General features: G+C 68.2%; 50 protein-coding genes (1 of these 50 running past the window's edge). 33 read left to right on the top strand and 17 right to left on the bottom strand.

The window, feature by feature from the left end:
- On the top strand, window positions 1–47 hold the 3' end of the coding sequence (locus AB0L33_RS33075) for a 2-oxoacid:ferredoxin oxidoreductase subunit beta (RefSeq protein WP_365687286.1). It extends 1,012 nt beyond the left edge of the window; only the last 47 of its 1,059 coding nucleotides appear in the window; its start codon lies beyond the left edge, outside the window; its stop codon occupies window positions 45–47.
- 90 nt (window positions 48–137) lie between these two features.
- Window positions 138–560, top strand: coding sequence for a helix-turn-helix domain-containing protein (locus AB0L33_RS33070; RefSeq protein WP_365687289.1), 423 nt, complete (start codon window positions 138–140; stop codon window positions 558–560).
- Window positions 561–629: 69 nt separating this feature from the next.
- Here AB0L33_RS33070 and AB0L33_RS33065 read toward each other — a convergent pair whose 3' ends face one another.
- The 4 genes from AB0L33_RS33065 to AB0L33_RS33050 form a co-directional block, all read right to left on the bottom strand.
- Window positions 630–851 carry a DUF5988 family protein gene (locus tag AB0L33_RS33065; protein ID WP_365687285.1) on the bottom strand — a complete coding sequence of 74 codons (222 nt, stop codon included), beginning with the start codon at window positions 849–851 and terminating at the stop codon, window positions 630–632.
- A gap of 81 nt (window positions 852–932) precedes the next feature.
- Complete coding sequence (locus AB0L33_RS33060) at window positions 933–2,387, bottom strand: DHA2 family efflux MFS transporter permease subunit (RefSeq protein ID WP_365687284.1); 1,455 nt, start codon at window positions 2,385–2,387, stop codon at window positions 933–935.
- Between the two features lie 118 nt (window positions 2,388–2,505).
- Window positions 2,506–3,807 (bottom strand): transposase, encoded by a 1,302-nt coding sequence (locus AB0L33_RS33055; RefSeq protein ID WP_365687283.1) that lies wholly within the window; start codon window positions 3,805–3,807, stop codon window positions 2,506–2,508.
- A 643-nt stretch (window positions 3,808–4,450) separates the two neighbouring features.
- On the bottom strand, window positions 4,451–4,723 hold the full coding sequence (locus AB0L33_RS33050; protein ID WP_365687282.1) for a hypothetical protein: 273 nt from the start codon (window positions 4,721–4,723) through the stop codon (window positions 4,451–4,453).
- Between the two features lie 944 nt (window positions 4,724–5,667).
- On the opposite strand from AB0L33_RS33050, the gene AB0L33_RS33045 reads away from it, so the two are divergent.
- Window positions 5,668–6,171, top strand: coding sequence for a DinB family protein (locus AB0L33_RS33045; RefSeq protein WP_365687281.1), 504 nt, complete (start codon window positions 5,668–5,670; stop codon window positions 6,169–6,171).
- 199 nt (window positions 6,172–6,370) lie between these two features.
- Here AB0L33_RS33045 and AB0L33_RS33040 read toward each other — a convergent pair whose 3' ends face one another.
- Entirely contained in the window at window positions 6,371–8,695 is a 2,325-nt protein-coding gene (locus AB0L33_RS33040) for a lantibiotic dehydratase (RefSeq protein ID WP_365687280.1), read from the bottom strand.
- A gap of 556 nt (window positions 8,696–9,251) precedes the next feature.
- Here AB0L33_RS33040 and AB0L33_RS33035 point away from each other — a divergent pair.
- The 7 genes from AB0L33_RS33035 to AB0L33_RS33005 all read left to right on the top strand — a co-directional run bounded on the left by AB0L33_RS33035 (window position 9,252) and on the right by AB0L33_RS33005 (window position 22,227).
- The gene (locus AB0L33_RS33035) at window positions 9,252–10,229 is read left to right on the top strand and encodes a DUF1702 family protein (protein ID WP_365687279.1); all 978 of its coding nucleotides are present in this window, start codon (window positions 9,252–9,254) and stop codon (window positions 10,227–10,229) included.
- A gap of 92 nt (window positions 10,230–10,321) precedes the next feature.
- A complete protein-coding gene (locus tag AB0L33_RS33030; protein ID WP_365687278.1) occupies window positions 10,322–11,302 on the top strand; it encodes a DUF1702 family protein in 981 nt (326 codons plus the stop codon).
- Between the two features lie 11 nt (window positions 11,303–11,313).
- Window positions 11,314–13,242, top strand: coding sequence for a CRTAC1 family protein (locus AB0L33_RS33025; protein ID WP_365687277.1), 1,929 nt, complete (start codon window positions 11,314–11,316; stop codon window positions 13,240–13,242).
- Entirely contained in the window at window positions 13,239–14,276 is a 1,038-nt protein-coding gene (locus tag AB0L33_RS33020) for an enediyne biosynthesis protein (protein WP_365687276.1), read from the top strand. Before AB0L33_RS33025 ends, AB0L33_RS33020 begins: the two co-directional genes overlap by 4 nt.
- Entirely contained in the window at window positions 14,273–20,164 is a 5,892-nt protein-coding gene (locus tag AB0L33_RS33015; RefSeq protein ID WP_365687275.1) for a type I polyketide synthase, read from the top strand. The genes AB0L33_RS33020 and AB0L33_RS33015 overlap by 4 nt, the downstream gene beginning before the upstream one ends.
- A gap of 168 nt (window positions 20,165–20,332) precedes the next feature.
- Entirely contained in the window at window positions 20,333–20,884 is a 552-nt protein-coding gene (locus AB0L33_RS33010) for a flavin reductase family protein (RefSeq protein ID WP_365687274.1), read from the top strand.
- Window positions 20,881–22,227, top strand: coding sequence for a cytochrome P450 (locus AB0L33_RS33005; RefSeq protein ID WP_365687273.1), 1,347 nt, complete (start codon window positions 20,881–20,883; stop codon window positions 22,225–22,227). The genes AB0L33_RS33010 and AB0L33_RS33005 overlap by 4 nt, the downstream gene beginning before the upstream one ends.
- A 176-nt stretch (window positions 22,228–22,403) precedes the next feature.
- Here the strand turns inward: AB0L33_RS33005 and AB0L33_RS33000 are convergent, their stop codons facing one another.
- Both AB0L33_RS33000 and AB0L33_RS32995 read right to left on the bottom strand, forming a co-directional pair.
- Window positions 22,404–23,174 carry an AraC family transcriptional regulator gene (locus AB0L33_RS33000; protein WP_365687272.1) on the bottom strand — a complete coding sequence of 257 codons (771 nt, stop codon included), beginning with the start codon at window positions 23,172–23,174 and terminating at the stop codon, window positions 22,404–22,406.
- A 49-nt stretch (window positions 23,175–23,223) separates the two neighbouring features.
- Window positions 23,224–24,243 (bottom strand): transcriptional regulator, encoded by a 1,020-nt coding sequence (locus AB0L33_RS32995; protein ID WP_365687271.1) that lies wholly within the window; start codon window positions 24,241–24,243, stop codon window positions 23,224–23,226.
- A gap of 276 nt (window positions 24,244–24,519) precedes the next feature.
- Here AB0L33_RS32995 and AB0L33_RS32990 point away from each other — a divergent pair, with 276 nt between their 5' ends.
- The 8 genes from AB0L33_RS32990 (at window position 24,520) to AB0L33_RS32955 (ending at window position 31,596) form a co-directional block, all read left to right on the top strand.
- Window positions 24,520–25,095, top strand: coding sequence for a DUF5987 family protein (locus AB0L33_RS32990; RefSeq protein WP_365687270.1), 576 nt, complete (start codon window positions 24,520–24,522; stop codon window positions 25,093–25,095).
- Entirely contained in the window at window positions 25,092–26,756 is a 1,665-nt protein-coding gene (locus AB0L33_RS32985; RefSeq protein ID WP_365687269.1) for a GMC family oxidoreductase, read from the top strand. The genes AB0L33_RS32990 and AB0L33_RS32985 overlap by 4 nt, the downstream gene beginning before the upstream one ends.
- Window positions 26,757–26,823: 67 nt before the next feature.
- A complete protein-coding gene (locus AB0L33_RS32980) occupies window positions 26,824–27,285 on the top strand; it encodes an acyl-CoA thioesterase (RefSeq protein ID WP_365687268.1) in 462 nt (153 codons plus the stop codon).
- A gap of 120 nt (window positions 27,286–27,405) precedes the next feature.
- The gene (locus AB0L33_RS32975; RefSeq protein ID WP_365687267.1) at window positions 27,406–28,209 is read left to right on the top strand and encodes a TIGR03084 family metal-binding protein; all 804 of its coding nucleotides are present in this window, start codon (window positions 27,406–27,408) and stop codon (window positions 28,207–28,209) included.
- A gap of 164 nt (window positions 28,210–28,373) precedes the next feature.
- Window positions 28,374–29,312 (top strand): carboxymuconolactone decarboxylase family protein, encoded by a 939-nt coding sequence (locus AB0L33_RS32970; protein ID WP_365687266.1) that lies wholly within the window; start codon window positions 28,374–28,376, stop codon window positions 29,310–29,312.
- Window positions 29,313–29,615: 303 nt separating this feature from the next.
- Window positions 29,616–29,975, top strand: coding sequence for a YciI family protein (locus AB0L33_RS32965; RefSeq protein ID WP_164627311.1), 360 nt, complete (start codon window positions 29,616–29,618; stop codon window positions 29,973–29,975).
- Window positions 29,976–30,285: 310 nt separating this feature from the next.
- Window positions 30,286–31,032, top strand: coding sequence for an SDR family oxidoreductase (locus AB0L33_RS32960; protein WP_365687265.1), 747 nt, complete (start codon window positions 30,286–30,288; stop codon window positions 31,030–31,032).
- A 162-nt stretch (window positions 31,033–31,194) separates the two neighbouring features.
- Window positions 31,195–31,596: a heme-binding protein gene (locus tag AB0L33_RS32955; protein WP_365687264.1), complete on the top strand. Its 402-nt coding sequence runs from the start codon at window positions 31,195–31,197 to the stop codon at window positions 31,594–31,596.
- 208 nt (window positions 31,597–31,804) lie between these two features.
- On the opposite strand, the gene AB0L33_RS32950 is transcribed toward AB0L33_RS32955, so the two are convergent.
- Window positions 31,805–33,127, bottom strand: coding sequence for an NAD(P)-binding protein (locus AB0L33_RS32950; RefSeq protein ID WP_365687263.1), 1,323 nt, complete (start codon window positions 33,125–33,127; stop codon window positions 31,805–31,807).
- Window positions 33,128–33,374: 247 nt separating this feature from the next.
- On the opposite strand from AB0L33_RS32950, the gene AB0L33_RS32945 reads away from it, so the two are divergent.
- The 5 genes from AB0L33_RS32945 (at window position 33,375) to AB0L33_RS32925 (ending at window position 38,681) form a co-directional block, all read left to right on the top strand.
- Complete coding sequence (locus tag AB0L33_RS32945) at window positions 33,375–34,556, top strand: epoxide hydrolase family protein (protein ID WP_365687262.1); 1,182 nt, start codon at window positions 33,375–33,377, stop codon at window positions 34,554–34,556.
- Between the two features lie 12 nt (window positions 34,557–34,568).
- Window positions 34,569–35,747 carry an acyl-CoA dehydrogenase family protein gene (locus AB0L33_RS32940; protein ID WP_365687261.1) on the top strand — a complete coding sequence of 393 codons (1,179 nt, stop codon included), beginning with the start codon at window positions 34,569–34,571 and terminating at the stop codon, window positions 35,745–35,747.
- 19 nt (window positions 35,748–35,766) lie between these two features.
- A complete protein-coding gene (locus AB0L33_RS32935) occupies window positions 35,767–36,228 on the top strand; it encodes an SgcJ/EcaC family oxidoreductase (protein WP_365687260.1) in 462 nt (153 codons plus the stop codon).
- A gap of 74 nt (window positions 36,229–36,302) precedes the next feature.
- Entirely contained in the window at window positions 36,303–37,298 is a 996-nt protein-coding gene (locus AB0L33_RS32930; RefSeq protein WP_365687259.1) for an aldo/keto reductase family protein, read from the top strand.
- A gap of 168 nt (window positions 37,299–37,466) precedes the next feature.
- Window positions 37,467–38,681: a cytochrome P450 gene (locus AB0L33_RS32925; protein ID WP_365687256.1), complete on the top strand. Its 1,215-nt coding sequence runs from the start codon at window positions 37,467–37,469 to the stop codon at window positions 38,679–38,681.
- 262 nt (window positions 38,682–38,943) lie between these two features.
- Here AB0L33_RS32925 and AB0L33_RS32920 read toward each other — a convergent pair whose 3' ends face one another.
- From AB0L33_RS32920 to AB0L33_RS32900, 5 genes are all read right to left on the bottom strand, one after another.
- Window positions 38,944–39,807 carry an NAD-dependent epimerase/dehydratase family protein gene (locus tag AB0L33_RS32920; RefSeq protein WP_365687254.1) on the bottom strand — a complete coding sequence of 288 codons (864 nt, stop codon included), beginning with the start codon at window positions 39,805–39,807 and terminating at the stop codon, window positions 38,944–38,946.
- A gap of 68 nt (window positions 39,808–39,875) precedes the next feature.
- Complete coding sequence (locus tag AB0L33_RS32915) at window positions 39,876–41,444, bottom strand: AMP-binding protein (protein WP_365687252.1); 1,569 nt, start codon at window positions 41,442–41,444, stop codon at window positions 39,876–39,878.
- Window positions 41,445–41,622: 178 nt separating this feature from the next.
- Window positions 41,623–42,960, bottom strand: a complete 1,338-nt coding sequence (locus AB0L33_RS32910) for an ATP-grasp domain-containing protein (RefSeq protein WP_365687250.1) — start codon at window positions 42,958–42,960, stop codon at window positions 41,623–41,625.
- 53 nt (window positions 42,961–43,013) lie between these two features.
- Window positions 43,014–43,280 (bottom strand): acyl carrier protein, encoded by a 267-nt coding sequence (locus AB0L33_RS32905; RefSeq protein WP_365687249.1) that lies wholly within the window; start codon window positions 43,278–43,280, stop codon window positions 43,014–43,016.
- Window positions 43,280–44,632 (bottom strand): condensation domain-containing protein, encoded by a 1,353-nt coding sequence (locus AB0L33_RS32900; protein ID WP_365687248.1) that lies wholly within the window; start codon window positions 44,630–44,632, stop codon window positions 43,280–43,282. The genes AB0L33_RS32905 and AB0L33_RS32900 overlap by 1 nt, the downstream gene beginning before the upstream one ends.
- A 254-nt stretch (window positions 44,633–44,886) precedes the next feature.
- On the opposite strand from AB0L33_RS32900, the gene AB0L33_RS32895 reads away from it, so the two are divergent.
- Entirely contained in the window at window positions 44,887–46,182 is a 1,296-nt protein-coding gene (locus tag AB0L33_RS32895) for an MFS transporter (RefSeq protein WP_365687247.1), read from the top strand.
- An 80-nt stretch (window positions 46,183–46,262) separates the two neighbouring features.
- Window positions 46,263–47,729, top strand: a complete 1,467-nt coding sequence (locus AB0L33_RS32890) for a carotenoid oxygenase family protein (protein WP_365687245.1) — start codon at window positions 46,263–46,265, stop codon at window positions 47,727–47,729.
- 75 nt (window positions 47,730–47,804) lie between these two features.
- On the opposite strand, the gene AB0L33_RS32885 is transcribed toward AB0L33_RS32890, so the two are convergent.
- Window positions 47,805–48,218, bottom strand: coding sequence for a hypothetical protein (locus AB0L33_RS32885; RefSeq protein ID WP_365687243.1), 414 nt, complete (start codon window positions 48,216–48,218; stop codon window positions 47,805–47,807).
- An 87-nt stretch (window positions 48,219–48,305) separates the two neighbouring features.
- A complete protein-coding gene (locus tag AB0L33_RS32880; RefSeq protein ID WP_365687241.1) occupies window positions 48,306–48,869 on the bottom strand; it encodes a hypothetical protein in 564 nt (187 codons plus the stop codon).
- A gap of 238 nt (window positions 48,870–49,107) precedes the next feature.
- On the opposite strand from AB0L33_RS32880, the gene AB0L33_RS32875 reads away from it, so the two are divergent.
- From AB0L33_RS32875 to AB0L33_RS32855, 5 genes are all read left to right on the top strand, one after another.
- Window positions 49,108–49,650 (top strand): peroxidase-related enzyme, encoded by a 543-nt coding sequence (locus AB0L33_RS32875; protein ID WP_365687288.1) that lies wholly within the window; start codon window positions 49,108–49,110, stop codon window positions 49,648–49,650.
- A 31-nt stretch (window positions 49,651–49,681) separates the two neighbouring features.
- The gene (locus AB0L33_RS32870; protein ID WP_365687240.1) at window positions 49,682–50,650 is read left to right on the top strand and encodes an oxidoreductase; all 969 of its coding nucleotides are present in this window, start codon (window positions 49,682–49,684) and stop codon (window positions 50,648–50,650) included.
- Window positions 50,650–50,865 (top strand): hypothetical protein, encoded by a 216-nt coding sequence (locus tag AB0L33_RS32865; RefSeq protein ID WP_365687239.1) that lies wholly within the window; start codon window positions 50,650–50,652, stop codon window positions 50,863–50,865. Before AB0L33_RS32870 ends, AB0L33_RS32865 begins: the two co-directional genes overlap by 1 nt.
- Window positions 50,866–50,989: 124 nt before the next feature.
- Window positions 50,990–51,958 (top strand): hypothetical protein, encoded by a 969-nt coding sequence (locus tag AB0L33_RS32860; protein ID WP_365687238.1) that lies wholly within the window; start codon window positions 50,990–50,992, stop codon window positions 51,956–51,958.
- 191 nt (window positions 51,959–52,149) lie between these two features.
- On the top strand, window positions 52,150–53,127 hold the full coding sequence (locus AB0L33_RS32855) for a GNAT family N-acetyltransferase (RefSeq protein WP_365687237.1): 978 nt from the start codon (window positions 52,150–52,152) through the stop codon (window positions 53,125–53,127).
- 63 nt (window positions 53,128–53,190) lie between these two features.
- Here the strand turns inward: AB0L33_RS32855 and AB0L33_RS32850 are convergent, their stop codons facing one another.
- Window positions 53,191–53,766, bottom strand: a complete 576-nt coding sequence (locus tag AB0L33_RS32850) for an XRE family transcriptional regulator (protein ID WP_365687236.1) — start codon at window positions 53,764–53,766, stop codon at window positions 53,191–53,193.
- 121 nt (window positions 53,767–53,887) lie between these two features.
- Between AB0L33_RS32850 and AB0L33_RS32845 the strand changes: the two genes are divergently transcribed.
- The 3 genes from AB0L33_RS32845 to AB0L33_RS32835 are packed head-to-tail and all read left to right on the top strand — an operon-like array spanning window position 53,888 to window position 56,158.
- Window positions 53,888–54,724, top strand: a complete 837-nt coding sequence (locus AB0L33_RS32845; RefSeq protein ID WP_365687234.1) for a DMT family transporter — start codon at window positions 53,888–53,890, stop codon at window positions 54,722–54,724.
- Window positions 54,725–54,756: 32 nt separating this feature from the next.
- Window positions 54,757–55,404: an FMN-binding negative transcriptional regulator gene (locus AB0L33_RS32840; RefSeq protein ID WP_365687232.1), complete on the top strand. Its 648-nt coding sequence runs from the start codon at window positions 54,757–54,759 to the stop codon at window positions 55,402–55,404.
- 46 nt (window positions 55,405–55,450) lie between these two features.
- Entirely contained in the window at window positions 55,451–56,158 is a 708-nt protein-coding gene (locus AB0L33_RS32835) for a phenylalanine--tRNA ligase beta subunit-related protein (RefSeq protein ID WP_365687230.1), read from the top strand.
- 37 nt (window positions 56,159–56,195) lie between these two features.
- Here the strand turns inward: AB0L33_RS32835 and AB0L33_RS32830 are convergent.
- On the bottom strand, window positions 56,196–57,671 hold a 1,476-nt coding region (locus tag AB0L33_RS32830), incomplete at its 5' end, for an ERAP1-like C-terminal domain-containing protein (RefSeq protein WP_365687228.1).

Below are 57,671 nucleotides of genomic sequence, written 5' to 3'. Positions count from 1 at the left end.
TCGCCGCACTCCTCGCCGGAAACGACAACTGGACGGTCGTCGGCTGAGAGCCCATCCCATTTGATCCGATACATCGATCCTGATATAAGGTCGTCCGTGTGAATGGAGTACAGCTTTTCCTGCTGGGGCGCACCCTCATGAAGATCGGTGAGGAGGCCATTCCCACCGAAAGCCTCGGCAAGCGGCAGATGAGCACGCGGTCGGTCCTGATCGTGATGCTCGACATCTACGCGCACCCGGACACCACGGTCGGCGAGATCGCCACCCGTTCCGGTCTGCCGCAGAGTGCTGTGTCCGCCTGCGTGGCCCGGCTCCGGGAGACCGGCTCGGTGGTCACCCGGACCGACGACCGCGACCGCCGCCGGACCCTGGTCCGCCAGAACCCCGAGGTGAACGACCGCCGTGCGGAGGTCGCCGCGACGCGCGTGGACGACGCCCTGGCCACAGCGCTGGGGACCGACGACCCCGTGGAGGTGACCGAGGTGATCGCCCTGCTGGAGGCCCTGGCCCGGCGACTGTCACCGGAGGTGCTGGCCCGGCTGGCGCCCGATCCGGCCTGACCTGCGGAGAACGGAAGCCGCCCGGGTGCTTGGTGCCCGGGCGGCTTCGGTGTTTTCGGCGGTGGGTTTCTACTCGGCGACGTAGGTGTATCCGCTCCATGCGTAGACCAGGAGCTCCAGTTCCTTCTCCGTGGTCATGCCGTTCGTGGGCTCGAAGTGCTCGTACCGGTTGCCCTTGAGCAGCTTCACCTTGGAGGTCGTGTCCTCGACGTAACGGATCCGGTCCTCGAGCTTGAGTTCGAGTGTCGCGGGTCCGCCGCTGAGGATCACGTTAGGGGGCTGTGTTGTCATGGCGTCGTCTCCTTGGGTCATGGATCCGGAGGCAGTGAACGGCACTGTGCGGACAGGATCAGCCGTCCGGCTAAAGCCGTTCTAAACGCCTGTCGCCGCAGCCGCCTTTCCGGGACCCGCACCGGCGGGCGCACCCGCCGTCTCCTCGGTCCGGCCGCGGATCAGCAAGCAGGCCAGTGCCCCGGCCAGTACCACGGCGATCGGCAGCACCGCCGTTACGTGCAGCGTTGCGACGAAGGCGTCCGCGTACGCCTTCCCGCCGGCCAGTTCCGCGGCGAGCCGGCTCTGGAGCAGGGCGCCCACCGCGGCCGCGCCGATGACCGAACCGGTCTGGCGGATCGTGTTGTTGACCCCGGAAGCCGCTCCCGCGAGCCGCGGTTCGACATTGCGCATCGCCTCCGCGGACATGGGGGCGATCACGCAGCCGATGCCGAGACCGGTGATGAGGGTGGCCGGGACGAAGGCGTACCAGGGGGAAGCCGGGCCGGCGATCAGCGCGATCGCCGCAATTCCCACCGCGTAGAGCGTGAGACCCGCCATCAGCAGGTACTTGCCACCGATCCGGTCCGAGAGCCGGCCCGCGAAGGGCCCCACCGTCATCGAAACCAGCGAGGACGGGGCGAGTACCAGGCCCGCCTTGATCGCGCTCAGGCCGAGGACGGACTGCAGGTAGAGGTTGAAGGGGAGGACCAGCCCGATCATCGCCATCGAGACCAGGGCGACCAGCACCGTCAGCACGGAGAAGTTGCGGTCCTTGAACAGGGCGAACGGCACGAGCGGTTCCCGGTCCTGCCGGCCGCGCTGGTGGACGAGGAACCCGGCGGTCAGCACGGCGCCCGCGGCGAGCAGGCCCCAGATCTTCGGGCCCCAGTGGTAGTGCTCGCCCTCCTGGAGCGCGAAGGTCAGGCAGAACAGCGCGCCGGTGGCCAGCAGAACGCCGGAGATGTCGAAGGTCCGGGTCCGGCCCGTCCGCAGGTCGGGTACCACCAGGAAGGCCAGCGCCAGTGCGGCGATCCCGATCGGCACGTTCACCAGGAAGATCCAGCGCCATCCCAGGGTGGAGACCAGTACCCCGCCCACGGTCGGGCCGGACAGCGTGGCCAGCCCCGCCACCATGCCCCAGATGCCCATCGCGGTGCCGCGCCGCTGCGCGGGGAAGACCGACATGATCAGCGTCATCGTCTGCGGTGTGAGCAGCGCGGCGCCGAGACCCTGCACCCCGCGGGCGACGATCAGCATCACCGGGCCGGTGGCCAGGCCACAGGCGACGCTGGCGGCGGTGAACACCACTACGCCCGCGACGAAGAGGTTGCGGGGGCCCCAGACATCGCCGAGCCGCGCCGCGGTGATCAGCAGGACCGCGAGTACGAGGGCGTAGCCGCTGATCACCCACAGGGTCTGGTCGAGGGTCGCTCCCAGCCCGTCGATCATGTCGGGGATCGCGATGTTCACGATCGTCAGGTCCAGCAAGGTCATGAAGAAACCCAGCGACATGGTCGCCAGTACCGCCCAGGGGTTCCCGGACCACTTGCGCATGCGTCCGCTCCTCTCGCGCCGTCTGCTGGGCCTCAGCATAATGCATCTTCTTTGATGTATCAAAAAAGATGTGTTGTTGGGGTGGGGGAGGGCGGTGCCGGGCCGAACCCGGAACGGTTCACTCGGCCCATGGAAGTCCGTGCGTGCATGCTCTGGCGGGTGCCTCGCTCGGCTGTGCGGGCGGCCGGCCCGCGTGGTGGAGCTGCCGGTCGGGGCCACTCAGACGGGCGTGTGCGTACGCCGCGGAGACCATCGTCATGTGGTGATGCCAGCCGGGGAAGGAGCGGCCTTCGAAGTCGAGAAGGCCGAGGTCGTTCGCCATCGTCCGGATCGTTGACGTCGGCCGGGACATCAGCTCCGTCAACTCGATCACCTCGTCGACCTTGCGATCCACCATGTTGGTGAGCCACAGCTCGGTCCGCCGGCGCTGGTACATCGGCCGGACGGAGAGCACCCGGAACGTCGCATCGGCGCTGGAGTCGGGGAGGCGCGGCGGGGCCAACCGCACCAGCGCCGTCCTGACCTCCAGGGGGCGCCCGTGCCTGTCGAGGACGGTCAGCGACTCGACGCGGCTTCCCTCGCTGCCGTCACCGCACAAGTACCAGTCCGCCTTGAACGAAGGCCGGTAGGCCTGCAGGCGGTCCGGGCCGGGGTGCCGGACAGCGACGAACCGAAGGTCTCTCGGAACCGTGACAGCGAAGTCGTGGCCGCCGGCACCGAGTCCGCGCACCAATACTTCGGTTCCGGAGTATTCGCTCAGATCGGCGATGACGGGGACGCGGGCCAGTTGGGTATGTCGCGCCATCGCTCCGACCAACTCAAGGGCGTGATGGTCCAAACTGCGAGGAGCGGCATCCTCGGGGATGCGTGCGCGGCGGCGTCGCTGCGGATCGCTGGTCCAGGTCCTGGGGAGCAGCAGTCGCCACCCGACCGGCAAGGCGTCTGTGCCGGTGACCAGGAAGGCGCCGATCCCTACCTGGCAGTTGACCGATCGTCCGGTGTCGGGGATGAAGCGGCGATGTACACCGCAGGAGTGCTCGCCGCGTTTTCGAATGATGGCCACATCCAGGGCCCACGCACGCGGCACCAGACGTCGTTCCGTGAACCGCATCAGCTCGCGGTAGGCCGGCTCCCAGTTCCAGGGGCTGGCGTTGACGAACTGGTGAAGGGACTGAGCAGCCGACGATGATTCGGACACGGAAGCAGCCAACCGTCTCACCGACTTCTTGCCCGGCGTGTGCAGCAGGCTCGTCAGGTAGGCATGCGCCCACCGGCGCTGATCCGCGCGTGTGAGGTGCCCGAATATGGCACAGGCAAAGTCGAATGTGGAACCGTCGAGAAGGGGCGAATGCGAAGTGGGCACGGTGTTCCTCTCCGATTGATGCGGCGTCAGTGCTTCGACAGGCTGAAGGTCTGTCATCCAGGGATTGATTCAGGCCTCATGTGCCGGCCTGTGACGGCACCCACGAAGTGGTCCGTACGACTTCGAGGGCTGTCTCCGCGGAATGGCAGATCCACATCGGCATGCCGGACCGGCAGGCCTTGTGGAAGGGACCGTTCACCTTTCAGCTCGCGCGCATTTCGGATGGATCGCCGTGCAGGAGAAACCGCTGGCAGTGATGGTGGGGGTGAATATGCGGACTGCATGTGGAAGTCGCATATACATCACGGGCTCACCTCGGGTTCAGGAGAGAGAGCCGCATGCAGCAGGAATGAACGTTCACCCGATGCTGATAGCATGCGTCTGCTAGGAATCGGGAACCAGATCGTCTATCCTGAAATACGGTGACCAAAGGGCTCGGCGCCTTGTGGCACCCGGCGCGGTCACCGTGCTGCTCGCGACTCGGAGGGCTAGGGATCGCCTGTAGAGCTGAGTCGTTGCGTGAAGCGGTCCCTGTTGTGGCGACAAGGACCGCTTTTCCATTTCCTAAATAGATCTCGTCAAGGCTGTCGGCTTTGCGCAGAGGAAATAGTGCTCCAGTTCATGGAGCCGATTGCCTGCGATCCATGGCGGATACTGTGCGCTCCAGCAGACCTCGGCTGTGAAAGTCCTGAACAGGCCTTCACAAGGCAAAACGATTCTGCGCCGAGGTGGTTGTCGAGGCCGAAAAGGAGCGCCTTCCGCTGCCCGATTCGGTCTCCTTCTTTGCCGCGGAGACGGGCGAGCCGCACGTAGCCCTGTCGGCGAAGGGCCTGGTCAGTGCCTTTCCCCGAGGTACACGCCTCCTCCGGGCAGCCCGCAGCTCCTCGTTGACGTTCGGGATGCCCTGTGCGACGAGCACGTCGGCGAGGCCGGTCTGCTCCGCGGTGTCAAAGTCCGAGATCAGGACCTTCATTCGTTCTGCGAGGTGTCGGACAGCGCGGTCAGTGGAGGGGTCGCTCGCCGGATTCCGGACGAGACGAGTGCGTCGAGGACATGCCCGGGATGCCGATGGTCTGCGCACGGGGCATTTCCAACTGCTCTCGCAGCTGACGCAGTCGACGGCCGAGGAGCGAGGGGATCGGTACGGCGTTTCGAACCCCTGACGATGTGCACGTGCCTCCAGGCGGAAATTGTCGGCCTGGAAGAATTTAAGGCCACTCGGTGTGGCCGGCCTGCGAATCACCCGGGGTGGCCGATTCGAGGTCGTGCGGCCCATGAACGGAAAGGGCCGAGGAGGGGCCTGCGAGGCCCGGAACCAGAGGGGAAAGTGCAGCGAGGACCACGGGGGATATGCGGACAGAGTTGCGCATTTTTGACATCTCCTTGTAGTCGGCGATGGCGCCCTGCACAGCCTCGGGCGTTGGCGATCCGTCCCGAAGCGGCATCGCCGGAGAGGACGCTAAGCCCTGGTGAGAGGTTTGGCAACTGTTGACATTAGATGCCAGGTAAGGGCTGTCCCGTAACGCCAGTTACCGCCTACCAGCGTCCGTTTTTACCTGCTTGGCCCGGCTTCAATCGAGGCCGCGAGTCGGACGTAACTGGAGGCCGGTGAAGCCCTACGCGTGTTAACAGGTTGCTTTTGCTAATGGTGTCCAACGTGTTCGCCGACGGCCGGGCCGGCTGCTGCCGGCATGAAGAGACCTGTCAACTGCAACGGGAATTTAATCGAACAGGATGACGAGACATTTGGTCCCTGGCCACGACCATGTCTTCCTGTACACCTCTGGGGCTCCAGGGGAGTATGAGGCACATGATGCACATGAACACCTACGCCGGGTCAGGCACGACCGGTGTATCCGCTGCCGATGTCGAGGACCTGACGGCCATCGAAGCGCGCCGCACGCGGGAGGCGCGGAGATGACCGTGGGAGTGGACCTGGAGATGTCGGCCCTGCTGCGGTACTTGCAGGCGCAGCGGAAGCATGTGCTCGGCGCGCTGGAGGGGTTGGACGACCGAGCACTGCGGCGGGCGGTGCTGCCCTCCGGGTGGAGCTGCCTGGGAATGGTGCAGCACCTCACCGTGGCCGTGGAGCGCCTGTGGTTTCGCGCTGTTGTGGCTGGTGATCCGGAGGCCATCGGCCTCGTCGGCAGCCAGGAATGCGCATGGCAGGTGGCTTCGGGCGTGTCGGCCGCGGAGGTCCTCGCCCGCTACCGCCGAGAAGCATCACTGGCGGATACGATCATCGCCGCCTCATCGATAGACGCGGGCCTGCTCTGGTGGCCCTTCCCCGAGGAGGATTGGCGCCTGCACAACGTGCGCGAGGTCGTCCTTCACGTGATCACCGAAACCGCCTGCCACGCCGGCCACCTCGACGCGGCGCGTGAACTCATTGATGGGCGGCAATGGCTGGTGAACACGTAGAGCATTTCCCACGCGATGAGTGTCGCGGGCCTCTCGTAGCAGTCCGGGCCGAGAGGGGTGACCGCGCGTCGAGGCTCCGTTGAGCAAGGCCGACTTGGGGAGGCTGCCTGCGCAACGGAGCTTCGACGCGAAACGGACAGGAAAGCCGCTGAGGAATGCCGGAAGGCCCTCGACGTGCAACTGCCCGCAGCATCAGGCCCTACGGCTGGGCACACGGCTCAGGGTCGACGATGTGCATTCTGACCTCACCGAAGAACGACTCGCCGTCGGGGCCGGGAACCCACGCCTGCTCAGGGGCGGGGAGCATCTCGGTGACGGTCACGCTGACCACATCGTTCTCCCGTGCGGACTTTCGCGCGGCGCGAAGGGCGGAACCGAGCGAGGACACGAACAGCGGGCTGGTCAGGTCGACGTAGAAGGGCTTGGTTTCAGTGGAGATCTTGACGAAGCAGCGCTCCGGCAGATTGTTGCGCTGACGCCAGCGACGGGCGGCGAGGAATTCCTCCGCTTCGCTCCGGACCGGGAGCAGGTCCGTCGCCTCCGCCGTGGTTCGCCAGGTCTCGCGAAACAGCACCAGGCGGTCGACGCTGATCCTGGGAGTGTGCTCGCCTGCCGAGACGAGCTTGAGCGCGTCGATGTTCGCCATCGACAGGAAGGCCGAAAGCACGTGCACCAACGGAAACTCTCGGCCTTCCATACTCGCCCACACGCGATCGCCCCGAAGCGACAGGTCGATCGCGGCGATGGAGGTGGTGCGGTCGAGATCGGCGCCCGGGACGGAGGAGAAGGCCAGGAAGGTGTCATTGACCGAGTGCTCGAACGGGACGGTTCGGCCGGCGTTGCGCGGCCACACCTTGGGGAACAGCGGGATGATGCGGTCCTTGCCCTGGTCCGCCGCGAGCCGTTCCACCACACTTGCCGGGTCATCCAGGGACCAGCCGAAGAGGTGCCCTTCCATCGTGCCCGCTGCGGCATGCATTTCGCCCAGCACCATCACGTAGTCACCGTCGTTCACCGCTTGTGGCGACGAGGCGCAGATGTGCAGGTCGGGGCTGTGCACCCGGCCGCCGTCCCAGCCGGGTGCCGATGCCGGGAACCGCTCCCGGACCCGCTGGGCGAGTGCGTCCGCGGACAACCGCAACTCGGCGAGGCCGGTGGTCGATTCGTTCAGGCCGAGTACCTGCGTCCACCGCTCGATGAAGTCCTGCGTCACCCCGTCGGCGGCTTTCGCGCCGGAACCGAAGAAGAGGCGGAGGACGTGCGGCCAGATGTCACCGAGCGTCAGGTGTTCGCCCGCGGGGGAATGCTCCTTGTAGAGGCGGCGCAGCTCCTGCTCGTAGACCTCGGACATGGCCACGGTGAGCCAGCGGGTCGCCTGCAGGACGATGCTCATCGGCGCCGCCAAGTCGTCGATGAAGTCGCGACCGAGTGACAGCTCGAGGTCGCGCGTCGTGTCCTCGTAGCACAGTCCCCGGCCGCCATAGGTCACGCCGCCGCGCCGGCGTGCCGGTCGCCCCGTGATCTCCGTGAACTCGTCGCTCAGGTGGAGCTGCGCGGCCTCCAGCGCGGCAGGGTCACCCGCGGCCCTCGCCACGCCGTCCCGGGCCGCCTTGAGCCGGTCGAATCCCGAACGGGCCTTGTCACGCAGCCGTGGGTCGCCGATGGCCGCGATGCGTTCGTCAAGTACCCCCGCACCAGCCGTGTTGAGAGGCACGTTGGCATCCCAGGTCGCCAGCTTTCGCTCCACCAGCGCGTCGAGGAGTTGAAAGACCTCGTCCGTGCTCGCGAACAGAGGGTCATCCCCGGAGCACAGCTCCTGCGCGACAAGCGCGGCCGGACGTTTGCCGTTGCATGCCCGCAGAAGGACGAATTCCGCCTCCGAGATCACGGCGGGCTCCTCGCCCGGCCGGGTCACCTGCTTCCGCTCCAGGAAATGGTGGGGGTGCCTGGCCGGCGGAAGCCACCGGCGCATCTCCTCGTCCGTGGTGAGCCACTCGCCGTACGCGACCACCGCCCACGGCTCGAGGAACACACGACGCTTGTCGATCAGCCGGGGCCCGGGCACAGCATGGATGTCGGAGCGTTCCGGGTCGAGCGTGATCCACAGGGACGGCCCGAAGAATCCGATGGTCTCCGCCTTGGAGCTGTAGCGCTGCCAGAACTTGCTGAGCTGCACCTCGCGGTAGCGCCGCTTGGCGTTTCGCTTGATCGGCTCCTGATTCCGCAGGAGTGAGTCCAGCAGACCGACCACGGCGGGGTTCTGCCAGGCGATTGCCTCGCGGAGGGACGGGTCGGCGGCCACCCGGTTCACCTCGACCGATATATCGGCCACGGTCTTCTCGAAGACCGTGGCGAAGGCGTCGCGGTCCGCTCTCCCCGCAAGGAAGTCGTCAGCGCGCTGTGCGCACTCGCCGGCGGCGAACCTGAGCAGGCCGGAGGCCGGGAAGCCCGTGCTCCGCAGCAGTGCGTCGGGCCAGGCGAGCCACTCGGTCCTGCCGAGCCTCACGTGCTGTGTCGACGGCATGGGCCACTTCCTATCCTTGGCGGCGTGGTTGGAGGGCGGCAAGCGTGACGGTGCGGGTGTTGTGCTCACGGCGGGCCGGACGGGACTTCGCGGACACGCCCCAGGTCGTGCGTGGACGCCGCAGCCTCGATGAAGCCCTCACGGGTGCGGACCGCCCGCTCGCGCATTCCTCACCACCTCAGTCGTTCAGAACAACATGCAGACTTCCACGCGCGCACGAAAACCGAAACACACCTGCGAAGGCCGGGACGGCAACGCGACGGGATCACTTGAAGTAATCCGGTCGCGCTGATCTCTTCCAATCGTCCGTACAGCCCGTCGGCCATCAAACGCTCCGACAGGCCCACCGGCAACCTTGATATTGCTCAGAACGCCCACGCGCGACCAGGATTGTTTGCGCTTCCGGGCACGGCACGCCCCGGCCGGAATCACCCGAGGTCACGAGCGGGCCACTTCTTCCGAAAACCTGCGCACGCTTGAAGATGCCACCGGCGCGAACTTCGCCCCACGATGATGCCGTCGCGCACCTGGGATGCAGATCTAGGAGGAGAGCCACATGGCGGTCGTCGGAACGCTCCGCAGAACGCTCATGGCGCCATCCCTGGCCGACGTGGGCTTTGCGCGTCGCGGATTCCCTGTCGAACTGTCGGCTGCCGCCCAGCAGCTCGAACGCGTGCCGCAGGCCGTCGTCTGCGGCTTCGAGTGGGGGATCGAGGCGCGGAGCATGTGGGAGATCGAGCGCAGGCTCGGGATGGTCGAACCGGAACTGCAGGGATTCTCCTACGAAGGCGCGACCATGGCCTGTGTCATCCGTGACGCGATGCCGGGCCGAGGGGGACGCACCCGGGAGCTCCTCACGGGCGAGGGGGCGCGGCACATCTTCCTCAACTACATCGGCATCGGCTTCGCCATGGCACGCCTGCCGCGGCCGCTGTGGAAGCACGTGCTGCCCCAGCTCACCGAGGCTGCCCACTACCCGCAGATGCACTGGCTCGCCGTGGACGGCTACGGCTTCGACAAGGCCTACTTCCACACCGGTCGCTTCGTCGACGACCAGCGCGTCCCCGACCCGTACCCGTGGCAGGGAGACGCCGACTACTTCAACCGTGCGGTGGACCAGGGGATCGGCCGGGCGCTGTGGTTCATCCACGCGGCACACACGGCGAACGTCGCCGCCGCGGTCCGGCGGTTCGCCACCCACCGGCAGCCCGACCTGTGGAGCGGCGTGGGGCTCGCGGCGGCGATGGCTGGTTCCTGCGACACCGCGGACCTGGCCGTACTGCGCAGCGAGGCAGGGGAATGCCGAGTCGACCTCGCCCAGGGCGCCATTTTCGCCGCCAAGGCCCGCGACCATGCGCAAGCCGTACCCGAGCACACCCATGCCGCCGTGCCGGCCCTGGCCGGAATGTCAGTGGCACAGGCGTCCCGGCTGGCCGACGACTGCGCCGTGACCAATGCCGACGGCAGAAATGTGCCGGCCTATGAGCTGTGGCGTCAGGCCGTGCAGAACAAGGTGCCCACGCACATCGCCTGAGCGGCGCCGTATTCGCGACTCACCCAACTGCACTCCTGCTGATTGCCATTCATTCCGGGAGCGCAAAAAGACAACGAGGGACGGTCCTCCGCATGTTCAAAAGTCTCCGCTCGCTACGGCGTAGAGTCCTCACACCGAATGTCTCCGCCACCAAGCTGGACGTCCGCGGCTTCCATGTGAAGAACGCGGAGGCCAAAGAGCAGCTGGAGACAATCGGAAGCACCTTCCTTCAGGGGTACGGCTACGCCGTCGAAGCCCGTTCGCCCGCAGAGGCCGAGGAATGGCTGGAAGCCGTGGACGTTCCATTCCGCGGATTCGCCTATGAGGGCGCTGGTATGGGCGCCGTCATGCTCGACTCGCTGGCCGGCAGCACCAAGCGGCTGACCGGCCTGCTCGACGGGCGAGGACAGGACCACATCTACATGGTCTACGTCGGCATCGGATGGGCGATGGCACGTCTGCCCCGCTTCCTCTGGCCGGACGTGACCAGGACCGACCCCCTGCTGCGCTGGCTGATCCTGGACGGCTACGGCTTCCACCAGGCGTACTTCCGTACCGACAGCTACGTACGCGACCCGCACCGGGAACACGCCTTCACCTGGGCGGGAGGACCTGCCCCCTACAGCGCGCGAGCCATCGACCACGGAATCGGCCGGGCCCTGTGGTTCGTCGGTGGGACCGATCCCGAGGTGGTCGCCCAGCTCATCGCGGCGTATGACGAGAGCCGACACGAGGACCTGTACGCCGGCGCAGGACTGGCGGCCACCTACGCCGGCAGCGTGACCGAGGACGAGCTCCGCCAGTTCGCAGGGCATGCCGGCAAGCACCGCCCGCTGCTCGCGCAGGGGGCCGCCTTCGCCGCCGAGGCACGTGAAAGGGCGGGCCTGACCATCCCCCACACCCACCTCGCGGCCCGGGTCCTGTGCGGCAAGACGCCGGCCGAGGCGGCCAGGATCTGCCGCGACCTCATGCCCGCCGACGGCGCCCGCGCGGACACGTCCGGAGGCGTTCCGGCCTATGAGACCTGGCGGCAGGAAGTCGCCGCCCAACTGACCGCCCTTCCCCTTGCCTAGAAAGCGATCTCATGACGCACCCACGGATTTGGCTGCGAAGGCAGGCCCCCGGAGTCATCGCCCTGGCCCTCATGGTGGGCCTCTTCTATGCCGTCCGGCTGCCGACCACGTCTGCCGCCGAACGCCAGGAGCTGGCCGACCAGTTCGGCATGCGCCCGATGTCGATCGCGATGCCCGCGGGCTACAAACCGCAGACTCAGCGCCCTGTGAACAAGGCATACAAGGACATCCGCGCCTGGATCTCCTCCGTCGGCGCCGGCATCTCCATGAATGACATCGATGGCGACGGACTGGCCAATGACCTGTGCGTCACCGACCCCCGCATCGACCAGGTCGTGGTGACCCCCGCCCCTGTTCCGGGGCGCAAGAGCGCAACCTATGAGCCCTTCGTCCTCGACCCGGCGCCGCTGCCGGTCAGCCGGACCATGGCGCCGATGGGCTGCGCCCCGGGCGACTTCAACGAGGACGGTGCCACGGACCTGCTCGTCTACTACTGGGGCCGCACTCCGGTGCTCTTCCTCGCGAAGCCCGGCAAGGAGGGCGCGCCCACCGCGCTCACCGCCGAATCGTTCGAGCCCACGGAGCTGGTCCCCGGCCGTGCCGGCGGCACCTACGCGGGTCCGCAGTGGAACTCCAACGCGACCACGATCGCTGATCTCGACGGCGACGGTCACAACGACATCTTCATCGGCAACTACTTCCCCGACGGTCCGGTCCTCGACCCGTCCAAGGACGGCGGGGTGACCATGCCCTCCTCGATGTCGCAGGCCCGGAACGGCGGCGGTGGCCACTTCTTCCGCTGGACCCCGACCGGCTATGTGGAGCAGAAGGACGTGCTGCCCAAGAAGATCGACACGGGGTGGACGCTCGCCGCGTCCGCCAACGATCTCGACGGCGACCAGCTGCCCGAGCTCTACCTGGGCCACGACTTCGGCACGTCGGCGCTGCTGTACAACACGTCCGTCCCGGGGAAGTTCGAGTTCCGGGAGGTCAAGGCTGCCCACAGCGCCTTCGTCCCCAAGTCGAAGGAGATGGGACGTTCCTCGTTCAAGGGGATGGGCGTCGACTTCGCCGACCTGGACAACGACGGCCTGTACGACGCGTTCGTCTCCAACATCACCACCTCCTTCGGCATTCAGGAGTCGAACTTCGCGTTCATCGACTCCTCGCGAGACCAGGAGGACCTGCGCTCCAAGCTCCGCAAGGGCGAAGCCCCGTTCGCCGATCGCAGCGCACCCCTGCGGCTGGCCTGGTCGGGCTGGGGCTGGGACGTCAAGACCGGGGACTTCAACAACGACGGCACCCAGGAGATCGTGCAGGCCACCGGCTTCGTCAAGGGGAAGACCAACAGGTGGCCGCAGCTGCAGGAACTCGCCACGGCCAATGACGGAATCGTCTCCAATCCGGCCTGGTGGCCTCACGTGCGCCAAGGCGACGACATCGCCGGCAACCAGACCCTTCGCTTCTTCACGAAGAACGCCGGTGGCAGCTACGACAACGTGGCTTCCGAGCTCGGCCTGGCGGTGCCCACGCCCACACGGGGCATAGCCACCGGCGACGCCGACGGCGACGGACGGCTCGACATGGCGGTCGCCCGGCAGTGGGACGCCCCGGTCTTCTACCTCAACACCAGTAAGAACACCGGCGACTACCTCGGGCTGAAGCTCACCGACCCGTCCGGATCCCCCGTCGTCGGTGCACAGGCCGAGGTCACGCCGGCCGACGGCACCACCCGCCTGGGCTTCGTCGACGGCGGTGGAGGCCATTCCGGCAAGCGCAGCAACGACGTGCTGATCGGCCTCGGCAAGCAAGGCGACGACCGCCCGCTGCAGGTCCACCTGACCTGGCGTGACCACACGGGCCAGGTGCACAAGCAGGAACTTCAGCTCAGCGCCGGTTGGCACACGCTGCAGCTCGACACCGAGGCCAAGGAGAAGTGACCGTGTCCAACGAGAAGACCCTCGGGCAGGCGCCACAGCAGACGGCGCCACGACACGACGTAAAAGTCATCACCGCACTGCGCCGGTTCGCCATCTCGATCTCCGTACTCAACATCCTCGGCTACACGCTGCTGGGCTTCGAGCAGCCCTGGCTCTGGCCGCTGATCGCCCTCGCCGCCGCCTACACCGTGGAGATCGGCCTGGAAGCAGTCAGCGCGCGCGTCGACGGGCGTCAGGCGCGCTTCCTCGGAGGCGGACCCAAGGGCCTGATGGAGTTCCTGTTCCCGGCACACATCACCGGACTGGCCGTGAACATGCTGACCTACGTGAACGACCACGTGTGGGTCATGATCTTCGGGGTCGTCGTGGCCGTCGGCACGAAGTGGGTGCTGCGCGCGCCGGTGCGCGGCCGCATGCGGCACTACATGAACCCGTCGAACTTCGGCATCGCGGTGATCCTGGTCCTGTTCCCCTGGGCCAGCATCGCCCCGCCCTATCAGTTCACCGAATACCTCTACGGACCGGCGGACTGGGTACTCCCCGCGATCATCATCGTCCTCGGGACGATGCTCAATGCCAAGCTCACCGGACGCATGTGGCTGATCGCCGCCTGGGTGGGCGGATTCGCGGCACAGGCCGTGATCCGCGGGCTCCTCTTCGGCACCTCCATTCCGGCGGCGCTGGGCATGATGACCGGTACGGCCTTCGTGCTCTTCACCAACTACATGATCACCGACCCCGGCACGTCGCCGTCCCGGCGTGGGTCGCAGATCGCCTTCGGCGGAAGCGTCGCCGCGATGTACGGGGTGATCACCGCGCTGCACATCGCCTACGGGCTCTTCTTCGCGACGGCGCTGGTCTGTCTGATCCGCGGCATCTTCCTGTGGGTGCTGGACTACCTGGGCAAGCGTTCCATACCGCTGCCGAAGCAGCCCTTCGCGGAGCCCGCCCACACCTCCCACGCCTCCGCGATGGGGACCACCACACTCAACGGGGCCGCTCCGAGCGGGCAGAAGGAAGCAGCGAACGCATGAGTAGAATCGCCATCGTCGGCATGGCCTGCCGCTATCCGGACGCGGCAACCCCGCAGGAACTGTGGGAGAACGCCATCGCCGGCCGCCGGGCCTTCCGCCGGCTGCCCGACGTCCGCATGAACCTCGCGGACTACTACGACCCCGACCCGACCGTCCCGGACCGCTTCTACACCCGTACCGCGGCCGTGCTCGAGGGCTACGCGTTCGACCGGGTGGCGCACAAGGTCGCGGGCAGCACCTACCGTTCGACCGACCTCACACACTGGCTCGCCCTCGACACCGCGGGGCGAGCACTGGCCGACGCCGGCTTTCCCGAGGGCAGCGGTCTTCCCCACGAGACCACGGGCGTCGTCGTCGGGAACACGCTCACCGGTGAGTTCACCCGAGCCAACGTCATGCGGCTGCGCTGGCCCTACGTCCGACGCGTACTCGCCAACAGCCTCAAGGAAATGGGCTGGGAGGACGAGCGCATCGCGGAATTCGCCGCACGGATGGAGGACGACTACAAGAGGCCCTTCCCGGCCACCGACGAGGACGCCCTGGCCGGCGGACTGTCCAACACCATCGCCGGACGCATCTGCAACTACTTCGACCTCAACGGCGGCGGCTACACCGTCGACGGTGCCTGCTCCTCATCCCTGCTGGCCATGACCACCGCAGGATCGTCCCTCCTCAGCGGGGCCGTGGACGTGGCCGTGGCGGGCGGTGTCGACCTGTCCATCGACCCCTTCGAGATCATCGGGTTCGCCAAGACCGGCGCGCTGGCCAAGACCGAGATGCGGCTCTACGACCGCCACTCCAACGGCTTCTGGCCCGGCGAGGGCTGCGGCATGGTCGTCCTCATGCGCGAAGAGGACGCCCTCGCCGGCGGCCACAGGATCTACGCGACCGTCGCCGGCTGGGGCATCTCCTCCGACGGCCAGGGCGGCATCACCCGCCCGGAGATCAGCGGCTACCGCCGAGCCCTCGACCGCGCTTACGAGAACGCCGGATTCGGGATCGAGACCGTCCCGTTCTTCGAAGGCCACGGTACCGGGACCGCGGTGGGCGACAGGACCGAACTGTCGGCGCTGTCCGAGGCCCGGACCGCCGCCGGCGCCGACGTCCCCGCCGCCATCAGCTCCATCAAGGGGATGATCGGCCACACCAAGGCCGCCGCCGGTGTCGCCGGACTGATCAAGGCAGCCATGGCGCTCCACACCCGGACACTGCCCCCGGCCCTGGGCTGCGTCGATCCGCACGAACTGCTCACCGCCGAGCAGGCTCCCCTGCGGACCCTGCGCAAGGCCGAGGCCTGGCCGAAGGACGCACCGCTGCGCGCGGGCATCACCGCCATGGGCTTCGGCGGGATCAACACGCACGTGGTTCTCGACAAGCCCGCCGCCCTGCCGGTCAAGGCTCCCAGCCGACGGTCGGTCACCTTGGCCGGCTCCCTGCAGGACAGCGAACTCCTGCTGTTCGACGCGCGGTCACCCGAAGAGCTGCGCGAACGGCTCACCCAGGTGGCCGACTACGCCCTCGAACTGTCCTACGCGCAGATCGGCGACCTCGCTGCCACGCTCGAGCGCGACCTGCGTGACGAGCCGTGGCGTGCGGCCGCCGTGGTCACGTCACCGGAGGACGCCAACGAGCAGATACGCCACATCATCGAGGCCATCGACGCAGGCGGGACCGACGACGGCCTGCGGATCGGCGCGGGCGGCCGCACGTTCCTCGCACGGAGCACCGAAGACGCACGCATCGGATTCCTCTTCCCCGGCCAAGGCTCGGGCCAGGGCACCGCGGGCGGGGCTCTGGCACGGCGCTTCCCCGAGAGCGCCGGCGTCTACGCCGCCTCGCGCCTGCCCGTCACCGGAGACATGACCGCCACCGAGGTGGCCCAGCCCCGCATCGCCACCGGCTCCCTGGCCGGTCTGGAGGCGCTGGACAGCCTCGGCGTCGAAGCGGACGTCGCCGTCGGTCACAGCCTCGGCGAACTCGCCGCCCTGCACTGGGCCGGTGCCATGGACGGCCGGGTACTGATCGAAGCCGCACGCGTCCGCGGCCGGGCCATGGCCGAGCACAGCGCCTCGGGCACCATGGTCTCCCTCGGCGCCGCACCGTCGGTCGCCGAGGACCTGATGGCAGGGCTCCCGGTCGTGGTAGCCGGATACAACGGGCCGGAGCGGACCGTCGTGGCCGGCCCGGTCGAGGCCGTGGACACGCTGGCGGAGCGGGCAGCCGAGGCCAAGGTCGCCTGCACCCGGCTTGCCGTGTCACACGCCTTCCACTCACCGCTGGTCGCTCCGGCCGCGGACGCCTTCGGCGAGTGGCTGACCGGCACCGCATTCGGCAGTCTCGACCGCCGGGTCGTCTCCACCGTCACGGGTGCGGAGCTGACGGCGCAGACCGACATCGTCAAGCTCCTCCGTCAGCAGATCACCGACCCGGTTCTGTTCAGCCAGGCCGTGACCACCGCAGCCGCGGACGTCGACCTGTTCGTCGAAGTCGGCCCCGGGCGGGTGCTCAGCGGCCTGGCCGGCGCCTGCACCACCGTTCCCGCAGTGGCGCTGAACACCGACGACGAATCGCTGCGTTCGCTGCTGCAGGTCGTCGGCGCGGCATGGGTCATCGGCGCACCGGTGATTCACGAACGGCTCTTCCGGGACCGGCTGACCCGCCCCCTGGAGATCGGCGCCGAGCTCACCTTCCTGGCGAGCCCGTGCGAGCAGGTGCCGCAGGTCGACCTGCCCTCTGTCACGACGCAGCCCCTCACCGAGGGGGCCACGAGCAGCGAGCGGACGGCGGCCGGCCCGACCGGGAACTCACCGCTCGACGTGCTGCTCGCCCTGGTGGCGGAACGCGCGGAACTGCCCGTCGAGCTGCTCGACGCGGACAGCAACCTGCTGGACGACCTGCATCTGAGCTCGATCACCGTCGGGCAGGTCGTCAATCAGGCCGCCACCCAGCTGGGCATCCCCGCGGCACAGATGCCGACCAACTTCGCCACCGCGACGGTCCGCGACATGGCCGAGGCTCTGGAATCCCTCTCCGGTACCGCGGATCCGGATGACACCACCGCTCCCGTGGTGAGCGGCGCGGCGCCCTGGGCCCGTGCCTTCTCCGTCGCCCCGCAGGAACTCCCGCTGCCCGCCGCGCCGACCGTGAGCGGCGGCACCAGCGACTGGAAACTCTTCGCGCCCGACGACCACCCGGTGGCCGCTCGGCTGCACACCGCCCTCCAGGAATCGGGCTACGGCCGCGGCGTTCTTGTCTGTCTGTCCGCCGACTGCCTCCCCGCGGAGGTGGAATACGCGCTGCGGGGCGCACAGGAGGCTCTCGCGGACGCGGGGAACGCGGCAGATCTGTGGTTCGTCCTGGTCCAAGCCGGTCGTGGTGCCGCCGGCCTGGCGAAGACCCTGCATCTGGAACACCCTCGGCTGCGCACCGTCATCGTCCAGACGGAGCTGACCGCGGACAGCGCGGGCCGAGCGGTGGAGCGCGTACTCGCCGAGGTGGCAGCGGCCTCCGCCGGCACCCGCTTCAGCGAGGCGCACTACGGCGCCGACGGAACGCGCCGGGTGCCGACCCTGACGGCACTGCCGGTCCGCGCCGGCCGCGAGGAGCTGCCGATCGGCGCTTCGGACGTGCTGCTCGTGACCGGTGGCGGCAAGGGCATCTCCGCCGAATGCGCGCTGGCCGTGGCCCAGGAGACGGGAGCCGCCCTGGCCATCCTGGGGCGTTCGGATCCGTCCGCGGACACGGAGCTCGGGGAGAATCTGGCCCGGATGGCCGACCGGGGCGTGCGGGTGCACTACGCCCGAGCCGACGTGACCGATGCGAACCAGGTCCACACCGCGGTCAACGAGCTGTCCGGGCGGCTGGGTCCGATCACCGCGCTGCTGCACGGCGCGGGGCGCAACGAGCCAGGTGCTCTGAGCGGACTCACGCAGACGGACTTCGAGCGGACCTTCGCTCCCAAGGTCGACGGTCTGCGCGTGGTGCTGGACGCCGTCGGGCCACAGAACCTCAAGCTGCTGGTCACCTTCGGCAGCATCATCGGTCGTGCCGGCCTCCGGGGCGAGGCGCATTACGCCACGGCGAACGAGTGGCTCGCCGACCTCACCGAGGAGGTGGCACGCACCCATCCCGGCTGCCGTGCCCGCTGCCTGGAGTGGTCCGTGTGGTCGGGCGTCGGCATGGGGGAGAAGCTGTCCGTGGTCGAGACCCTGGCCCGCCAGGGCATCACTCCGGTCTCACCCGACCAGGGCGTGGAGATCCTTCTCCGCCTCATCTCGGACCCCGACGCGCCCGTGGTCACGGTGGTGAGCGGCCGGACCGAGGGGATCGGGACCGTGCGCCGCGACCTGCCGCCGCTGCCGCTCCTGCGTTTCACCGGCACCCCGCTCATCCGCTACCACGGCGTCGAGCTGGTCACCGAGGTGGAGCTGAACGCGGGAACGGACCCCTATCTCACCGACCACCTGCTGGACGGCAACCTGCTGCTGCCGGCCGTCATCGGCATGGAGGCCATGGTCCAGGTGGCCTTCGCCGCCACCGGCTGGGAGAGCACCCCGGTCATCGAGGGAGCACAGTTCCTCCGGCCCATCGTGGTGCCGCCCAACGGCTCGGCGAGGATCCGCATCGCTGCCGCCGTCACCGGGCCCGAAACCGTGGACGTCGCCATATCGGCGGAGGACACCGGCTTCGCCGCGGAGCACTTCCGCGCCCGGCTGATATACACCGGTGCGCCGATCCCGGACGGAGCGCCGGAGGAGGTCGGGCCCGAAACCCCCGTGGTTCCCCTCGACCCAGCGGCCGACCTGTACGGCAGTGTGCTGTTCCAGGGGGCGCGGTTCCAGCGGCTGCGGCGCTTCCACCGGGCGGCCGCCCGCGACGTGGACGCCGACGTGGCGCTGACCCCGCCCACCGACTGGTTTGCGGGCTACCTGCCGTCCACGCTGCTGCTGGCCGACCCCGGAATGCGGGATGCGCTGATGCACGGCAACCAGGTCTGCGTACCCGATGCCACGCTGCTGCCCTCGGGCATCGAGCGGCTGCACCCTCTGGCGGCGGCCACCGAACTCCCTGGGAGCCCGCAGGAGCTCCGATACTGCGCCACCGAGCGATCCCGAGACGGTGACACGTACGTGTACGACATCGCCGTGCGCGATCGCGAGGGCACCGTGGTCGAGCGCTGGGACGGTCTGACCCTCCACGCCGTACGGAAGTCCGACGGCTCCGGCCCCTGGACACCCACGCTGCTCGGCTCGTATCTGGAGCGAGCTCTGGAAGACGTGCTCGGCCGGCGCATCGCCGTCGCGGTCGAACCGGATGGCGGGGAACCCGCCGCACCGGACGCCGAGGACATCGGCGATGCGGACGCCGGCGGCGTCGCGGCGCGCCGGGCCGCCACCTCGGTGGCCGTCCAGCGAGCCCTGGGGGCGCCGGCCGATGTGCGCTACCGGCCGGACGGCCGGCCGGAGATCGGGGGCGAGCGGCAGGTCTCGGCCTCCCACGGCCTGGGCCTGACACTCGCCACCGTCGCCGATGGCACCGTGACGTGCGATGTCGAAGCGGTCAACGTCCGTTCGGAGAGCGAATGGCAGGCGCTGCTGGGTGACTACGCCGCGCTGGCGGTGCTCGTGGCCAAGGAAACGGGGGAGACCCCCCACACGGCGGCCACCCGCGTATGGAGCGCCACCGAATGCCTGCGCAAGGCCGGATACCTGGCACAAACGCCCCTGACACTCGTCCCGGACAGCCCTGGAAGCTGGGTGCTCTTCTCCAGTGGCGAACACACCATCGCCACCTTCGTCACCCAGCTGGCCACCGCCGTTGAACCCGCCGTGTTCGCCGTACTCGCCGGTGGTGCGGTACTGGACGGCGAACGGTCCAGTCGTGGATGACCTACGGGTTCACCCGGTCACACACGACGTGGTCTGCGAGCTCCACAGGAGTCGGCACACCGCCCACGGCGGCCCCCGCACGGGGGCCGCCGTGGGCCCGCCCCTCGTCGGCTCCGCACCGTACGCGCGATCTGCGCCCCATCACACGACACTGCCTGAGAGGTCTGCATGAGCCCACTGGCCGTTTCGTCCGCGGAACTTGTCGACATCGATGACCGCAAGCAGTTGCGTCGCGCGTTCGGGGCCTTCGCCACGGGCGTCACCGTGGTCACGGTCGGCGGAGACGACTGCCGCGGGATGACCGCGAACTCGTTCACCGCGGTCTCCCTCACCCCACCGCTGCTCCTGATCTGCGTGGACAAAGACGCGTTCATGCACCGCAGCCTCAGCCATTCCGAGACCTTCTCGATCTCCGTCCTCTCGGCGGACCAGGAAGCCGTTGCCCGGCACTTCGCCGACCACTCCCGGCCGGCCGGGCCGGACCAGTTCCGGACCGTCGACTGGGTGCCCGGCCCTGCCACCGGCACACCGATGATCGCCGGTTCCCTGGCGCACTTCGAGTGCGCCAAGGAGGAGCTGTACGACGGCGGCGACCACACCATCTTCGTCGGGCGAGTCCTGGCCGCCGATCGGATGCCGTCGATCGAGGACCCGCTGCTCTTCCACGGCGGGCAGTTCCGCCACCTGCATTCCCGGAGCGCCGAAGGCAGGGTGGCATGACGAGGATTCCACCAGGCCCCCCGCTCGCCGCGATGCCGGGGCTGCTGAAGAAGCTCGCAGTCGACCGACTCGGTCTCATGCGGGATGCGGCAGCTCTCGGCGATGCGGTCCGGGTGGACATGGGGCCGAAGAAGCTCTACATCTTCAACCACCCCGACTACGCCAAGCACGTGCTCGCTGACAACAGCACCAATTACCACAAGGGAATCGGCCTGGTGCAGGCGCGGCGGATCCTGGGAGACGGCCTGCTCACCAGCGAGGGGGACATCTGGCAGGGCCAGCGCCGCACGGTCCAGCCGGCGTTCAAGCCCGGCCGGATCGCCCGTCAGGCAGAGGCAGTCGCCGAGGAAGCGGCCAATCTGGTCGCTCTGCTGCGCAAGCACGAAGGTGCGGGCCCGGTGGACATCCAGAGCGAGATGACCGGCCTCACCCTGGGCGTACTCGGCCGCACCCTCCTCGACACGGACCTCGGTGGATACGACTCGGTGGCGCATTCCTTCGAAGCCGTCCAGGACCAGGCCATGTTCGAGATGGTGACCCAGGACCTGGTGCCCAAGTGGCTGCCCACGCGCGGGCAGCTGCGCTTCCGCAAGGCCCGGCGGGAGCTTCACCGGGTTGCCGACAGCCTGGTCGCGCAGCGCACCGCACGCATGGCGGACGGCGAGGCGCCGGATGACGCCCTGGGGCGGATGATCGTGGCAGCCGGCCGGGCAGCCGACGCCGCGGCGGCCCAGATGCGCCTGAGAGAAGAAATCGTCACTCTGCTGCTCGCCGGCCACGAAACCACCGCCAGCACGCTCAGCTGGACGCTCAGTCTGCTCGAGAGCCATCCCGAAGCGCGCGAGCGCGTACGAGCCGAAGCGTTGGCCGTCCTCGGCGAGCGCACCCCGCGCATGGAAGACCTCCATCGGCTCACCTACACCACGATGGTGGTGCAAGAGGCCATGCGTCTCTACCCGCCGGTGTGGATGCTGTCCCGCGTCGCCCAACAGGAGGACGAGGTCGGCGGCTACCTGGTGTCGGCCGGGGCCGATGTTCTGATCAGCCCGTACATCCTGCACCGGCACCCGGGACTGTGGGACGAACCGGATCGTTTCGACCCCACCCGGTTCGACGCCCAGCGGGTGGCCCACCGGTCGCGCTACGCCTACATCCCGTTCGGGGCCGGCCCTCGATTCTGTGTCGGCAGCAACCTCGGAATGATGGAGGCGGTCTTCGTCACCGCGCTCGTCACCCGTGACCTGACGCTCACCGCCCTGCCCGGTCACAGCCGTGCCGCGGAGCCCATGCTTTCCTTGCGCATGGCCGGTGGACTGCCGATGACGGTCGCCGCCGCCGGCTGACGCGGGGGATGCGACGTAGACACGGTGACTCGGGCCGGCTTCCCGAGATCCCATCGGATCGCGCCGATCGGATGGGATCTCGGAGCCACCGGCTGAAGCGGTTCGGACACCGTGATCGGGAATCCTGAGCGCCCGCGGCTGCGGTCCGCGGGCACGGACGAGCAAGAACGCGGGGCTCAGGCGGCGAAGGCCCTGCCCGCCGCGCTGTTCGGCACCGCGAGCAACACCGGCGGGTCCAGTGCGTCCGACGGCCGCAGCACGATGTCGGCGGGCATCAGCAGCACACCGGCCTGCGCCGTGATCGGGCCGTGCCGGCCGACGGACAGAGTGTCCGGCGCGCCCCCCGCCTGCACCATGGGATCGGCCAGACTGCCGTAGGGAGCAGAGTGGGCCAGAACATGCCAAGTCCCGGCGGGCACGTCCGTCAGCTCGAAGGGGCCGGGTCCGTCCATGACGAGGAACTGTGCGGGTCGGCCTTGGGGGATCGAGCTGGGGAACAGACCGACGAAGACCGGCCCGAGCGCGCGATCCCCGGGAAGGACGATCCGGCCCCGGAGCGCGATCCGCTCGCCCAGGACACTGTCGGTGGCCGGGGCCGTATACAGCTCGGACCCGTCGCCACCCAGCTCACGAAACCTGCTCGGCGAGACACCGACGCAGAGTTTGAACCGTGAGCTGAACGTACCGACGCTGCTGTACCCGACCTTGTTGCTGATTTCAGCCACACCCAGTTCCGTGCTGAGCAGAAAGTGCTTTGCCCTCTGCAGCCGCAGGGCCGACAAGAAGCGCCGGGGCGACGTCCCGGTGACCTCTGCGAAAATGCGAGTGAAGTGAAACTTGCTGAACATGGCAGTACGGGCCATGTCGTCGATCGTCAGCTCCTGATCGAGACGGCGGTGCATCTCGTCGATGACCCGGAGGACGGCATCGGTGGTTTTGCCGCTCACGAAACGCTCCTTTTGGAATGCAATTCGGAAGTTGAGCCCTGCACTCGACTCAACTGTTGTGGCCTGCGCTTCGGGCCGACAACTCCTGAGCAAAACGACGCCATGTGTCCGAGCACTTCATGGCTATCTCTGCGACAGTTTCCAAATGATGTGGGGGGACAGCGTCGATCTGCCGCCGCCATGCGTCATCCGTGTAGAAATGAGCGTGCAGCCAACGGAAGAAATTGCGGCCGGCGTCCGAGCTCCGCAGCGACGGGTCGCCGGCGAGCATGTGCAGCATGTCCGACGCGTTACGCGCCGCGCTCGTGGTGGCGCTGACCTTCCGCGGGCGCTGCGCGGCACTCGTTCTCGCTGAGATCGGGGTGGCCGACGGTTTGGTGGACGCGGTGTTCCGGAGCGGGGGGAGCGGCGACGGGGCCGGCTCCTCGCCCCGCAGCAGTCGCTGGCGGACGTCATGGGCGGTGCCCAGCGACAGACCGGCCTCCTGGGCCACGAGCCGCAGGGGCAGCTCAGGGCGGCTGCTCATCAGTTCGGCTGCGTGCCGCCGTTCCCGGGTCCGATCGAGCGGATGAACCTTGCCGTCAAGGCCGATTCGCACGTTCAACCGGGGAAGTTCCGCGGTTGAACGGCGTCGCACATCGGCCACACTCTTGGCGTCGAGCCCCGTGTACACGGCGATGCTCCGGTCCGACATGGTCGGGAATGCCCCGAGGATGCGAGCCGCGGCCGCTCTGCGGTCCGCGATCGAAAGCGGCAGGCCGTGCGCGATGTTCCGGGCAACGGACTGGATGAACGCCTCATCGGGGGCGCCGTCGAAGAACTGCGCGTCTATGAGGTCGAGTCCGAGCAGCGTTGCCGCCCTGACGCGATGCATCCCATCGATCACCCGCAGAGTGGGCCGGTGCACCAGGATGGGTGGCAATGATGCGAATACTTCGGACAGTCGCAGAGCGTGAGCCTCGTCGATGCCGTCGAGACGGGGTGTGTCCGCAGCGGCGAGAGTGCTGATCCGTACTGGTTGTGTGAAGTGTGCCGGCAGGTCCGTGATGACGTCACCAGAGGTTTCCATGGGCCGCTCCAACTAAATGAGTGGAAAAGCTTCCAGGGATTCGATGAGTGGCTGCGGAACGCAACTTCTGTCTCTGTGCACATATCCGAGGGGAACCGGATCAGGAGCCTACCGGTCGGCCCGTTCTGGAGAAACGCTCGTGCGGGAGACATGGCGACTCTGCGAAGTTCGTGAAGTGCGCGTTCACCTGAACAAATACACCCATTGCTTGAACGGCTCCCTCAAACTTAGCGTCCCTCTCGTCTACGGAAGGACGGCGCAGATGAGGGAGCAGAGTTGACTGGCAACACTGCCGGCGAGAACCCGGCCGAATACCGGACCCTGACCCTTGAGGCCTACGCGGACACCATCGTGCCCGGCGAGAAGCGCTGCCCGGAGGACCGGGCGGTGGCCGGTGCGGCGCCCGGAGGCGGGGCAGTCGCCGCGGGAGCCCTTGAGCTGATGCGGTGGGACGCCACCGGCATCTCGGACGGCCTCGACGAGCTGGCGGATCTGCTCAACGCCCACGCCCGGTCCTATGCGTCGGAAACCGGAGCGGAGCTCGACCCCTCGCTCCCACCCTTCGTGGCACTCGACTTCCCGCACCGGACGTCGTTGGTACAGCGACTGACGAGCCCCGGCCACCCGGAGAAGGAGTTCTGGGTGCTCCTCGCGCTCTTCTCCAATATGTCCTTCGACTCCGCCGCGCACCGCCACACCGCCGAGGCCCTCGCCGACGGCCACCCCGGCCTGACCGCGATGGGCATGACCCGACCCGACGCCGACGGCCTGTGGCGCTTCGTCAAACCGGGCTACGGGAGGGCACTGGCCCGTCTCCACCCCGACACCACGTCTTCTGGGAGCCCGGCATGAGCACCAGCACCGAAACCACCGACGTCCTGGTGATCGGCAGCGGATTCGGCGGGGCCATCACCGCCTACCACCTCGCTGCCGGCGGCGCCAAGGTCACCGTCCTGGAGCGCGGCCCTTGGCTGAAGACCGACGACTTCGAGCACGACTACAAACTCGGCTCCTCCTACACCCGAGCGTTCGACTTCGTCGTCGGCGACGGGATGAGCGTGTTGGGCGGCAACTGCGTCGGCGGCGGCAGCGTGGTCTACTTCGCGGCGATGCCGCGTGCCCCGCGCTTCGTCTTCGAGCGTCGAGGAAGCATCGGCCGGCGGATGTGGCCCAAGTCGGTCAGCCGCGACACACTCGACCCCTGGTACGACCGGGTGGCTGAATCCATCGCCATCAGCAAGCAGGACTGGAGCGACGTCAGCTACGCGGGCGGCCTGTGGGCAGCTGCGTGCAACCACTCCGGCCGCACCGCGAACCCGCTGCCCACCGCTGTCGACGGCACCAAGTGCGTCAACTGCAACTGGATGATGGCCGGCTGCCGCTTCGAGGCGAAACAATCGCTGCTGGTCAACTACCTGCCTGCGGCGATCGCCCACGGGGCCGAGATCCGCCCGCTGCACGAGGTCCAACAGATCGAGCGGACTTCGGACGGGAGCTACCGCGTCCACTACGACATCGTCGACGACGAGGACTACCGCATCCACACGGGCAACGGCACCATCGACGCGAAGATCGTCGTCATGGCGGCCGGGGCCGGCGCCACCCCCGTCATCCTGCAGCGCAGCGAGCCCTCCCTGGGAACGATGCCGCGCGCCGTGGGACGCTACTTCTCCGGCAACGGCGAGCGGCTCAACACAGCCGTCATCGACGAGGAGAAGGCCGCCGCGCTGCTCGGCCTCGACCGAGGCGACGGAATCGCTTACGCCGCGAACCACATCGGCAAGGGCCCCACCGTCGCCAACTGGGACCGCCTGGACGCCGCATTGCCCGAGTACTCCCGCTACTCACTGGAACAGCTGTACTTCCCGCCGGGCCTGGGGACCATCCTGGCCCAGGTGCCCGACGCCGTCGGGCCCACCTGGTTCGGTGCGCAGAAGAAGGAGATCCTCAAGCGCTGGTCCTCCTGGCTGACGATCTTCACCATGATCGAGGACAACAACGAGGGCGTCTTCGGGCCGCCGCCCGCCACTGGGAACGCCCACCGGATCTCGCAGCAGATGCTCGGCCGCGGAAACCTCAGATACGACCCGAGCCCCAGCACCATCGCCGCCTGGGCCCAATCCGATGCCGAGGTGAAGGAGATCCTGGAGAAGGACGGGCTCTCCAAGGTCATGCCCTGGACCAACGACGTCGTCGGTGCCTACACCGTGCACCCCCTCGCCTCGTGCCGGATGGGCGACGATCCGCACACGTCGGCCCTGGACGACCGCAACGAACTGCGCGGGCACCCCGGAATCTTCGTCACCGACGGATCGGCCGTTCCGGGCGCCTTGACCGTCAACCCGGCCATGACCATCGCCGCGCTCGCCGAACGCGCGATTCCCGGCATCGTCGACGCCGCACGGCGCCGGGGGGTGTCCGTCCGCTACGGCGCGCCTGCGCCCGACGGCTCCCGCAGCTCCCGCAATAGCGTCATCGCCAAGCTGCCGTCTCTGCTCGGGACCGAGTCCTGAAGGCCAAGAGCCCCTGCCGCGCAAGATCACATATCACCACCCACTCGGGCTGATGTGAAAGGTGAGCATGGTGAGTGACTACTTCGAGTACCGGCACACGGTCGGCTTCGAGGAGACCAATCTGGTCGGCAACGTCTACTACGTGAACTACCTTCGCTGGCAGGGGCGTTGCCGGGAGCTGTTCCTGAAGGAGGAGGCTCCGGCGGTACTGGCCGAGGTGCAGGACGATCTGAAACTGTTCACGCTCAAGGTCGACTGCGAGTTCTTCGCCGAGATAACGGCCTTCGACGAGCTGTCGATCCGGATGCGCCTGGCCGAGCTGGGGCAGACCCAGCTCGAATTCACCTTCGACTACCTCAAGGTGGACGCCGCCGACGGCACGACCTTGGTGGCCCGGGGCCGGCAGCGGATTGCCTGCATGCGCGGTCCGAACACGGCCACCGTGCCCTCGCCGATCCCCGAGGCGCTCGCGCGGGCCCTTGCCCCGTACGCCACCCGCATGGCCTCTCTGCCCGGCCGGGCGGCCTGAACCGGGCCTGCGCCTACGGGGCCAACAGGCCCATGTCCCGCGAGTTGCGGCAAGAGAGCCATCGCCGCGTAGCAGCGGCACGTCCGATACCTGGCACCCTCACTTATGGAGAGCACCCTCGTGGCTTCCCTGCAGGACACACTCAAGGACCTCGCCGCCGATGTCGAAGACGTCGTCGGCCTCGTGGCGGAGCTCGACGCCACGGCCTGGCAGACCCAGACCCCCGCTCCCGGCTGGACGATCGCGGACCAGGTCGCGCACCTGACCTTCATCTTCCGGTTGGCCAGGACGGCCGCCGAGAGCCCCGAGACGTTCCGGACCATCACCGCGGAAGCGGCGCGCGACTTCAACGGTGCCGTCAACGCCGCGCTCCAGCAGTACAACGGCATGGCACCGGCCGACCTGCTCACCACCTTCCAGACCGAGGCGGCGGCCTGCGTTCAGGCGCTGTCCGTCGTTCCCGAGAACCAGGTGGTGCCGTGGCTCGTCAATCCGTTGCCGCCTGCCATCCTGGCCTGCGCGGGCATCATGGAGCTCTTCGGCCACGGTCAGGACATCGCCGACGCGCTCGGTGTACGCCGGGTCCCCACGGACCGCCTGCGGCACCTGGCGGACTTCGCCTTTCTCACCCGTGACTTCGGTTATCAGTCCCGCGGCGAGACGCCCCCGGACGAGCCCTTCCGCTTCGAGCTGACCGCGCCCTCCGGTGAGATCTGGAGCATCGGCCCCGACGATGCGGCACAGACCGTCACGGGACCCGCTCACGACTTCTGTCTGCTGGTGACCCGTCGCAGGCATCGGGATGACCTCGCCCTGAGCGCGACGGGCCATCATGCGGAACACTGGCTCGACATCGCGCAGGCCTACCGTGGGCCGGCGGGTGAGGGAAGGAAGCCGGGGCAGTTCGCCGTACACGGCGAGTGATCAGAGGTCTGGATCACCCGCGCGGCAGGAGGTCCGGAGCCGCGATGGCCCGGCAGGCAGGTGGGAGGCCGACGATGAGGATGCCCGTGCGCGCAGTGGTCCGCCGCGGCAGCAAGCAGGTGCGGCATGTGCAGGTCGTGCCACCATCCCGAGCCAGTGGAACGGTGGCCGAGGTATATGCCCGGACCGAGCGGGAGTTCGGTGTTCTGGCGCCGCCGATGGCCCTGCACTCGCCCTCCCCGCCGGTGCTCGCCGCAGCCTGGATCATGCTCCGTGAGACCCTGCTGGTGGACGGGGTCACCCGCCGGGCCGCCCGTGAGGCGGTCGCTGTCGGTGTGTCACGGGCCAACACCTGTCCGTACTGTGTGGATGTCCACCAGGCGGCCCAGGAGGTGCTGTCACCCGACGACCACGACCCACTGGTCGAGTGGGCGCAGGAAGCCGGAAGGACGCACAGGGGACAGCCACCCGCTGCGCTTCCCTTCGTCGCCGATGAAGTTCCGGAACTGCTCGGTGTGGCCGTGGTGTTCCACTACCTCAACCGCATGGTCAGTATCTATCTCGCCGACTCACCCATGCCGCAGGTCACACCATCGGCTCTCCGGGGCCCGATCATGCGCACCGTAGCCCGAGTCATGCAGCCCCGCGGCCACGTCCCGTTGGTCCCCGGAGCCTCCCTCGACCTGCTGCCCGCGGCGCCACTGCCTCACGGGCTGGAGTGGGCCGAGCCCAACCCGGGCGTGGCAGAGGCGTTCGGCCGCGCCACAGCCGCGGTCGACGGGGCAGCCCGATGGCTGCCCGAGTCGGTACGTGAGCATGTGGCGGCGCGTCTCGCGGTGTGGGACGGCCATCCCATGGGGCCGAGCCGGGCCTGGCTCGGCGACATCCCGGCCGAGGTGCCGGAGGCGGACGTGGCCGCTGCGCGGCTGGCGCTGCTGACGGCGCTGGCTCCGTATCAGGTGACGGCCGCGGACGTAGCCGCGGTCCGGGAACAGTACCCCGCTGACCGGAGCCTGATTGAGCTCACGTCCTGGGCGGCCCTCGCTGCCGCCCTGACCGTAGGCCGCAACGTGGGAGCCCGTCTCGACCGCTGGAGCAGCTGAGCAGTGGGTAGCAGCCGTTCGGAGGCAACAGACCTTCTCGGTCCGTGCTTCACATCTCGCTCAGTGTTCTCTTCCAGCCAATCGTGGCCTTTGGCGTCGTCTCATTTGGCGGGTTGAGTAGTCTGCACGGTGTGGTGATGGCCGAGACCGAGCGCATGCCCGGATCAACCTCCACTCGGCGTCGCCGGCGCGGCGTCGTACATCCGGTGGCACCTCACCCATCGAGACGACGCCCGGCCCTGTTCGTCTGCCTGGCGTGGTGCGCGGCAAGAAGCACATCGTGGTATCCCAAGGAGCAGACCAATGAAGTTCATGATGTTCGTGTGCACCGACAGTGAGCCCGAGACGGGCGTGTCCGATGACTGCGGTCCTTGGGTCGCCGCCAACGACGCGAACGGCCGGCGTGTGCTGGGCAGTCCCCTGGTGTCCACCAAGGAGGCCCTGACCGTCCGCGTCCGCAACGGCGAGTTGCTCGTGACGGAAGGTCCATTCGCCGCTACCCAGGACGTCATCGTCGGCTTCGACATCCTTGAGTGCGCGGACAGCGACGAGGCCATCGAAGTGGCACGGGCCCACCCGCTGGCGCAGCTCGGGCGCCTGGAGCTGCGGCCGTTCGCCAGCCTCGAGGAACTGATCGCACGAGGGGATTCTTCTCAGTCGTAGAGGTGCCTCCCGCGTCCTGATCAACACGGCCGCACGTTGGTCAGGACGCGGTTCGGACCCTTCTTCCGCATGGCAGCCCTCACCCCATCGGGCGGTTGGCGGCAGAGGCCCCCGGTTCGGCAATCTGAGAGATGTCCCCACCGGGCCCTCCTGCCAAAGTCAGCGTCTGCGGCTTTCGTTTCGCGCCGATCAGGTACCCAGCAACGTCCCGGCTTCCGCCGTGCACGGTTCTGCCGTAGTGCCGGAGCCGCGGAGATCGGTGACACACGCCGCCGCCCGCTGTCGCGCACGAGGGAAGGGAACGAGGAGAATGGGTCAACTCGCAGGACGACGAGCCCTGGTGGTAGGCGCGAGCCGGGGGCTGGGGCGAGGCGTGGTCGAGGCGTTCCTCACCGCCGGGGCGGAGGTCGTGGCGCTCTCCCGCGACACTGCTCCTCTGGGCGAACTCGCCGCAGGACAGCCGCGGCTGCAGTGCGAGCAGGGCGACGCGGCCGACCCCGTGCTGGCCGGTCAGCTGCTCGACCGTCACCGACCGGACGTGCTCGCGATCCTTGCGGGTGCCTCGCCGCTGCTGCGCCCGATCGCACAGCAGACCTGGGAAACCTTCTCGACGCCGTGGGAGGTCGACGTCCGGATCGCCTTCACCTGGGTACGTGAGGCATTGGTACGGCCGCTTGAGCCGGGCAGCCAGGTGATCGTGACCAGCAGCGGAGCGGCCCTGCGCGGATCTCCCCTGAGCGGAGGCTATGCCGGCGCCAAGTCGACCGTGCGCTTCCTGACCGAATACGCGGCACAGGAGGCGGACCGGGAAGGTCTCGGGATCGACTTCGCGGCCGTGCTGCCGCAGCTGACTCCAGCCACCCCCTTCGGCCTCGCTGCGGCCGAGGCATACGCCCGCCGGACCGGAATCGGCGTCGAGGAGTTCATCAAGGGGATGGGGGACCCGATCCTCACCCCGGAGGTGGCAGGAGCCGCGTTCGTGAGCCTGGCCACCGGTGGGACGGAGCAGACGGGCTCGTATCTGCTGACCGGTACGGGTCTGCGCCTGCTCGGCTAGCGATCGTCGGACAGCGAGCTCCACGTGGAATTCGCTCGCGCTCCGCGCCGTGCCCCGGCCTGCTCGTCCTCCTTGCGCTATGTCCGCTCCCGCGCGATGAGCATCACCCCACGATCCTCAGCCTTCCGCTCCTACCAACGACCCCGAAGGGCAGGACCTGTCGTGACCGATTTGACCCTGGAGACCACCGCTCGGATAGCCGCTGCCGGCCAGAAGGCCGCTGAGCACATCGGCGTCGCGATGAACATCGCGATTGTCGACGCCGGCGGTCACCTGCTGCACTTCACGAGGATGGACGACGCCTGGCTCGGTTGCATCGACCTCGCTCTGAAGAAGGCGAAGACCTCAGTGCTGTTCCGCATGCCCAGCGCGACCCTGGGTGAGATCTCGCAGCCCGGCGGCCCGCTCTACAGCATCGATCACAGCAACGACGGCCTGATCACCTTCGGGGGCGGCCTCCCCCTCTCGGACGCGGACAACCGTACGATCGGCGCGGTCGGTGTGTCCGGCGGCACCGTGGAGCAGGACACGCATGTTGCCGAAGCGATGATCCAGGCCCTGTGACAGCGCGCCCCCTTCATACGTGTGCGGAGCCGACGGATGGTTGTCGGCTCCGCACACGTATGAAGGGGGCGAGTTCGCGGGCCCGGGATTCTGCGGGCTGGACCCGAGGCCGCGCGTCAATACACCTGGGGCGTGTTTCGAGAGCAGCGCCGTCCGCCCGCGAGGCGGACGGGCGGGACTTCGAAACACGCCCCGTGTGCGTCCCGGATCAGCCCGCGGCGAAGACCCGGCCCATGATCTCCGGGCTCATCAGAGCCTGCGGCGGGTCGATCATGCCGGCCGCACGCAGGAAGGCCTCGGACAGAGTGGGGTCGGCCGTGGCGGCGGCCTGCAGCTTGGGCATGTACCCGTTGCCCATCCGAACCTCAAGCGTGCGCAGACCCTGCACTCCGGGAAAGCCCAGGTCGGCGCCCGCGGCCATCATCCACGGCGCGTCGATCACCTGGGCCAGGTCCCGCTGGAACGCGGTGGGCTTGGGCGGCGACCCGACCTTCAGATGCTCGGCGAGCAGCGCAGCACCCAGCGCGGAGACCGTCATGCCCTGGGCGTAGACCGGATTGAACGTGCACGCCGCATCGCCCAGGACGACCAGGCCCTCAGGCAGGTCGGGCAGCAGTTCGTAGTGCCGGCGCACGCTGGCCGGGAAGTGGAAGGTGTGGGGCTTGCCCATCGGCACGGCGTTCTTGACCGCCTCGTAGATCTCCGGAACGGGCAGCGTCCGGGTGTACCGGAGGAAGCCCTCGAGGTCCGTCGGCGGCTTGTCGCCGAGGATCCCGTTGAGCGAGAGCGAGTACCGGTCCGGCATGCGGGCGAAGATCGCTCCACGCGGCATCGCCGGCGTGGCCACGGGAATCAGCGCGATGTCGTCGCCGAGCGGGTCGAAGGGCAGCGGCCCCTCGAAGTCGCACGTGGTGTACGTCAGATCCATGTCGACGCGCTCCTGCGGCACCTCCCCGAACCCGAGTTCCTCGAGCCACCGCGGGGTGCGGGAGCCGCGGCCCGTGGTGTCGACGACGAGGTCGGCCTCCAGGCTCCTCTCGGCGGACCCAGGCGTCTTCTCCTGAATCCGTACTCCGACGATCCGCTCCCGCCCGGCCGTGACCAGTCCGAGGATGTCGGTGCGCTCGACCAAGCTCACGCCGGGGAGCGCGGTGACGCGCTCGCGCAGGTGAGCCTCCAGCCGTGCACGACCGGCAGCGACGCAGACCAGACCGGTCTCCGTCCTCCGTATCATCTGCCCGTTGAAGTACCAGCTCAGGCTGGAACCGAAGTCACCGACCGGCACGCCGCACGCCATCAGCTCGCGCGTGATGCCCGGGAAGAGCTCCTCCATGACCTGCTGCCCACGGGCGAGCAGGGCGTGGATGTGGTGGCCCTGTGGGGTCGCGGAGCGCGGACCGTAGGCGCCGGTGAGGGTGTCCCGGTCGATCACGGTCACCTCGTGGTACGACTCGGAAAGGACGCGCGCGGCGAACAACCCCGCGATCCCCCCGCCCAGCACGACCGCGCGGTCGCCGATGTGTGCTGCCATGAGCTCATATCTCCTTGGGTGTGAACCAAACGGACCCGCTGTCATCCTCGGTCCACGCTAAAGCCCCGGCATGCCTTCGTACTTCTTCCGTAGTGCGAGGCTTCCACTTCGTGATTGCGCTGGTCAGCCAGGCACTTTCGGCGGTCTGCGCCGTCCGCCTAGCGTGACGGACGTCGGCCCCTTTCCGCTGGGCGCGGCAACTCTCTGTCATCGCCGTCATCGTCCTGCCGAAGGTCATGGAGCGTAGATGCAACCCTTCCGTATCAATATCCCCGAGACCGAGCTTGAGGATCTTCAGCGACGACTGGCCGCCACCCGATGGCCGGAGACGTCCCCCGGCATGGACTGGGAGCGGGGCGTGCCACTCGACTACCTCCGCGATCTGGTGTCCTACTGGCGGACCGAGTTCGACTGGCGCGCTGCAGAGGCCAGGCTCAACGAGTTCCCGCAGTTCCGTGTGGAGATCGCCGGCACGCCGATCCACTTCCTGCACGTGCGCTCGCCCGAGCCGGACGCGACACCGATGATCATGACGCATGGGTGGCCGGGGTCCTTCGTGGAATTCACCAATGTGATCGGGCCACTGACGGATCCCCGCGCACACGGCGGAGACCCTTCGCAGGCGTTCCACCTGGTGATCCCCAGCCTGCCCGGCTTCGGCTTCTCCAACCCCGTGGCCGACCGGGGCTGGAGCTTCTTCCGGACGGCAGGCGCCTGGGCCGAGCTGATGGGCCGCCTCGGCTACGACCGGTACGTCATTCAGGGCGCCGACCTGGGCACCTGGGTCGGAACGATCCAGGCCGGTCTCGATGCCGAGCACGTCGCCGGGCTGCATCTGAACTTCCTGATCACCCCGCCGAGCCCCGACCCCGCCGACCTCATCGGCCTCAGCGAGGTCGAGCTCGGCCGGCTCGGCCTGCTGTCGCTCTTCGCCGACGAGGGCTCGGGCTACATGAAGCTCCAGGCCACCCGGCCACAGACGCTGGCGTACAGCCTGACCGACTCTCCCGTAGGCCAACTGGCCTGGATCGTCGAGAAGTTCATGGAATGGACCGACGCGGAGAAGACACCCGAGGACGCGGTGGACCGCGATCAGCTGCTGACCAACGCCACGCTCTACTGGCTGACCCGCAGCGGAGCGTCGTCCGCGCACTTCTACTGCGACAACGCCCCGCTTCTGCCCACCGCGCCGAACCTGCCCCCGCCGCCCCCGGTGCTGCCGGTGCCACTGGGTGTCTCGGTCTTTCCCCGCGATGCCGCACAGCCGATCCGCCGCTTCGCCGAGCGGGGCTTTCCGAACATCGTGCAGTGGTCCGAGCACGATCGTGGCGGTCATTTCGCCGCGATGGAAGAGCCTGACCTGCTCACCGCCGACCTGCGGTCGTTCGCCGCGGCCGTGCGCGCCACGACGCCGGCACAGTCACAGTAGAGGAGAGCCGAAGTGCAGAGCACAGCCATACCCACTCGGGCCGAACTGGTCGAGCGCGCCAGGGGCTTGGTGCCGATGCTGCGCGAGCATGCTGCCCGCGCCGAGCACGAGGCTCGACTCGCGGACGAGGTGGTCGCCGCGCTGACCGAAGCCGGGATCTTCCGCATGCGGACCCCCGCGCGCTTCGGCGGCTACGAGTGCGACGCGGCCACGCTGATCGACGTGGGCATCGAACTCGGACGCGGCGACGGTTCCGTGGCCTTCGATGTCGCCGCGTGGTGGATCATGTCGTGGAACGTGGGCCTCTTCCCCGACGAGGTCCAGGACGTGGTCTTCGCCGACCCGGACGTGCGCATCTGCGGCACCCTCGCGCCGACGGCCACAGCCGAACCCACCACGGGCGGGCTCCGGGTCACCGGCACCTGGGCGTTCAACAGCGGCGCCGCGCACAGTTCCTGGAAGGTGTTCTCGGCCATCCTGCCCACCGACGACGGTGCGCTGCCGATCATGGGCCTCGTTCCGAGCGCCGAGCTCGACGCCGTCGAGGACTGGGACGTCTCCGGCCTGCGTGGCACCGGCAGCGTCACGCTGAGCGGGCAGGACGTCTTCGTCCCGGAGGGGCGCTACATCCCCATCCCCGCCCTGCTGCAGCAGCAGTACGCCTCGAAGCGCAATGCCGATTCGACGATGTACCGCGCGCCGGTGGTCGGCGCTGTCGGGGTCGCCACCTGCGGCAAGCTCATCGGTCTGGCCCGCGCGGCCCAGGAGGACTTCCTGGAACGGATCGCCAAGCGCCCCATAACCAACACGTCGTACGAGCGGCAGATCGACGCACCCGTCACCCACCTTCAGGTCGCCGAGGCGACGCTGAAGACCGACGAGGCCGAGCATCACGCCCGCAAGCTCGCCGCGATGGTGGACGGCAAGGCGGCCGCGGGTCAGGAGTGGACGCTTCAGGAACGCGCCTACGCACGCATGGCTGTCGGCAGGGTGTGCCAGCTCACCGCGGAGGCAGTGGACCTGCTCGCCGGCGCATCCGGCGCCGGCTCCATCTACGCCGACCAGCTCATCCAGCGCATCCGCCGGGACATCCAGGCCATCACCATCCACGCGCTCAACCTGCCCAGCACCAACCTCGAGCTCTACGGCCGGGTGCTGTGCGGGCTCGAGCCGAACACCTTCTTCGTCTGAGCGACCCGACAGGAGAACCATGACCACCGAAACAACAGCCGCGCCGGCCAACCCCGTTCGCCCTCAAGACGCAGCAGCGGCCCGCGGGCTCATCCAGCGCGTCGTCGCGGCCTGGCGCGCACAGGACGCCGAGGCGTTCTCGCTGGTCTACGCACCGGACGCCAGCGTGATTCTTCCCGGGGCGCTGCTCAAGGGCCGCACGGCCATTCGCGAGTACATGGCTGAAGCCTTCCGCGGCAAGTGGAAGGGCACCCACGTTCTCGGCGTGCCGAAGGAAATGCGCTACATCGGCGAGGACGGGAAGGTCGTGCTGCTTCTCTCGGAGGGAGGCGCGTATCTGCCCGACGCCACCGAGGTGCCGACCGAGCACGCCATCCGCGCCATGTGGTTCTTCGTCGAGCGCGACGGCGAGTGGCTGGTGGACTGCTACGCGAACACCCCGATGGACGGCGTGGTGCCGGTGCCGGGTACGGGCAGCTGACCAGGCCGGACGGCGACGAGGGGTGCCCGCGGGTACCCCTCGTTGTCGATCGGCCGAACCGAGAGGACGGAACGATGGAATACCGCTTCGTCGGCCGCAGTGGCCTGATGGTAAGTGAGATCGCCTACGGGAACTGGATCACCCACGGGTCGCAGATCGAGGCCGACGCCGCGCGCGCGTGTGTCCGCGCGGCGCTCGATGCCGGGATCACCACATTCGACACGGCGGACATGTACGCCGACACCCGTGCGGAGTCCGTGCTGGGCGAGGCCCTGCACGGCGAGCGTCGACAAGGCCTGGAGATCCTCACCAAGGTCTACTTCCCCACTGGCCCGGGCCGCAACGACCGCGGTCTGTCCCGCAAGCACGTGCTCGAGTCGATCGACGGCTCCCTGCGGCGGCTGCGGACGGACTACGTCGACATCTACCAGGCGCACCGTTTCGACAAGTTCACCCCGCTCGAGGAGACCATGGAGGCATTCGCCGACGTGGTCCGCGCGGGCAAGGCCCTCTACATCGGGGTCTCGGAGTGGACCGCGGAGCAGATCCACGCGGCCGCCGCTCTCGCCCGCGAGCTGCGCCTGCCGCTGATCTCCTCGCAGCCTCAGTACAACGCGATCTGGCGGGTCCCCGAGTCCGCGGTGATCCCGGCGGGGGACGAGGAGGGCCTTGGACTGTTCGCCTGGTCACCCATGGCGCAGGGCGTGCTCACCGGAAAGTACGTGCCCGGACAGCAGCGCCCCGCAGGTGCCCGAGGCGCCGACCCGGCCAACGACATGTTCATGGGGCATCTGCTCAAGGACGAGCTCCTGGAGCGGGTGATGCTGCTCAAGCCGCTGGCGGCGGAGGCCGGCCTCACCCTCGCCCAGCTGGCGATCGCCTGGGTGCTGCACAACCCGTCCGTGTCCGCGGCGATCGTGGGTGCCTCGCGCCCCGAACAGGTCGTCGAGAACGTCGCCGCGTCAGGCCAGAAGCTGGACGAGGAACTCGTGCGCAGGATCGACGAGGCCCTGGCGCCGGCGATCGTCAAGGACCCCGCCCTGACGGAGAGCTACGACCAGCGCCCGTAGCCGCTCCCGAGCATCACCGCCGCAGGTGGGCGATCCCGGGAACTTGCGCAAGCCCTGGGCGCTCCGTCGGGTGCCCGCTGGTGGGCGAACACCGATTTCACACATAGCCCGTCGGCGACTCCGAAGCTGGGTACCGCCGGCACCACTAGGTCCATTGGAGGAGACTCAATGGGTAAGTGCCCGATCGTCCTTGACCGTCTGGGCAAGGACATCCATGCCGAGGCACGCGCGCTGCGTGCGCAGGGGCCGGTGACGCGCGTCGAACTGCCGGGCGGCTACTTCGGCTGGTCGGTGACCGACTACGCGATCGCCAAGAAGATGCTTCTCGACCCGCGGTTCCCCAAGAACGCCAAGAAGTACTGGCCGCCGCTGGTCAACGGCGACGTGTCCATGGACTGGGAAATGATCACCTGGGTGATGATGGAGAACATCAACACCCGGGACGGAGAGGAGCACGATCGGCTCCGCAAACTGGTCTCCCACGCCTTCGCGCCCCGCCAGGTGGAAGCCACCCGTCCGCTCATCGAGAAGGTCATCGAGGAACTGCTCGACGACCTGGAAACCGCCGAGCCGGGTGAGGCGGTCGACCTCAAGGGACGGTTCACGTACGCCCTGCCCGCCTGGGTCATCTGCGACATGTTCGGGGTGCCGGTCGAGGCGCGCAAGCGGATGCTGCAGGGCGCGGTGGCCAACAGCAAGACGACCATCACGCCGGAGGAGGCGGAGGAGAACCTGCGCCAGTGGCACGAGGCCATGGCCGAGCTCGTCGCCACCAAGCGCGCAGAGCCCGGTGACGACCTCACCAGTCTGCTGATCCAGGCACGTGAGGAGGACGACGCCCTGACCGACGACGAACTCCTCGGCAGCCTCCACGTGCTGCTGGGGGCGGGGTCCGAGACGCTCGGCAACGTCATGGCACACGCGGTCGTCGACCTGCTGAGCCACCCCGACCAGCTGGAGCTGGTGACGAGCGGAAAGGCCGACTGGGCCACGGCATTTGCCGAGACCGTCCGCAAGGACGCCGCGGTCGCCCAGCTGCCCTTCCGGTACGCGGCCGAGGACGTCGAGATCGGCGGCGTGCGGATCGAGAAGGGCGACCTGGTGCTGATCGCCTTCGCGGGCGTCGGGCGCGACCCGAAGGTCCACGGCGACACCGCCGACGCCTTTGACATCCTGCGCGAGGACAAGACCAACCTGTCGTTCGGCTACGGACCACACGCGTGCCTCGGCCGGTCGCTGGCCACTCTTCAGGCGACACTCGCCCTTCCGGCTCTCTTCGAGCGCTTCCCCAACATGCGGCTCGCCACCGCGCCTGAGGACATCCCGCCGCAGGGCACGTTCATCATGAACGGCTACGCAACCCTCCCGGTCGTCCTTCACTGACGCGTGCTGCTGCCGGCCCCCAGTGGCCGGCAGCACCAGAGGTACGGCCTACGCGCAAGGACGGGTGGGCCGGACCGCACCGCCGGACCCGAATGGCCACGCCAAACGTGAGTGTCCCGCCCAGCAGGTTCGTGGGCGGGACACTCACGTTCGCGCGCGCGGATCATCAGCGAGCTCGTGGCCGTCACCGGACGCGCCGGCCCCGCACCGAGGAAGACCAGGTCGGGGAGGCCGAGCGTCGAATCCCGCTGACGATCCGAGGTCAGGCAAGCGCCTGAAGAGCCTTCGTGCACTCCTCGCGAAGATATTCGATGGCGTTCAGATGCCGGGGAGCCCAGCCCATCTGACGCCGAGTCCGTTCTGAACTCACGGTATGGTCCATCACGTACAGCTCGACGATGTCCGCGATCTCCTCCGGGGGGTTGTCGGTCGACAACCAGCACACCGACTTCCCATCACCCGTCGCCGCGGCGAGTTCGTCGACCAGGATGGTTTCGGCAACCCCATTCCACGCGGTGCCCGGCTGGGCCTTCTCCGCCACCAACAGATAGAGCTCGGCGAGGTCGGCAACGTGCACGGCCGGCCAGCGGATGCCCCGCCGTTCGAAGTAGAGTCCCGCACCCAGTTTGACGGTCACCGGCAGCAGCTGGTCCGGGACGACACCGCCGTTGTTGCCGTAGATCAGTCCGGGCCGGACCAGGATGCCGCCGCCCTGGCGCACCGCGTGTTCGACCGGGCCACGCCAGGCCACGCAGTCGGGTGGCTGGGGAACCGTGTCCTCGAAGGTTTCGCCAGGGCCGAGCACGTCGCCACCAGAGGTGTGGATGAGCCGGGTGCCGGAGGCGAGGATCGCCTCGACGCCCTCGCGCTCCAGGGGCCCCTCGATCCGGCCTGCGTGAATGACCAGGTCAAAACCCTCGGAAGCGCTGCGCAACGAGGCGGGGTCCGTCAGATCCCCAGGTACCGCGGTGTAGCGCGGGTCGACCGGTCGGCCACCGGGGCGCTGCAGGGCGGCGACGCGGTACCCGGCATCGGCGAACGACCGCGCGACGTACTGGCCGAGATATCCGGTGGAGCCTATGACCAGGACTCGCTTCGTGCCGGTCGGCGTTGGCGTATCAGACACTGATGAACTCCGTTCCGAGCGATGTTCTCTGCGATGGGGAGGGGGCCGACGACGTGGTCGGCGTGGTTCTATTCATCCGCCGGTGTGCGGAGGCGCGGATCAGGGCGTGCGGAGCCGATTGTTCGGGGGGCGGCTCGGGTGTGAACCTCTTTCCTCCATTCATCGAGCATTCCGGGCAGGTCGACTTTCCCGTTCGTTCCGATGGGGAACTCGTGCGTGACGGAAACGTACTCGGGGACCGCAGCGGCCGGCAGAACTTTGGCGAGATGGCTCTTGACCTGCCTCTCGGAAAGAGTCCCCGATTCCCTTGTGGCGACGAATGCCAATAGCTTCTCGCTGCCCGGAATTCCTTTTCCGGGCACCTGTGGAGGCGCCATGACGACGATGGAGTCCACTACTGCTGGAAGTTCCCGGATGGCCGACTCGATCTCGGTCGACTCGATCCTTACGCCGCGGACTTTTAGGCGCCGGTCATCTCGCCCGCGAAATATCACGTTTCCTTGTGCGGTTCGGTATGCCATATCGCCGGTCGCGTACGCGCGAACGCCGTCCGATACACGGAAGACAGTGCTGCTCGCCGTATCGAAGTATCCGTGCGCTATGTGCGGAGAGCGGACAACTATTTCACCGAACCCTTCGCCGGACAGCCTGGCGCCACCCTCGTCCACGAGCATCAGTTCAAAGCCTGGAGCGGCGGCCCCGAGGGGGACCATGCCCGACTGGTCACCGATGTCACCGGAATCAAGGACTCCCAGGGCGGCAATTTGAGGCGTCTCGGTTGCACCGTAGGAGGGCACGAAGGTGGCTGCGGGGGCGCTCCTCGTGAAGCTGCGAAGGTCGTCCCAATATGCCGGCTCTCCACCGAGAACCACACGACGCAGTGCGGGCAGAGGGGCTCCTTGTCCCGTCAAGAATCTTCGCGCCATTGTCGGGGTGGTATTGAGGTCGGTGATCGCGTTCTCCTGCAACCAGGCTGCGAGCTTTTCTCCGTGAGCCCATGTGCGGAGGTCAGGTATGTGGACCTGGCCGCCAATGGAAAGGGGCAGGAAAATGTCCCGCCACAGCGGGTCATGTGACAGGCCGGAGATCATGGCGAAGCGAGTGCGTGCGTCCAGCTCGAAGTCCTGTGCATACCACTGGATGAAGTGCCTGACCGCGCTGTGCGTTCCATTGACGAGCTTGGGGTGGCCGGTGGTCCCGGATGTGTGCCCGAGATACGCGTGGGCGGAGGTGCTTTCGGATATGGTTCCGCTACGGAATGCCATTTCATCGGTGGAGAGAACGGGAATTTCTGAATCTGGGCGATAGCGTGTTCCGGCAACGAGTACGCAGGCGGGTCGAGCTGCGGTGACCATTCCATGCACGCGTTTCGCCGGATACGCTGCATCCACGACGGAAACGATTGCACCTGTCATGAGGCACGCGATGACGGAAACAATCAACTGGGGGTCTCGGTTCGCGATCAAAGAGATCCGGGACCCCGGTGTGACTCCGAAATCCTGGAGGCCGCCGGCAACTGATATTGCTCGTTCTGCGAGTTCCCCGTACGTAAATGCTCCGGAAGAATGCCTTACGGCCTCGCGGTGGGGATGTGCGGTTGCCTGTTCCAGGAACGGATAGGCGATTGACTCGCGCATCGGAACGGTTCCGCAGGGGTGGCCGCTCGGCCGACCGCACGCCGCGTCCGCCCAGGGTGCAGCGGAGTGATCTGCATTCATGTCAGAAGCCCACATTCTCCGACTTCGCGTGGTTCATTTGCACGCATGGCGGTCGGCGTCGACCAGATCTTCGGGGGCCAGGGCGTCGTGGACGTCGTCATCTCGTCGACTGCGGCCGACGCCCCTCGCGGTCCGACGGCTTCGACGCAACCGCGGATGGGTCCTCGGCGTCCGTCCGGAGGGCGAAGGTCCGGGCAGCTCGGACGCAGGTCTCCACGAGGCCCTCGGCCGTGTCCGCACCGAGGATCACGAAGAAGTACCAGTCCGACGGTCCCATCAGACGGGCTCGATCACCGACGCGACGGCGCCGCTGCCAGGCGATCGTGCCGGGAAAGGCCCGTAGGTCGGTGTCGGCCGGTTCCGCGGTGATGACACCGGGCGAGGCGGGCCGGATGCTGATCCCACCGATGTGCGGAAAGGCCCGGTGAAGGGCCGGAACGCCACTGGTCAGAACCGCGTCGGCGACCAGTGACCAGGTGGAGTGGCCGTGATAGGCGCTGATCATGTCCTGGACCCAGCCGCCTCCGGCACGGGAAGCGACCTCGGAGAAGACCAGCTCACCGTCCGGACGCTCGAAGACCTCGAGGTGGCTCGGCCCGTCGTGGATGCCGAGAGCCGGGTTGATCCGGGAGTGCATCTCCCGCAGCCGGCGGTACAACTCGGGATGGTCCTCGGGCAGCAGGATCACCGATCCGTCGAGCGCGTTCTCCAGAACTGTCATCCGTGGGCGCAGATATCGGTGCACCACGAAGGTCAGCGCCTCTCCGCCGGACCAGAGCGCGTCGACGCACAACTCATCGCCCGGCACGAACTCCTCGACGATCAGATGCCGGGAGCGCTGCGCCGGATCGAAGGTCACCTCGCCGGCTGCCCGGCCCAGGTCCGCGGCGTCATCGACTCTGACCGTGGAGCTGGCTCCGAAGCCGGCGGCCGGCTTCACGACCAGCGGAGCAGTGAGCTCGCCCGCCGCCGCGGCCGCGGCGGCCCGGTCTCCGGGCTCGGGAAGGGACCGGAACTCCGCTGTGGGCACACCTGCGTCTCGGACCAATTGCTTCATCAAACGCTTGTCCCGGAGCGCGACGTGATGAATCGGCTCGGACTGACCGTCCTGGAGCAGCAACCTCAGATAGCCTGCGCCGAACTGGCTCAGCTCGTCCTGATTGCACACCCGGCTCACCGGCGGCCAGGATTGGCGCAGGTCGACGGCTACGGCCGACAGTTCGGCCAGCGAGTCGAAACTGCCCACGGTGTACACCTTCCGGCACCGTGCGAGCAGCTGGTCGTCCGTCGACTTGTACATGACGTCGGCGCGTTCCAGCACGACACAGACGTCGATGTCCCGGGAAGCCCGGGCATCGTGGTCCAGGAGCGCCGCGAGCAGTTCCGGTTGATACCTGCACACGACGACTGTGCAGGCTTCGTTCTCATCGGTCATCCGACGCCTCCATCAGGTGCTGCGGGCTCCGTGCCTCTCACCGTTCCTCGGCGCTACCGGTTGCCGGCCTCGTTGATGCGCTGGACCAGAAGGTCGGCCAGCTCGGCAAGAGAGGTCGTGTCGAAAATGTCCGCGAGCGTGCAGTCGACACCGAGTTCCTGCTCCAGGATGGTCGTCAGCTCCATGGAGGAAAGCGAATCGAAGCCGGCCGCGATCAGGTCGAGGTTCTCGTCGACTTCTCCGGAATAGACCCTCCGGACCGCGGTGATCACCGTGGCGAGAACCTTGGAGGCGAGGTCATTGGCGGTTGTGGCGTCCACTAGACTTCCTTCCAGCTCTGATCGGGAGTGTTGGTGATGCGCAGCATCAGCTCGCGGAACAGGGTGGTCCAGTGTGCTGCGGTGCCTTCGTCGATCCGCTCGGGGGGATATTCGAGCTGCATCCTCAGGCCGCCCGACTGGAGGTCCCAGATAATCCAATTGCACAAGCCCCCTCGGTTGAGCGCTGCCTCCTGCCGAAGTTTCACCGGCTCGGCTCCGTCGGCGATCCTGATTTCCTCGCCCGGTCGTGCATGCACCGAGTAGGTGAAGAGGACCGGTACGTTCTCCGCACTCACGTAGGGCTGTAGGAACTCAGGGCTTTCCTCTGCGATATTGCGGCTCGGCAGTGGGCGGCGATATGCCTCGAGGCAGGTATTGCGTGCTCGGATCAGGACGTCCCGGAAGGTCTCGCAACCGTCGAGATCGACCCGCAGCGGCATGGTGTCGACGAACATGCCGATCGTCTCCTGGAAATCCTTGTGATCACGCGAAGCCCGGAGGGTCATCATCGCCACATCGGTTTCCCCGGAGAGCTGAGCCGCGAGCAGCGCACCCGCCGCGACCAGTACGTGCCAGGTGGAGCTGCGCCCACTGCGTGCGCGGGCCCGCACCTCCGCCATCTCGTCCGGAGTCACATCCACGATGACGCTGCCGTAGTGAGGGTCATGCGCATCGGCGACCCGATCGGGGTGATCCGCAGGTGGCGCCAGGATGTGCGCGTTGGCGAGCTGACCGCCCCAGAACTCCTTGAGCTCCTTGGTCTTCGGGCTGTTCAGCCACTCCCGCTGCCATTCGGCGTACTCACCGTACTGCCGGATGGGCGGCAGGTCCGGTTCCGTCCCGGTTGTACGTGCACGGTAGAAGGCGGCCAGATCGCGCCAGAGCAGGTGGGTTGACCGTCCGTCGCCGGAGATGTGGTGGAACAGGATGGTGAGCACGGAATCCTGGTCGTCGAACCGGTGCAGGGCGGCCCGCAGCAAGGGTGTCTCGTGCATCGACATGGTGTCCGAGTGCAGCTTGATGAGGAGTTCTTCGGCGAGATCGTCGCGCGACTCGTTCGGGCCGGGCGTCAGCCGGTGCTCGGTCAACGGCACCGGCACGGGCGGCAGCACTGTCTGGTAGCCGGCTTCGCCGTCCCCGCAGCCGCAGGTGACGGTGGTGCGTAGTGACTCGTGCCTGGTCACCACGTCGTCCAACGCATGCTGCAGGGCAGCCGAGTCCACGCTTCCCTTGATCCGCCACGCCAGCGGCATGACGAACCTCGCCATGTCCTCTCCACCCGGCTGATCGACGCAGCGCGCGGACAGCTCGGCGGACAGCGGGTAGCGAACCGGCCCCTTGATGTGTGGCATCTGCCAACTACCTTCCCTTCTCGTGCTCGAGCACGAGAAGGGAAGGTATGCGCTGGAGGGGGGAGCCGACGACTCGTGGATTGCGGATGTGCGCCCTGGCCTGTCGCTGTGCCCGATGATTCCGAGGTTCCCTGGAAATGGATCGCATTCTGAGAGATGCTGCCGCGTCAGGTGCGCTCTAGGCTGTTGCAGCGAGTGCAGTCATTGCTGAACACAGAAGGCAGGGTATGTCCAGATTTAAGCTTATGTCCCTGATGGGATCTGCATTCGCCGAGCCAGGTGTTCAGCGCACGTTTGTCGTGTCGACATTCGTCGCCACGATCGGTGGCGGCATCATCCTGCCCATCAGCACCCTGTACTTCATCAAAATAGTCGGCCTGTCAGCGGCTCAAGTCGGTCTTGCCTTTACGGTGTCCGGCCTGCTGGCGATTCCGCTCTCCGTTCCTGCCGGGGCGCTTGCGGACCGAATCGGCCCGCGGCGCGTGATGATGGCGACCTTTGCCGGTCATAGCGTGGTGGGCGTTTCCTACTTGTTCGTCCAGAACTTCTGGATGCTGCTGGCTGTCCAGATGCTCTCGGCCGCCAGCCTCGCGGCCAACTACCCCGCATCCGGCGCGATGCTGCGACGGATCGGCGGCGACCAGGCGGTCACGATCAGGTCCAAGATCAGGGTGGTGGCGAACCTGGGCGTGTCCCTCGGTTCTCTGATCGCCGGCGTCGGTATTCAGATGGACACCTCCACCTCGTACCGAGCGCTGGCTCTCGCCTTCACGCTGACTCAGGTCGCCTCCCTCGCGATGCTGTTCAAGCTGCCCAACTACCAGCCGCTGCCCCGGCCGGAGAAGGAAGCCGACGGCTCCGAGGGCGCGCCGTCGAAGAGGATCGCGCTGAGAGACAAGGCGTTCCTCGCCTATTCGCTGGTCGGCGGCGCCATGGCGATACAGAACATGATCTTGGAAATCATGATCGCGGTATGGATCGTCAACTACACCGACGCGCCGGGGTGGGCAGTCACCGTCGCTTTCGTGCTCAATACAGCACTTGTCGTGCTGCTCCAGGTCAGAATCGGCGGAAAGGTTCAGTCGATCACCGACGGGGGAACGGCACTGCGCCGAGCCGGCTTCGCCCTGCTGCTGGGCTGCGCCGCGATGAGCCTGATGGCCGGTGTGCCCGCATGGGCGGCACTGCTGCTCCTGGTCGTCGGCATGGTGTTGCTGACGCTCGGCGAGATCTACTACGTGAGCGGCACCTTCGCGTTCGAGTTCGGCATGCCGCCCGCGTACGCGCAGGGCCAGTACCAAGGGGTCGCCGGCGCGGTCGCCGGAGCAGCGAAGGCTGCGGCACCCGCCCTGCTGCTGGGACTCGCGCTGAGCCTCGGCAGCACCGGCTGGATCGGGCTCGGCGCATTTCTGCTGCTCCTCGGGCTCACCGGCCCGGCCATCGCGAGGTGGGGAGAGCGCACCCGGCCGTCCGGCGAGACCACCGAAGCGCAAACGGTGGCGACCGATGCCCCAACGGGCAGCGCTTCCCCCGCCACCGACGTGGTGTAGGGAGCCACGCCCGGTCAGCGAACCGATGAAGCTTCATGTGACGTGCGCGCACGCCGATCGCCCGCAGCGAGGAGAGGGACATGCGAAAACCCGGCACCCCTGTGCATCCGCCTGCCCTCGATTTCGCAGCCGGCCTGCGAAGCCTGGAATCCGAGAAGTCCGGTCACGAACTGGCTGTGACAGGCTCCCTGCCGGACTGGCTGAGCGGCACGCTGCTGCGCAACGGTCCGGCATGCTTCGAGGCCGGAGCGCGTACGTTCGAGCACTGGTTCGACGGCCAGGCCATGCTGCACCGTTTCGCCATTGAGTCCGGCGGCCGGGTCACCTACGCCAACCGCTACATCGACACCCCGGCCGCGCGAGCGGTGTGCGCCCAGGGCCGGATCGCCTACATGGAGTTCGCCACCGACCCCTGCCGATCCCTGTTCGCACGCTTCTTCACCCCCTTCTTCACCCCCCGCATCCGCCGTGCCGCCGGCACCTCCAGCAATCCCAACGTCAACATCGCCCGCTTCGGGGAGCGGCTGGTGGCGCTGACCGAGACTCCCGTGCCGGTGGAGTTCGATGCGGAGACGCTTGCCACGGTGGGAATCGTGGACTATCAGGATGAGTTGCACGGCCAGATCACGTCGGCCCACCCGCACCAGGACCGGGCCACAGGAGACTTGGTCAACTACCTGACGCACTATTCCCGCCGTAGCGAGTACCGCGTGTACCGGCAGGCGGCGGGCGGTACGCAGCGGGAACTGGTCGGGTGTCACCGTGTCGCGGCCCCCTCGTACATGCACAGTTTCGGCATCACGGGCCGATACCTGGTGCTCGCGGAGTTCCCCCTGGTCGTCAACCCGCTGAAGCTGCTGCTCAGCGGCCGGCCCTTCATAGACAACTTCCGCTGGGAACCGCAGCGCGGCACACGCTTCGTCGTCTTCGACCTGCGTCACGGGGGCGTGCGCGGTGTCTACGAGGGGCCGGCCTGTTTTGCCTTCCACCACATCAACGCCTGGGAGGAAGGTGAGGACATAGTCCTCGACCTGGCCGCCTATCGGGATGCCACCGTCATCGACGCCTTTCGCCTGGACCGGCTGCGCGCGGGTGGCGCCGTCCCCCAGGCCTACCCCACGCGCTTCCGGATCAGCCTCGCCGACAGCCGCGTGACGGCCGAGCGACTTTCCAGTGAGTCGCTGGAACTGCCCCGGATCTCCTACGAGGCCCACAACGGGCTGCCCTACCGGTACGCCTACGGCATCGGTGCCCGCAGCGACCAGAGGGATTCCTTCGCCAACCAACTGGTCAAGCTGGACACTGTCGAACGTACGAATCGACTCTGGCACTCGCCGGGCACCTACCCGGGCGAACCCGTGTTCGTGCCGGCCCCCGGGGCAACAGCGGAGGACGACGGCGTGGTGCTGTCGATCGTCCTCGACGCCGGACCGCACGAGCCGTCCTCCTTTCTTCTCGTGCTGGACGCGCGCGACTTCACAGAACTGGCCCGAGCCCGCGCACCGCACGCCATCCCCTTCGGCTTCCACGGTGTGTTCGCCCGCTGAATGGTTCCCGCACACGTCGTTGTAGGACACGCCTCACTCACGGCCCGCTCCATGCCCGTATCCCTGCCGGCGCCGTCAGGGACGCGCCTTTTCTCGGGGAGGCATCAGGTGACGCCTGGCGAGCAGCCAGAGCAGGGCGTACCCAGCGATCAGCATCGCTACGACGAAGACCCATTGGTAGGAGCCCCCGGAGCTGTAGACCAGCTGCGGATTGCCGATGTCGAGAGCACTCGTGCGCTTGCCTGCCGTGAGTGAGTCACGATCGCTGCCGTACAGTCGGGCGGCCGTGCGCGCGACCGTTCCATCGGCAGATCGAAACGTGCCGATCCACTCGCAGGTCTCATGGCCGGGGTGGGACACGCAACTGAGCCGGCGTGCGGTGAACGTACCCGGCACACCGTCAACCGTCGCCGCATGCAAGGCGCCCCCCAGGTTGGGCAGGCCCATGTACAGCAGCAGACACGCCAGCGCCAGGAGCAGGCTCGACACGAACCACGAGGGTTCGCGGGCTCCGGCACCGCTTCCGGTCCGAGCCGGCGAGAGGGAGTCGGCCACGCCCGCCATCTCGGCCACAGCTCAGGTCTGCGGGGCGCAGGTACAGCGCACCGCCTCGTTCCCGGACTCATGCGTCCGGGTGTGCAGCACCATGGCCACCACCATGGGGAGGGTGACGAGGGCGTTGTAGAACAGGTGCAGCTCCACCCGCGGCATGACGAGCTGAATGATGCTGGTGGGGGCCGCCTTGCCGAACAGATACGAACCGGCCAGCGCCTGCGTCAGCAGGAGAAGATGCTCGAAGTGGTGCCACGTCTGAACGCCGAGCGTGACGTTCCACCAGGTGCGCGACCGGCCGCTGAATCCAGGCCGGAGCAGAATGAGCCCACCCAGCATGACCAGCGCGTAGCCGTAGTGCATCCATTCCGAGGTGACCAGCCATGGGAAGGGCATTCCCAGGACGCCACGCGCCTCGGGCACCGGCCGGCCGAGGGCATAGATCTGGATCGCCTGCGTCAGGTGCTCCGCCCAGTGCGCCAGGACAATGACCAGGAATATCCTGAGCCCGTTTTTGTGCCATGAGGTATTAAGCGCCTTGAACGCACGACGCGACCGAGATGGCGGGCCTTGTGTGCCGGTCGACATGAGTTGTCCCTCCGAGTTCCGGAATCAGCTTCCTCATTGCAGCAGCCGCCCGAACAGCAGTCTTCTTCCGGCGTGCTGATTTCCCGGAATCCGTGTATCCGTGTGTCCGTAGAGGACCGGAGGAGGTTCAAGGGGCGGCCCGGAGGCATGAGCTCCGCACTCTGGGAGTTGGCTGCCAAGGGTGTGTGTCCCGACTATGAGCACGCCCCTGTCGACTCCGGATGAGGAATGGGACGCCGTGCCCCACATCGAGATTGCCAATGATCTTCCCGGAATCAGCGGACTGTTTGTCCAGCGCCCGGACACGGCGGGTGTTCTGTCGCAGCTCGCCGACACTCTCCTGCGCGAAGGCGAGTCGCCTTTGAGCCGGGGCGAGCGCGAGCTGATCGCCGCCTACGTGAGCCATCTGAACTGCACGGCCTACTGCGCCGGCTCCCACAGCGCGTTCGCGGCAGCGCAGCTGGACGGCGGCGCCGAATTGGTCGCGTCGGTACTCGCGGATGCCGACCGGGCCCCCATCTCTCCGCTGATCCGGGCACTGCTGAAGGTCGCCGCCGAAATACAGGCGAAGGCCGCCCCGGTCTCCGACACCACGATCGCTGCGGCCCGCGCCGAAGGTGCGACGGACGACCACATCCACGACACGGTACTGATCGCAGCCGCGTTCGCGATGTTCAACCGCTACGTGAGCGGACTCGCAACGGCCCTGCCGACCGACCCGTCGTTCTACAACGCCGTGGCCGACGTCGTCGTCGTACGCGGATACAGCGGAGCGCGCTGACGCTCGCCCCCATGTGCCTCTAGGAGGGTGTATGGCCTGGTCCCTTGCTTATGCTCCCGGCCAGAAGGGCAGGACGGCGCTGGTGACCGGCGCGTCCGCAGGCATCGGGCTCGAGACCGCCCGAGCGCTCGCGGCTCGCGGGGCACATGTGATCCTCGCCTGCCGCAGCTTGGAGCGAGGCCGGGCCGCGGCCACGCGGATCGGCGGCAGCACGGAGATCGTCCTGCTGGACCTCGCATCCCTGGACTCCATCCACCGGGCGGCGGCGGAGGTGCTCGACCGGCACGACCGGCTGGACCTGCTGATCAACAACGCCGGGGTGATGTTCCCGTCGTACCAGCGCACCGAGGACGGCTTCGAGGCCCACTTCGGAGTCAACCACCTCGGCCACTTCGCGCTCACGGGACTGTTGCTGCCATCGATGATCCCGGTGCCCGATTCCCGGATCGTCACGGTCGCGAGCCTGGCGCACCGGGCGGGCTTCGGTGGTGTTGATGCCGCCCGCGCCCGGTCCGATGACGGCCGGCGATCGGTGACCGCGTACGGACGTTCCAAGCTCGCCAACCTGCTGTTCGCGAGGGAGTTGCAGCACCGGCTCACCACCGCGGGCGCCGCCACGACGTCCCTGGCTGCGCATCCGGGGCTGTCACCGACCCGGCTGTGGAGCGGAGACCCGCCTGCGCTGCTACGCCCAGTCGTGGCGGCGGGGCTCCGATGGCTGGCCCACCCCGCGGATCAGGCGGCGCTGCCTTCGCTGCGGGCGGCCATGGACGCCGATGTGCCGGGCGGTGCGTATCTCGGTCCGTCGGGGCTCTTCGGGAACCGGGGGAGACCCGGGCCGGCGTCGTCCAGCCGGGCTTCCCGAAGCAAGGGGGCGCGGGCACGGCTGTGGGCCCTGTCCGAGGAACTGACCGGGGTCCAGTACACGTACGAGCCCACGACCGCGGAGGCGTCGGACGACACCGTGCGCCCACGTGCCGGCAGGCAGGGGCGAGGGTAGTGCCGGGCAAGCGCGTCGTGCCGTACGCGAAGCTGCCCCGCTCGGTCGCGGCGTGGGCCTGGTTGTGGCGGAGCTTCGACATGCTGCTCCCGGACGTGCCGGGCGCCGCGCCGCAGGCGGAGCCGCCGACGACGTACGAACACGAGCAGACCGGCCCCCGGCCGGAGGACGACGCGGAGACCGCTTGCTCGTCGGAAGGCCAAGTGCCCCCGTGAAGACGGCTCTTCGAAGTGGACGCATGACGTTCGTGCCGCGTGCTCGATACGCCGCTGAGGTGCACGAAGCAGCCGCTGCCCAGCGCGACACCCCCCTCAACCCTGAATGGAAGGGCGACACCTCATGACGCAGACAGTGCAGCGGAGTACGAAAGCCGCGACCCGTCCGCCTTCGTTCTTCTTCAACGGCCACGTGCCCCGGCGACGCGCACTGATCGTGACCCTCAGTGCGCTGTTTGGCTTCGCGCTCACAGTGGTCTGGTCGGCGAAGTTCGTCGACCAGACCATCGGTGACAACGTGGCGAATACGCTCCTGGGCCACCCCGCCAAGGAGACGCCGATCGCCGGCGCCCTGGCGGGCCTCGCCTTTGCCCTGGCCACCGGCATCGCAGGAACGTTCACGGCGTGCAACGTCGCCGTGTTCAGTGCATTGGCGCCACTGACCGGTGCTGGAGCCACCTCACGACGGGGTCGTATGGCCGCCGCGCTGCGCCCCGTCGGCCTGCTCGCACTGGGCGCTGTCATCGTGTCGGCGCTGTACGGCACGGTCGTCGGCCTGGTGGGCGCGGGCATGCCGCAGTTCGAGCAGGGCCAGGGCGGCGGGGGCTTCTCCGGGCGACTCATACAGGCCATGGTGGTGTTCGGGCTGATCGGCCTGGTCATGACGTACCTCGGGCTGGCCGCGCTGGGCGTGGTGCGCGACCCGCTGGCAAACGTGTCCCGGGTTCTGCCGGGTGCTCCCCTGCTTTTCATGGGCGGCCTGATCGGCGCGTTCCTCATCGGTCGGCCGTTCCCGCTGTTCAGGCAGCTGTTCCAGGATGCCGCCGAGAGCCGGAACTCGCTTTTCGCAGCGCTGGAGTTCGCCCTGCAGAGCCTCGGCAACATCACGGTCATGGCGATGGTGTTCCTGGTCGTCACGGGTCTCTTCGGGGACCGGATTCACCGAGCGCTGACGAATCGCCCGAGCCGTGCGTCGGCTCTGATGGCGGGGGCGTTCCTCGCTGCCGGCATCTTTATGATCCTTTACTGGGACGTACGCCTCCTGGCCGCCCGTGACCTGATCTGGTATCCGATGGCGCCCTGGGTCGCGTGAGCGCGTGGACCCGAAACACCGTGTGAGCGGCAGCCCGCCTGCCCCGGACGGTACGCATCTTCCGCCATGCCGGGTCCGGTCCGCCGGAGCGGCACGGCGGAGGATGCGGGGGCGGACGCCCGTTGGCAGGCTGCTGCGCGGCAGGGGGCCGGTTCGTGACCGGCCCGAATCGATGGGTCAGAGGGACGACCATGCGGCTTGACGTGCAGGGAGCGGTCACGATCGCACACGTGGGCTGGGAAGAAGCCCTGGAGAGGAACTGGCACGACCCTGCCTGCGATGTCGACATCGTCAGGGTGAGGCTGGCAGACCTTGACCGGCGTCCCGCGCTTGAAGCTGCCGGCTTTCTGGTCAAGCCGGCGTGGGTGAACTGGTTGGCTCCCCTGACGGATTCGGCGGCCACGTTCCGACAGCGCCTGTCGGTCAGCGAGCGCAAGAGTCACCGCAATGCCGCGCGGGCAGCCGTCACGAGCGGCATTACGGTTGGCGTCCTCGACCACGTCGGGGAGGAGGATCTGCGGGGCTTCCTCGAACTGTACGAGCGGCAGATCTCCGCGATGCCTCACGGGGTCAATTACGCCAGGCGGCAGGAGCGGCTCCTGCTGCGCGACCTGCCCTCTCTCCTCGGGGTGTTCGCGCACGCCGACGGCGTCCTCGTCGGCGGTTGCCTGTGCTCGCTGCGGCCCGACCAGTCTCTCGTTCACGTCAGGTTCTCCGCGGCAGCGGACTCGGCCCGGCAAGGCATGCTCTCGCGTCTGATGTACACCGCTGCCTTCGACGCGGCACGGGAGCGCGGCTACACCTGGGCCTCACTGGGCAGCGACCCTTCCCTCCTCGGGCACACGGCCCAACCGGGACTCTTCGGGTTCAAGGCCCGGTTCAGCTTCACCCCGATTCCCATGCAGACCGTGCAGCCCAAGGCCGCCGGGGACGAAGCGGAGCTCGTCGTACGGATGCGGGCGCTGGCGCAGCCCTCACTGTCGATCGCCTACCACGGGGACCGGCCGATGCCGGCGTTCGAAGGCCTGCCGGCCTCACTGCCCCTGCGCGGGGTCCTCCTGTCGGCGACGCCCGACGCAACGCCTCCGGTCTGGGTTCCGAGCTCCCCCATCCCGGTCAGCCATCGCATCGTCCCTGGCCAGCAGGAGACCCGCGGTGCCACACGCTGAGCGTATACGGATGGCGCCGTCAGGAGGTCGGATGCGGTCCGGTCTCCTGGGGTCACCGGGCTGTCACCCGGGGCCCGGGGGCAGGTGGACGGTCATGATCAGATGGCAGGTCCGGGTGCCCGCGCCGCGGTAGGTGTGGGTGGCGTCGGCGTCGAAGGTGGCGCTCTGTCCGGCGGCGACGGGGTATTCGGTGCCGTCGACGACGAGGACCATCTCGCCCGCGGTGACACTGACGGTCTCGGTCACGCCGGCCTGGTGGGGGTGGCTGGGGTACTCCTCGCCGGGTTCCAGGGTCCAGCGCCAGACCTCGGTGGGCGCCGGACCACCGGTGGTCAGCATGAGCCGCGCCTCGCTGCCGCGCTCGCCCTTCCACAGGGGCATGACGGCGTCGGCGTCCACCACCCGCACCCGCTGTTCGGGGCGGCCTTCGGTCAGGGCGGAGACGGAGGCGCCGAGGGAGTCGGCGAGGCGGACCAGGGTGGCGAAGTTCGGGTTGCCCTGGGCCTTCTCCAGAGCGACGAGGGCTCCCTTGCTGACCTTGGCCCGGCGGCCGAGTTCGTCCAGGGACAGTCCGGCACGGATGCGGGCCGCGCGGACGTTGTGCGCCAGTGTCCGCAGCGCCACGTCGGTCTCGGTCATCCCATCACCCCTCCAAGCAGGTAGGTCACTGCATTGGACCACGTAGTCGTTCGGTTGACGATTTGCGGTCGGTGCGTTGTACGGTGGAGTCGTTCCATTGATGGTAAGGGATGTACCACCTGTGATCGCTCTGCTGCTGGCCCTGGGCAGTTCCCTGGCCTACGGGTGCGCCGACTTCCTCGGCGGCCTCGGTGCCCGCAAGGCCCACGTCCTGCGGACCGTGATGGTCGCCGCTCCGGCCTCGCTCACGGTCGAGCTGCTGCTGTGGCCCTTCCTCGGTGCCTCCTTCGCGCCGGCCACCCTCGCCTGGGGCGCTGCCTCCGGCGTCGCCTCGGCCGCCGCGTTCGCCCTGCTCTACAAGACGCTGGCGATCGGGCCGATGAACGTGCTCTCCCCGATCACCGCACTCATCTCGGCGATGCTGCCGGTGGGCATCGGTCTGGTGCAGGGCGAGCACTTGGGCCCGGCCGGTCTGATCGGCCTGCCGCTGGCGCTGGCGGCCGTGGTGCTGGTCAGCGCCGGGCACGGCGCGAAGTCGGCCCGCCCTTCGCGCGCCGCGCTGCTGTCGGCCTTCGGCGCCGGCACCGCGATCGCGCTGCAACTGGTCTTCCTGCACCAGGCGCCCTCCGACAGCGGGGTGGGCCCGCTGATCGTCGGCCGTGCCGTCTCCTCCGCCGTCACCCTGGCCGCCGCCGGCGTGATGTTCCGCCGCCTGGGCCCGGAGAAGCCCGCGTACGGGATCTCGGCGGCGGCCGGTGTGCTGGACTCGGTGGCCAACCTGCTGTTCCTGCTCGCCGCCCGCAGCGGTGACCTGGCCGTCGTCGCCGTGATCACCGCCCTGTATCCGGCGGGCACCGTACTGCTCGCCCGCAGCGTCCTTTCCGAACGCATCCACCGAGGACAGCTCATCGGCCTGGGCACCGCCGCCGTGGCCGTCAGCCTCCTCGCCCTCACCTGATCCCTGCCCCCTGCCTCTGGAAGGAGCCCGGCATGTTCATCCAGCCCTGGGACGCCGCCCTGGACGACGCCGAATGGCAGACCTGGATCGCGGAGGGCCACGACTTCGGCATCCTCGGCGTCAACGGCCTGCCCGGACACCCGCCGACCGTCGTGCCCACCCACTTCGCCGTCGACGGCACGGCCCTGCTCGTGCATCTCGCCCGCCCCAACCCCATCTGGAAGACGATCGAGGCCGACCCGAACGTCACCTTCACCGTCACCGGCGACTACGCCTTCATCCCCGGCCCCTGGCGCGCCAAGCCCGACGTCCCAGCCACCGAAGGCGTCCCCACCAGCTACTACGCCGCCGTCCAGTTCACCTGCCAGGCCACCATCGTCGACGAGCCGCAGGCCAAGGCCGAGCTGCTGCGCCGCCAGATGGCCCACTTCCAGCCCGACGGCGACCACGCCCCCATCGAGGTCGACCAGCCCCCGTACGGGCGGATGCTGCCCGGCATCCGCGGCCTCCGCCTCGACGTCACCGACGTGCGGGCGAAATTCAAGTACGACGACCACAAACCCGTCGAGCAGCGCACCGACACCGCCCGCCGGCTCACCGCACGCGGCACCGCCCTGGACGCACCCACCGCCGCCCAGCAGCTCCGCCGCCTGGACCGCATCGGCACCTGGAACCCCTGACCCCTCTCACCCCCCAGCCCACCCTCCCGGAACGGAGCCGTTCAGCATGACCACTTTCCGTATCAGCCCCGCCGTCGCCGACGCCTTCCCCGACACCTTGATCGCCATCGTCACCGCCACCGGCCTGAACGGCCGCGAGCCCTGGCCCCGCACCACCACCGCCCTGCAGGACCTGGAGCAAGACCTCGCCTCCGGCACCTGGGCTCCCGCCGACGAGAGCGACCCGCGCATCGAGGCGTGGCACACCGCCTACCGCTCCTTCGGCACCAAGCCCCGCCGCATCCGCCCCAGCGTCGACGCCCTCGGCCGCCGCCTGGCCAAGAAGGGAACCCTGCCCCGGATCAACCCGGCCGTCGACTCCTACAACACCGTCTCCGTCCGCCACGGCCTGCCCGCCGGAGCCTTCGACCTCGACCACGTCACCGGCGACGTCGAGATCCGCTACGCCGACGGCAGCGAGACGTTCACCCCGCTCGGCGAACCCGACACCGTCGAGCACCCCAAGCCCGGCGAGATCATCTACACCGACAGCACCGATGTCCTCACCCGGCACTGGAACCACCGGGATGCCCACCGCACCCGCGTCACCGAGGACTCCACCCACGTCGCGTTTGTCCTGGAAACCCTGACCGCTACCCGCGACGGGCACCTCCTGACCACGGCCGCCGAGGAGTTGCAGGACCTGCTCACCGGCCACTCCGCCCAGAGCACCGTCCACCACCTCAGCCCCGCCCACCCGCAGGTCACCCTCTGACTCCGATCCTCTTTACGGGGGAGGCCAGAAGCAGCGCTCATGCGGAAGCGTCTGCCGCCTGGGCCCTCAGCGCCCGCTCGATGCCCGACCGCGACTCCGACACCAGCCGACGCAGCGCGGCGCTCGGTTCCGCGGAGGCCAGCCACGCATCCGTCGCGTCCAGGGTCGCCCGCGACACCTGCAGCGAGGGGAACAGGTCGACCACGATCTGCTGGACCATGTCCTGCGAACGGGACCCGGACTCCCAAATGTCCTTGACCGCCGCGAAGTACTTCTCCGTATACGGGGCGAGCAGCTCGCGCTGATCGGCTTGGACGAAGCCGGTGATCACCGCTTGGTGCACAGCGTTCGGCAAATCGTCGGACTCGACGACCGCGGCCCAGGCCTCCGCCTTCGCCTGAGCGGTGGGCCGGGCCGCCCGCGCGGTGGCCGCGTGCCGTTCGCCCGCCGCAGTCTTGTCCCGCTGGTACTCGGCCTCGATGACTTCCTCGTCGGCCCGCCCGGTGGCCGCGAGGCGTTCGACGAACGCCCAGCGCAGCTCGGTGTCGACGGCGAGGCCCTTCACCGTCCGGTCGCCGTCGAGCCATGCCCGCAGCAGGTCCAGCTGCTCGTCGGTGCGGGCCGTGGCAGCGAATGCCTGCGCCCAGGCCAGCTGGTGGTCGCTGCCGGGCTCGGCGGCGCGCAGGTGCGCGAGCGTCGCCTCGGTCCACTGCGTCAGGCCCGCCTCGCGCCATTCCGGCGTCGCGTACAGGTCGATCGCCGTCTTGACCTGGCGGTGCAGCGACTGCACGACGCCGATGTCCGACTCCTTGCCGATCCCGGAAAGGACGAGGGAGAGGTAGTCGCGGGTGGCCAGCTCGCCGTCGCGGGTCATGTCCCAGGCGGAGGCCCAGCACAGGGCGCGCGGCAGGGATTCGGTGAAGTCGCCCAGGTGCTCGGTGACGACCCGCAGCGACTCCTCGTCCAGGCGGACCTTCGCGTACGACAGGTCGTCGTCGTTGAGCAGGACGACCGCCGAGCGGCGCTTGCCCAGCAGCTGCGGGACCGGAGTCAGTTCACCGTCGACGTCCAGTTCGATGCGGTCCGTGCGAACGAGCTCACCGTCCTCGAGATCGTACAGACCGATCGCGATCCGGTGCGGCCGCAGCGTCGGCTCGCCCTTGGCGCCCTCGGGCAGCGCGGGGGCCTCCTGCCGTACGGCGAAGGAAGTGATGGTGCCGTTGGTGTCCGTCTCGATGTGCGGGCGCAGGACGTTTATGCCCGCGGTCTCCAGCCATGCCTTCGACCAGGACCTCAGGTCGCGACCGCTGGTCTCCTCCAGGGCGCTGAGGAGGTCGGACAGGCGGGTGTTCTTGAAGGCATGCGCCTTGCAATAGGCCTGCACACCGCTGAAGAACGCGTCCATGCCGACGTACGCCACGAGCTGCTTGAGGACCGAGGCGCCCTTGGCGTACGTGATGCCGTCGAAGTTGACCAGGACGTCGTCCAGGTCGCGGATGTCGGCCATGATCGG

The organism is Streptomyces sp. NPDC052299, from assembly GCF_040679335.1.
In the GTDB taxonomy this organism is placed as follows: Bacteria; Actinomycetota; Actinomycetes; order Streptomycetales; family Streptomycetaceae; genus Streptomyces.
The sequence above is the reverse complement of the archived record's forward strand: the minus strand, read 5'-3'. Positions and strand labels throughout refer to the sequence as shown.

Bases quoted from the DNA above. Each gene is read 5' to 3' on its own strand.
- AB0L33_RS33010 (WP_365687274.1), top strand. From the start codon at position 20,333: ATGAGCCCACTGGCCGTTTCGTCCGCGGAACTTGTCGACATCGATGAC.
- AB0L33_RS32900 (WP_365687248.1), bottom strand. From the start codon at position 44,632: ATGCCACACATCAAGGGGCCGGTTCGCTACCCGCTGTCCGCCGAGCTG.
- AB0L33_RS33060 (WP_365687284.1), bottom strand. From the start codon at position 2,387: ATGCGCAAGTGGTCCGGGAACCCCTGGGCGGTACTGGCGACCATGTCG.
- AB0L33_RS33035 (WP_365687279.1), top strand. From the start codon at position 9,252: ATGGCGGTCGTCGGAACGCTCCGCAGAACGCTCATGGCGCCATCCCTG.
- AB0L33_RS32850 (WP_365687236.1), bottom strand. From the start codon at position 53,766: ATGACCGAGACCGACGTGGCGCTGCGGACACTGGCGCACAACGTCCGC.
- AB0L33_RS33055 (WP_365687283.1), bottom strand. From the start codon at position 3,807: ATGACAGACCTTCAGCCTGTCGAAGCACTGACGCCGCATCAATCGGAG.
- AB0L33_RS32925 (WP_365687256.1), top strand. From the start codon at position 37,467: ATGGGTAAGTGCCCGATCGTCCTTGACCGTCTGGGCAAGGACATCCAT.
- AB0L33_RS33045 (WP_365687281.1), top strand. From the start codon at position 5,668: ATGACCGTGGGAGTGGACCTGGAGATGTCGGCCCTGCTGCGGTACTTG.
- AB0L33_RS33025 (WP_365687277.1), top strand. From the start codon at position 11,314: ATGACGCACCCACGGATTTGGCTGCGAAGGCAGGCCCCCGGAGTCATC.
- AB0L33_RS32835 (WP_365687230.1), top strand. From the start codon at position 55,451: ATGACCACTTTCCGTATCAGCCCCGCCGTCGCCGACGCCTTCCCCGAC.
- AB0L33_RS32965 (WP_164627311.1), top strand. From the start codon at position 29,616: ATGAAGTTCATGATGTTCGTGTGCACCGACAGTGAGCCCGAGACGGGC.
- AB0L33_RS33005 (WP_365687273.1), top strand. From the start codon at position 20,881: ATGACGAGGATTCCACCAGGCCCCCCGCTCGCCGCGATGCCGGGGCTG.
- AB0L33_RS33015 (WP_365687275.1), top strand. From the start codon at position 14,273: ATGAGTAGAATCGCCATCGTCGGCATGGCCTGCCGCTATCCGGACGCG.
- AB0L33_RS33070 (WP_365687289.1), top strand. From the start codon at position 138: ATGAAGATCGGTGAGGAGGCCATTCCCACCGAAAGCCTCGGCAAGCGG.
- AB0L33_RS33065 (WP_365687285.1), bottom strand. From the start codon at position 851: ATGACAACACAGCCCCCTAACGTGATCCTCAGCGGCGGACCCGCGACA.
- AB0L33_RS32860 (WP_365687238.1), top strand. From the start codon at position 50,990: ATGACGCAGACAGTGCAGCGGAGTACGAAAGCCGCGACCCGTCCGCCT.
- AB0L33_RS32980 (WP_365687268.1), top strand. From the start codon at position 26,824: ATGGTGAGTGACTACTTCGAGTACCGGCACACGGTCGGCTTCGAGGAG.
- AB0L33_RS32950 (WP_365687263.1), bottom strand. From the start codon at position 33,127: ATGGCAGCACACATCGGCGACCGCGCGGTCGTGCTGGGCGGGGGGATC.
- AB0L33_RS32910 (WP_365687250.1), bottom strand. From the start codon at position 42,960: ATGACCGATGAGAACGAAGCCTGCACAGTCGTCGTGTGCAGGTATCAA.
- AB0L33_RS32945 (WP_365687262.1), top strand. From the start codon at position 33,375: ATGCAACCCTTCCGTATCAATATCCCCGAGACCGAGCTTGAGGATCTT.
- AB0L33_RS32985 (WP_365687269.1), top strand. From the start codon at position 25,092: ATGAGCACCAGCACCGAAACCACCGACGTCCTGGTGATCGGCAGCGGA.
- AB0L33_RS32930 (WP_365687259.1), top strand. From the start codon at position 36,303: ATGGAATACCGCTTCGTCGGCCGCAGTGGCCTGATGGTAAGTGAGATC.
- AB0L33_RS32915 (WP_365687252.1), bottom strand. From the start codon at position 41,444: ATGCGCGAGTCAATCGCCTATCCGTTCCTGGAACAGGCAACCGCACAT.
- AB0L33_RS33050 (WP_365687282.1), bottom strand. From the start codon at position 4,723: ATGAAGGTCCTGATCTCGGACTTTGACACCGCGGAGCAGACCGGCCTC.
- AB0L33_RS32880 (WP_365687241.1), bottom strand. From the start codon at position 48,869: ATGTCGACCGGCACACAAGGCCCGCCATCTCGGTCGCGTCGTGCGTTC.
- AB0L33_RS32855 (WP_365687237.1), top strand. From the start codon at position 52,150: ATGCGGCTTGACGTGCAGGGAGCGGTCACGATCGCACACGTGGGCTGG.
- AB0L33_RS32960 (WP_365687265.1), top strand. From the start codon at position 30,286: ATGGGTCAACTCGCAGGACGACGAGCCCTGGTGGTAGGCGCGAGCCGG.
- AB0L33_RS33040 (WP_365687280.1), bottom strand. From the start codon at position 8,695: ATGCCGTCGACACAGCACGTGAGGCTCGGCAGGACCGAGTGGCTCGCC.
- AB0L33_RS32935 (WP_365687260.1), top strand. From the start codon at position 35,767: ATGACCACCGAAACAACAGCCGCGCCGGCCAACCCCGTTCGCCCTCAA.
- AB0L33_RS32895 (WP_365687247.1), top strand. From the start codon at position 44,887: ATGGGATCTGCATTCGCCGAGCCAGGTGTTCAGCGCACGTTTGTCGTG.
- AB0L33_RS32840 (WP_365687232.1), top strand. From the start codon at position 54,757: ATGTTCATCCAGCCCTGGGACGCCGCCCTGGACGACGCCGAATGGCAG.
- AB0L33_RS33030 (WP_365687278.1), top strand. From the start codon at position 10,322: ATGTTCAAAAGTCTCCGCTCGCTACGGCGTAGAGTCCTCACACCGAAT.
- AB0L33_RS32870 (WP_365687240.1), top strand. From the start codon at position 49,682: ATGGCCTGGTCCCTTGCTTATGCTCCCGGCCAGAAGGGCAGGACGGCG.
- AB0L33_RS32995 (WP_365687271.1), bottom strand. From the start codon at position 24,243: ATGGAAACCTCTGGTGACGTCATCACGGACCTGCCGGCACACTTCACA.
- AB0L33_RS32890 (WP_365687245.1), top strand. From the start codon at position 46,263: ATGCGAAAACCCGGCACCCCTGTGCATCCGCCTGCCCTCGATTTCGCA.